This window comes from Flavobacteriales bacterium, from assembly GCA_021296215.1.
Lineage (GTDB): Bacteria > Bacteroidota > Bacteroidia > Flavobacteriales > ECT2AJA-044 > ECT2AJA-044.
The window spans coordinates 1-56,618 of record JAGWBA010000005.1; the positions used below are offsets into that span (position 1 = coordinate 1).

The following is a 56,618-nucleotide window of genomic DNA, read 5'->3' on the forward strand; positions in this document are numbered from 1 at the left end:
CCCTCATAAAAACGAGTTATATATGGCTTTTTCAGACAGACTGAGCTTCGCGCGTAAACAGAAAAAAATAAGACAAGCTGACTTAGGAAAGTTGGTTGGAACGTCTGGAGATATTATCGGGAAGTATGAAAGAGGAGAAAACACGCCCTCGATTGAAGTTGCTGCAAAGATTGCCGAAGCTCTCGGAGTTACGCTTGATTACTTGGTTAAGGACGGAGAGTATGAGCAAGTAGATAAAGACACCCTCAAAAGACTAAAGGAGATTCAAACGCTTTCCCCTGAAAATAAAAATCATGTATTCGCCCTCTTGAACGCTTTCATTAAGCAAACCAAACTACAGGGTATTATGTAACAAAAAAGCCACTCAATGAGTGGCTTTGGATTCCTTACCTAATTGAATTAATGAGTCTAAAGGTTGTATCTTTTTAGGGTAATAAAGATTAAAAGTTGACGCATCATAATATTGACCAACAAAGCTTTGATAGTAAATGTACGTTTCACTTTCATAGTCATATGAGGTTTGAAAAACAACCGAGTCTTCACGTTTATTAAACGTATCCGTAACTTCCACTTGGTTCTCTATACCTTTATTATTTGGAACAGAATCACCCACTAAAGGTTGTTCCCTCGCATCGCCTTTTTTTGTAGTGGATTTTCTTTGAGCATTATCATCACATGAAAAAGTCAGGCCCATTAAAAGCAGTGCCACTACAAAAATTTTAGTTCCCGCCTTCAATGCCATTCAATGCAATTTCTATTTCTTTCGATTTGTTCGATAATCAAGTTACTATACTGTGAAGCTTGCTCAGGGTTGTTTGTTTTAAAGTCTTCCCATGCTTGAGTTCGCCTTAAGCCATACCATGACATAGCTTGATACCAAACATCAGTATGATAATCAGGGACAGTGCCTCCGCTTTGAATAATTTGATTATCAAACTCCATCATTGCATCCACTAGCATGGTCCTATTATACGATCCCATTTGACTATGGTGTCCTTCTCCTCCCGATCTATCTAGAATAAAATCTTTATGCCCGGGGTAACCCGTAAAAGTTCCGTTGGTCTGTTTATATCTTTCAAACATTCTGGCATGGTCACCTTCATGCACCAATGCCATTAACAAAAAAGTCTGATCTATACCAATATCACCTGAAGAGTTTAAGATATCTGAATTTATTACAATTCTATGCATCCCGTACTGTGATACAGGATTACTTGAAGACAAATGCGATTCAGTTCTTGCCACATTTGTAAAGCCCGAAGGTGAACCACTACTATTTTTTAATTGCCCTAAATGAACGTAAACGTTATTCTGATTCGCATAAAAGCTTTTCATAACATTTTTCCAAACACTGTTTGAACTTGCTAACTGGGAAAAAGAATTCACTGAAGAATTTGCTTTTAATTTATTAGTAGGAACTACTTCTCTCCCGTCAGGGTCGACATAAAATATGGGATTATTCATGAAAGCAACATAAGGACTCCATGAAGGGAACTTAGCTGCTAACGGGCCCACAAGCCAAGACCAAAGATTAAACCTATGATCGAAGTAGCCGATCGACTCATGAATCACTCATTGTACGCAGGTATTGAAACAACTGCGAAAAGGGAATCTCGAAATAGAAGTAATCCATCAGCTCCGCCTTACCATATATGCGCTCACCGCGAATCTGCTGAACATTGCGAACTCCGTCGATATCCTTGAAAACGCGATGCATCGCGTACAACTGAAAACGAGCGACATTTTGTTCGCCGAAAAGTGAAACGTGGAATTGAAGTTCCCATGGGTAGTTTTCGTGAGGAACGGCTTTTTTAAGGATTTCTTGAACCCATTGGTCGCGTTTTTTCAGCTTCACGTTTTGTACGAATCCGTGATCGACCAAATGAAGTGAATAAACGAAGGTGCCAATACTGTCTTGAGCGTGGATCTTGTCGACTTCGCGCTCTTCCATGACGAAATAGTTGAGCTTTGGTTTAACTTCCCACCCGCGCTGCCTTTGAGGGTAAGCATAAGAATCGTCTTCGGTGGCTTTAACAACGACCAAGTACGGCTTGGTCCCATAGTAAATGCGGAAGATCTCGATAAACGAAATGTTGTCCTCGCCCAGAGCATGCGTGAGGTCTTCCTTCTTCTTCCCCCATTCGAAGCTCGTGGCACGCAGCGGAAGCGCTCCTGCCATACTATACCACCGAGGGTCCTCACCGTAGGTCCAGCCCGTGATATCCTCACCCTCGATACGCGAAAGTACCGTGTCTTCGGCCACCGGGCAGGGTAGACTCTGACGACCTTGAGCCATAAGCCCTACTGGAGCAATGATCAAAGTCAAAATGATCGTTCGAAAAATCTTCGCCATGCTCAAAAATTAGTAAACTTGACGAAAAGTAAAGCAGTTTTGCCCACTACACCGCCTAAGGTCGCTATTATAACGGTTAATTTCAACCAAACCCAAGCTACAAAAGAGCTTCTGAACAGTTTGCGACGACATCCGTAAGCGAATATGGAAGTCTGGGTGGTCGATAATGGCTCTGATCCGGAACCTTCGGACTTAAAGGACGAGTATTCCGAAGTGATGTATCTGCGGACCGATGAAAATCTAGGCTTCGCCGGAGGTAACCATCTTGCCGTTAGGCAATCAAAAGCCGACTATCTTTTTTTCGTCAACTACGATACAGAAGTCACCGACGGGTTGATCGACCGACTTGTCCGCGATTTAGAGGAAAATCCCGATTGGGCGGGAGTGAGCCCACGTATTCTGTACCACCATACTCCCGATACATTGCAGTACGCGGGCGCAACGGCGATGCACCCGATGAAGATCGGAAACGAATCGATCGGATTTAAGGAAAGGGACCGCGCCGAGTTTCAGGTGGTTCGCAAGACCGAGTTCTTGCATGGAGCCGCTATGATGATCCGCCAATCGGTGGTCGACGAGGTGGGGCGGATGAACGACGATTACTTTTTGTATTATGAGGAGCACGATTGGTGCGAGCGGATGAAATGCGCCGGATACCAACTGTTTGTCGATGGTCGTGTGGCCATTTTTCACAAGGAGTCGCTGAGCACGGGAATGGCCAGTCCGCTCAAAACGTATTACCTCACGCGGAACCGCCGCTTGTGGGCTCGCCGAAACCAACGCGGCTTGATGAAAATCATGTCCGGAGCGTACTTTTATTTTGTGGTCGTTCCAAAGAATTTGCTGAAATTCACGGTATCGGGCAAGTTGCAGCACATAGTAGCCACTTGGCGCGCCATCGTTTGGAATTTAAGCCATAGAGCATGATCATCGTTTATTTTATACTTACTGCGCTGTTCATCTACTTGGCCCTCAGTGTATTGTATTTCCATTTCTTTTCGTGGGGCGCCCTTTTCCCACTGCGCGATCGCAAGGTCGCTGAAAAACTGTCACGCAAATACGCCGTCCTCATTCCCGGTTATAAAGAAGACGCCGTCATCGTTTCTGTAGCGGAGGCTGCCTTGCGGCAGGATGCGTCCCGCGAGATGTTCGACGTGGTGGTGATCGCCGATAGCTTCCAACCCGAAACCCTCGAACGCCTGCGCGAACTCCATGTAAAGGTCGTCGAGGTCTCCTTTGATGTGAGTACCAAGTCCAAGGCTCTGAATAAAGCTATGGCTGAACTGGGCGATGACTGCGATGTAGCCGTTGTTCTCGACACCGACAACATCATGGCCGAAGACTTTTTACTCCGCATGGAACCGCATTTCGATCGCGGCTTTCAGGTGGTTCAAGGGCATCGGGTCGCTAAGAATACCGGCACTCCCATGGCGCAGCTCGATGCTATTTCAGAAGAAGTGAACAACAGCGTTTTCCGTAAGGGCCATCGCGTTTTTGGGTTGAGCTCGGTGCTGATCGGATCGGGCATGGCGTTTGACTATGCCTTTTTCAAAGAGATCATTGGCCGAATCAAGGTTATTGGTGGATTCGATAAAGAACTGGAACTCGAAATGCTGCGCGACCGAATTCAGATCTCCTACGCCATCGATGCCTACGTATACGACGAAAAGGTGAGTCGGGCCAAGAGCTTTCAAAACCAGCACCGACATTGGCTTTCTGCTCAATTCATTTACTTTCGACGCTATTTTGGGTCGGCGGTGCTGCACTTGTTTACGAAAGGGAACCTCGATTTCTTCGATAAAGCCATTCAGATGGCCTTGGTTCCACGTGCCTTGCTGATCGGATTCGTTGGCCTGTTCGGCGTTTTGGCCTATTTCTTTGAAATCCCGCCCGGATCTGAATGGTGGATATGGCTCCCGGGTATTCTGGTGATTTCGTTCTTGTTTTCGATTCCCGGAGAATTCTACAATGCCAAAACCCTCAGGGCACTAATATACCTTCCCGTGGGCATACTGAATGTGCTACTTTCGCTGCTCAAGATCCGCGGAGCCAATAAAAGATTCATTCACACGCCACACGGCGAAGATTCATCCTCGTCATGAGAATCGGTATCGAAGCACAGCGCATTTTTAGACCCAAGAAACACGGGATGGACATGGTGGCGCTTGAGATGATCCGCCAGTTGCAGGTAATCGATAAAGAGAACGAATACTACATTTTCGTGAAGCCCGACGCGGATCGCTGTTGGGAGCCCAAAGATAATTTTCACCTTGTTGAACTCACGGGTTCATACCCCGTGTGGGAACAGATAAAGCTACCCAAAAGAGCCGCTGAGTTACAGCTCGATGTATTGTACTGTACCTCTAACACGGCTCCGGTGCGCTGTAAAGTGCCACTGGTCGTAACTCTACACGATATCATCTACCTCGAAAAGAACAATCTGCTCACCAAGGGATTCACCTGGTACCAAAAGCTTGGCAACGTATATCGCAGATGGGTGGTGCCGTCTATCCTGCCGAAGGCAGCAAAGGTCATAACCGTTAGCAATTTCGAAAAGCATCGAATTGGGGAGCGGCTGAGGTTGCCTGACGATAAGCTCGTGGCGGTGTACAACGGGGTCGGTGAGCACTTTATGCCGGTACGCGATCCGGATGAGCAAGCAAGAGTGCGCGGAAAATATGGTTTGCCCGAGCAATACTTGTTCTTCTTCGGCAATACCGACCCTAAAAAGAATACGCCACGCACGCTGAGGGCCTATATCGATTACTGTCGACAAACGGAAGATGCCTTGCCCTTGGTAATAGGTGATTACGCGCCTGAGCTGGTGAGATCGCTGCTCAATGAATCGGGTGCCTCGGACCTCATGAGTAGTTTCGTTTTTCCGGGATATATCCTGAACACCGATATGCCGGCGATTTTGACCATGGCTGAAGTGTTGCTGTATCCGAGTCTTCGCGAGAGTTTCGGAATTCCGATCCTCGAAGGAATGGCCTGTGAAACGCCGGTGCTGACTTCCAAGGCCGCCAGTATGCCCGAAGTGGCGGGAGAGGCAGCGCTGCTGGTTGATCCATCGAACCAAGGGGAGATAGCGGAAGGGTTAATGAGGTTGTTGAATGATGGGGCCCTACGTGCCGATTTGGTTGCGAGGGGAATCGATAGAGCCAAGGAGTTTTTTTGGCGCAATACGGCTCGTTCGGTCCTCGAAATTTACAATGAATTGCGATGAATATGTGGGTCACCCTTTTTTGGATATTGCTGTTTTTAGTATTCTACTCGTATGTGGGATATGCTTTGTTGTTGGGCGTACTCATCAGGCTGGGGTTCAAGCAAAAGGACGATCTCAACGATCCCGAAGAGTGGCCTCCGGTAGCCCTTATTGTGCCGTGTTTTAATGAGGCGGGATACATTGAAGAGAAAATCGAGAACTCTTTGGCCTTGGACTACCCCGGTGATAAGATCGAGTACATTTTCATTTCGGACGGAAGTTCCGATGAAACCCCGGCCATTGTTAAGCGATACGAGGGTAAGGCTGCAGCTATGCACGAAGACGCGCGACGTGGTAAAGCGGCAGCTATGAATCGCGCCGTAGGCGCTACAACAGCGGAAATTCTGATCTTTTGCGATGCCAATACAGAGCTCAATGCCGAAGCGGTGAAAAAGATCGCACGTCACTACAAGAGCCCCAAGATCGGAGGTGTTGCCGGCGTTAAGATCATTAAGCAAAACGAGGCCGAAAGCGCCAGTGGGGCCGGTGAGGGCATTTATTGGAAGTACGAGTCGACCCTTAAGAAGTGGGATAGTCGTTTTTATACCGTAGTTGGAGCGGCCGGGGAGCTAATGAGCTATCGCAGGGCGCTCTACGAAGAGCTACCGCAAGACACGATCCTGGATGATTTTATGCAGAGTATGCGGGTATGTGAAAAAGGCTATCGCGTGGTTTACGAGCCCGAAGCACGTGCGGCGGAATGGGCCTCTGCAAACGTAGAGGAGGAGCTCAAGCGGAAGATCCGAATCGCGGCGGGTGGTTGGCAGAGCGTATTTCGGTTGAAGCGAGCGGGAAACCCCTTCTTCGATTTTAAACTGTGGTTTCAGTATGTTTCGCACCGAGTGATGCGATGGAGCATTGGGCCGGTGAGCTTTTTCCTGCTGGTACCCCTGGCGAGTTTTCTTTATTTCTCTGGAACACCGGGATTTAGTTTCTTTTTTTGGGCCATGGTTGGGGTGTATATCGCGATCGCGATCGGACGTATATTGAACGATCGTAAGACCGAGATCAAGATCTTCTGGGTGCCATATTACTTCTTTGTGATGAACTATGCCGTGGTGATGGGACTGTTCCGCTTTCTTAAAGGAAACCAATCGAGCCTCTGGGAACGCGCTCAGCGAGCTCGGTAATGTTTCTAAATCACGACCCGTATTTCTCATTGCGAGAATAAATACACTTAGGCACCGTTTCCAACTTGTTGGAATACAGTAAAAAACGTACTTTAGTGAAGTGGCATAGACCTTGAAAAGAAATTAAAAGTTGTTTTTAGGTGGGGAAAGCCCTTTGACGAATCGCAATGATTTCGAAAAGGGTTTTCTTTTTTATGCGCCTTGGTCCCGACTCAACGTTACTCCGTGCTTTTCACGGACCAAATCTCCGAAGGGGCGATTCAGAATCTTGCTATCACACCAAGAGATAAAATCGAAATATTCGAAAGGAGCTTTCTCCAATGGCTCTTCGATAAGCTTACAGAGCTCTTCTTTTAATTCTCTGAATGGCTCCACTGCATTCGGGTCGTACTGATGGAGCCTTTTGAAGAATCGAATCAAGGCTTGTTCGGTCTTGAAGACTCGATTTCTCTTCTTGAGGTATCGGTAGGTGCTTTCGCTTTGGTAAACTACCAATTCAAGATGCCCCAGCTCATAGTGTAGCACTAGACTCATGAATTTGGAGAAGCTGAATAAATCCTCATTCTCATCGATCCGCGTTTCATTGAGGATCTTATTAACGTTCTTGAGGCTGTCGGAGTACTGTTCGAGGCCAAAGTACACCGTAGCGATATTGAAAAGGAAATCGGCCTTGCGGAGCGGACTGAGCTTGGTGTCGAATTTCTTTAATCCCCCTTCAACCTCCGGAAGTATTTCCAAAGCTCTGTTGTATTCTCCTTTTTGTCCGTGAATGGTCAACTCCAGTGATTTAAGGATACTGAAGACACGCATTTGTAGATCTACGTTGTCTTTTTGATCGAGCCGTTCAACAAACTTGTTCAATTTCTCGAAATGATCGAGGATCTCCTGATGCTTCTTTAACAGATTACCGATGTAGATTACGTTCGAAAGAATGCTGAAATAGGTATTCGGCTCTTCTTTGAAAAGAATGAAGTTGTCTTCGATCAATCGAAGATTCAAGATCATGTGTTGATAGCTCTTCTCGTAATCTCCGGTAGAGAAATTGTGCGCGGAATAGATGTGGTGATACAAGTATTTAGCCTCAACTGTGAGTGCCATATCCTCGTCCTGTAGATGCGGATCTTTGAGGATCTTGTTGAATTTCTCTTTCTCCTCGAGGTTACGCACCTTACCGCCCTTGTAAAGTGGCAAAAAGAAACGCGATTTCAAGTTCCAGAAAGTGTAGTAATTCTTGATCAGTTCGATGGTATGTAGATCCTCTTCGAGAATGTCTTTGATGGCCTGGTCGTCCTGCCCCGAGTAGTTGTCCTTTTCGAGTATGCGCTTCTCCCACAAGCGAATCTCGAGAAGGGTAGTGTGCTTATCGTGGACAAGTGCGAGCTTCTTGGCTTTTTTTAGCAGCTTATCACACTGGCGGTAAAGGGTCTTCTTATAAAGGATCTCCGCCATGTGGAGCATCTTTTTAAGTTCTGCGTCTACCGAGCTGGAAGCGTGATAAGCGTGAAGGCTTTTAAGGATGAGCTCATAGAGTCGTGATTTGGTCACCGCGAACCGTTTGATGAATTTCTCTCCTTTGAACTGTTTCAGGATAGCCGGCTCATCGTACTTTTCCTGTTGATCCACGGCATCGAATACGACGATGTGTACGTTGTTCTTCTCCATCACATGACGTGTAGCATAAATCTTGAAATACCGCTTCTCGTGCGGGGTCAAGCTATGAATCAGCGCGTGCAGATGTTCGCTCGTCTTTTTTGACATGTGATTGAGTTTGGGTGTTCGCAATGAACTGAGAACAATATAGGGTATTCAATTGCACGAATGACGTACGCTTGAGCAAGGTAAAAAACCGGAAATGTGATTTTTGTTGAAATCGATGCATAAATTGGAGTCGTGATTTATGCAAAAAGGGGCACTCTCGGCTCTTTCAGCTTTGAGGTGTGATTTTTTATCTTTATTCGGAATTGTGATTTTAGAAAAAAATCACCGCCGATCCACAGTGCATATCATGCACCGTACCGATCCACCCCCGAAATGCTCAATGTTCGGAATCCCCGTTATAACAGGAGTGTAAAGGCCCTCAATCACGCGCTGTTGCTCGCTAGACAAGGTGTTCCAGGCCGTACGACTTGCCGTGAACAAGGGGCCATTTGAGCCTTCAAGCTCTATCCAATTGCCTGCAAAAGCATTCATCTGATCTTGGGTGAGATGAAGAATTGGGCGTTGGTTCGCGGTCAGACTCGTAATAATTACCTCCCTCTCCTTATTATTCAAAATTGAAGACCAGCATCCCAAGGCCATTTGTCGGCCAATGCCCATAATGACATTGGTGTGGTAGATCTCGCGACCTTGGTCATCTGCCGCATTAAAAATGCGGAGATCAACATTCAGTAAATCAACTACTCGCTGTGCTAAAAAGTCATTAGATCTAGGTGATCGGGCCATATAGGCACTGCCGTCAACAGGATCGAATACCAGTGCCCCTGTTCCTTCTAAATATCGGCCGCTGAGCTCTTCATCGGTCAAATCAGTGATTTTTACTCGTGCCCAACGCTTGGTAAGCGAATGAACCCAATCTGGGCGTCGTTCATCGCGCCGTTTAGGCGCCAACATAGGATAGAGGAATACGCGATCAACTTCAGGGTGAAAGCTCACCCAGTTATTGGGGAATACGGCATCCGAGTTGGCGGATTCTTTCGGTTCATCAAAGACCTCAACGAGTACTCCTTTAGCTCGAAGGTTTTCGGTCAAGCGGCCAAACTCCATACGAGCCAACTCGTGCAAATTGTGAGGGGGAACTTCGCGGCTCTGAAAGGCGTTACTGTCCGCTGTCTGCGAGTTGGGGCCGAAAGCGGCCGGGCGCACCATGAAGACGCGCGAAACCATCAGAAGTTCGGACGTAGGAGGTACTTCATGTAAAAATCGTCGACGGCTTTCACCACGCTTTCCGGGTCGTCGCAAATCGCAATGAGGTCCAGGTCGCCTTCGCTGATATTGCCAAAACCGTCTTGTACGGTTTGCTTGATCCAATCGAGTAGGGGGCCCCAGAACTCCTTACCATAAAGTATGATCGGAAAACGCTCTATTTTATTGGTTTGGATCAAGGTTAGCGACTCAAAGAATTCGTCGAGTGTTCCGAATCCACCCGGCATGGCAATAAAGGCCTGTGAGTACTTCACGAACATCACTTTACGGACGAAGAAGTAGTCGAATTCAATGAGTTTGTCCTGATCGATGTAGGGGTTCGACCCCTGCTCATGAGGCAGTTCGATGTTGAGTCCGACCGAATTTCCTCCGGCTCTGTTAGCACCCTTATTTGCCGCCTCCATGATACCTGGTCCACCGCCGCTAATGATTCCATACCCGCGCTGACAAAGCCTAAAAGCGATGTCCTCGGCGAGTTGGTAGTAGCGATCTTCGGGCTGAGTGCGAGCCGATCCGAAGATGCTCACGCAAGGACCGATCTTTGAAAGCTTTTCAAAGCCCTCAACGAATTCGGCCATGATCTTGAAAATGGCCCAACTGTCGTTGGCCTTGATCTCATTCCAGTCGCGCTGTAGGGTGTTCTTAAGTCGTTGGCTCATAGCTGTTCGTTTTTTCGGCCGCGGCACGGGTCCATTCGAGCTCCTTTTTAAGGAATTGCCCCGTATAGCTGTGCTCCATTTCGGCGATCTCTTCCGGAGTTCCTACGCCTAGGATATTTCCACCTTCGGCGCCACCTTCGGGTCCTAGGTCTATGAGGTGATCGGCGACCTTGATAACATTGAGGTTATGCTCGATCACCAAAACCGTGTTGCCTCTATTCACCAAACGCTGCAATACCTCGAGCAGTACGCGAATATCTTCGAAATGCAATCCGGTCGTCGGTTCGTCAAGGATATACAACGTTTGTCCCGTATCGCGCTTACTCAATTCGGTCGCGAGCTTCACGCGCTGTGCCTCACCACCGCTCAAGGTCGTGCTTTGCTGTCCGAGTTTAACGTAACCTAACCCCACATCGTTCAGGGTCTTGATCTTGTTGTATATCTTCGGAATATTCTTGAAGAACTCGCTCCCGTCTTCCACGGTCATGTCGAGCACCTCGGCAATGCTTTTTCCCTTGTATCGAACTTCAAGTGTCTCGCGATTGAATCGCTTGCCGTTGCACGTAGGGCAGGGGACTTGCACATCGGGCAAGAAATTCATTTCGATCACCTGAACTCCGGCACCCCGGCATGTTTCGCAGCGGCCGCCCTTTACATTAAAGCTGAAGCGCCCCGGCTTGTATCCGCGGATCTTGGCCTCGGGCAAATTGGCGAACAGTGATCGAATATCGCCCCATACATTCGTGTAGGTGGCCGGATTCGAGCGCGGAGTGCGCCCGATCGGACTTTGGTCTATGTCGATCACCTTATCTATGAGGTCGAGCCCTTCAATGCGCTCGTACTTCATCGGCTTGCTCACAGCGTAGTAGTAATGCGCGCTCAGAATGCGGTACAGCGTTTCGTTCACTAGGGTAGACTTCCCACTACCACTTACCCCGGTCACGCAGGTCAATGTGCCAATCGGCAGTTCCATATCCACGTTCTTGAGGTTGTTTCCTTTAGCCCCAAAGAGTTTAATCGAAGAGCCATTTCCTTTCCGCCTCTCGGCGGGAAGCGCGATTAGCCGTTGGCCGTTCAAGTATTCTGCAGTTAGCGTGGGGAGTTTCAGTACTTCAGAAGGAGTGCCCTCGGCAACGATGTGTCCTCCATGTACACCTGCACCCGGACCAATATCGATCACGTGGTCCGCGTGTTCGATCATGTCGCGGTCGTGTTCGGCCACGATGATGCTGTTACCTACGTCGCGCAGATCCTTCAGCGATTTAATCAACTTCGCATTATCGCGCTGATGCAGCCCAATACTCGGCTCGTCGAGGATGTACAGAACGCCCACCAATTGTGATCCGATCTGTGTAGCCAAACGAATTCGCTGAGCTTCACCACCCGACAAGCTTTTACTTCCGCGGTTCAAACTCAAGTAATTCAGTCCTACATCGATTAAAAACCCGAGTCTAGAACGAATCTCTTTCAGTATTTCTACGGCGATCACGCGCTGGCGTTCGCTAATGCGATCTTCGACTCCTTTGAGCCACACGCCGAGATCACCAATACTCATATTGGCCAATTCGAAGATGTTGTGGTGGTCTATGCGGAAGTGCAAGCTCTCCTTGCGAAGTCGAGCCCCTCGACATTCAGGACAGTTCTTCTTCACCATGTAGTCGCCTGCCCAACGTCGGAGACTTCTGCTCTTGGCGTTGTTGTGTTGTTGCTCCAGAAAGGGAATGAGGCCGTCGAAATTGATCGAGTAGTTCTTCGTTACTCCAAGAGTTTTGCTTTTTACTTCAAAGGTTTCTTTGGTGCCATGTAAAATGGCGTTCCAACCATCTTCCGGAATTTCAACCACCGGAGAATTGAGGTCGAAATCGTATCGCTCACCGATCATTTTGATCTCTCCAAAGATCCAGTTGTTCTTCATTTCGCCAAGTGGGGCAATACCTCCGTTCTTGATCGATTTCTTTGGGTTCGGAGCTATCTTATCGCGATCGACCACCGATACTTTTCCGATACCATTGCAGCTCGGGCAAGCACCTTTGGGCGAGTTGAACGAGAAAGTATTGGGTTCCGGGTGGTCGTAGGCGATGCCGCTGGTCGGGCACATCAACTGTCGCGAGAAATAGCGGATCTGGTCCGTGTTGTGCCGTTGAACCATGAGCATTCCCTTACCCTGCGTCATGGCCGTTTCGATGCTCTGCTTGAGGCGCTGGTCACTATCGGCATCAACCTTCAATCGATCGATCACGATCTCGATGTCGTGCGTTTTGTAGCGATCGAGCTTCATACCCCGCGTTACTTCAACGATCTCACCATCGACTCGAGCTCTAACGAAGCCCTGCTTCAAGATGGTTTCAAAAAGATCGCGGTAATGTCCTTTCCGCGAGCGAATCACTGGTGAAAGCAGTAGTATTCGTTCGCCGTCGAAATCCTCTTTGATCAGTTGGCGAATTTGCTCGTCGGTATAGCTGACCATTTTTTCGCCGGAAACGTAACTGTATGCGTCCGCAGCACGGGCATAGAGTAGACGTAAAAAGTCGTATACCTCGGTGATGGTTCCGACGGTTGAGCGAGGATTTTTACTCGTGGTCTTTTGTTCGATGCTGATCACCGGACTCAAGCCATTTATTTTATCGACATCGGGGCGTTCTAATCCGCCCAGGAATTGTCGTGCATAGGCAGAGAAGGTTTCGATATAACGACGCTGTCCTTCGGCGTAAATGGTGTCGAAGGCCAGGGAGCTTTTTCCGCTACCACTCAGTCCGGTGATCACCACGAGTTGGTCGCGCGGGATCGATATATCTATGTTTTTGAGGTTGTGGACGCGGGCGCCCAGCACCTCGAGCTGTTCGTCGTAATTCGTCATTCCGACTCCTCCTGTCTGAAGTATAGGCTCGTGTCGACCGGCAATTCGATCGCGTAGGTCAAACCTTCGCGATTAAGCAAAAAACTCTCCCGGAGCCACGGGTTAAAATATTTAAAAGTCTTGTACGATATGCCCTTTTGCGCAGCGAAGTCGGCCCAGTGCTCAACAGCCGTGTCTACTTCAACGATATAGGTTTCCGGATAGGCGTAGAGGTCTTTGTCGCGGTAGTGAAAGCCATAGCCTTCGGCATTCTCAAGTACTTCCTTGATGGCCATGATGCGGAACACGTATCGGCTCGCTTCGGGGTTTAAAAGTAAATTCCAATACGAGTCGACCTTTTGACGTTCGAGCTGGCGCTCCAAGCCATTTTGCCCCATGTTGTAAGATGCAGCAGCCAAAGACCACGTTCCAAAACGCTCTTTTGCTTCGAGCAGATACTCGCAGGCTACGCGGGTCGATTTCTCTAGGTTGTAACGCTCGTCGACCTCCCCGTTGATGAGCAGTCCGTGTTCCTTACCCGTACTTTCGAGTATTTGCCAAAAACCAGTGGCTCCGGCGGGGGAAACGACATTTTGTAATCCACTTTCAGCTACGGCCAAATATTTAAAGTCATCCGGGACGCCCTTTTCGGCGAGAATTGGTTCGATGATCGGAAAGTACTTATTCGCTCTTTTGATCAACAAAAGGCCATTCGACTGCCAATACGTATTCACCAATAATTCTCGATCGAGACGTTCGTAGATGTCGGGATCCTCGATCGGTACACGCTCGCCCATAAAGATAGGCGCTTCGGGTAGGCTCAGCGCATATACGTTGTAGTTCCGATTGAAGTGTTCTTTGAATGTACCATCGTCCGTTTCGATATCACTGCTCGAAAAAATGAACAGCTGAGTCAAAACAAAGGCAATACACAATACTCCGGTCGCTTGAAGGATCTTTTTCATATGCTGAACGGGCTGTCGAAGTCTTTTAAAAAGGAGGCGATTTCGTCTTTTTCACTCAGAACAGGATTCTCAATATCCCAGTTGATGTGAATATCTGGATCGCTCCAACGGATAGCGTCCTCACTTTGTTTGTTGTAATAGTCCGTGCACTTGTAGGAGAAGATGGTATTGTCTTCCAGGGTGAGGAATCCATGTGCAAAACCAGGTGGAATCCAAAACTGATTTTGAAGTTCTTCATCGAGGATCTCAGCGTGGTATTGGCCGTAGGTCGGAGAGCCTTTGCGTATATCTACCGCGACGTCGAGTACTGAACCTTTGATCACGCGAACGAGTTTTCCTTGAGCGTGAGGTGGTTTTTGAAAATGCAGGCCGCGCAGTACCCCTCTTTGCGAGAGGCTTTGGTTATCTTGCACGAAAGGGCCTTCAATACCGGCCTCTTTATAGCGTTCTTCAGAAAAACTTTCCAGGAAATAGCCGCGTTCATCGCGGAAAACTCGGGGGGTAATGACCAACAGGCCATCTATATGGGAGGGCGCGATTTTCATAAGACGCGAAGGTACGAATATTCTTGGCCAATTTAATGAAAACAATACCTCCGCTCGCTTGTAATTAGAGTATGGTTCAAGTCAGTGTTTTGGGTGCCACAGGGCTCGTTGGTCGTCATTTAATGAACGAACTAGTCGCAAATCCGGCCATAGGCCGAATTCAAGTTTGGTCGCGCCGTCCGGTTCATTTCGATAGCGACAAGGTCGAGGTCGTGGTAGCCGATTTGTATGAAATTCAGCAGCACGACACCTCGTTTTTACCCGATGGTGTTTTCTGCTGTATTGGAACTACCAATGCCAAGGCACCTGACGAGGAAACCTACAGGGCCATCGATTACGGTATTCCCGTTTCGGCGGCCTGTAAGGCACGGCGAGAAGGGGTAGAGGCCTTTGCCGTGATTTCGAGTATTGGCGCTAATGCCACTGCGCAGCCCTTTTATTTGCGCACGAAGGGGCAGATGGAGCTTGACGTGCTCAAGCACGGTCCAAGGCGCAAATGGGCTTTGAGACCGAGTTTTTTATTGGGCGAGCGGAGTGAAAAACGCCTAGGAGAAAGCATCGGTAAGTTCTTTATCCGGCTCTTTGGGCCGCTGCTCTTCGGTTCTTGGAAGAAATATCGAGGAATCCATGCCCGTGAAGTGGCCAAGGCCATGATCACCTTGGTCATGGATCCGCGCGATCAATACGTATGGGAGAGCAACGAGATCAAAGACCTCGCAGCACTTTATCCTTCGGATAACTGACCTCGAAACCGCACTCAAACTCCTCTTTGGCTCTCGGTCCCAAGTCAAACTTCCATTCGATCATTCCATCCGTTTCGGTATAACTACCGTCTCGACATTCTAACCGCTCGACCTCGAGTCCGTCTTGAAGCGACAAGGGCATGTGGTCTTGTATATAGAGTTCGACAGCAGTGCTTTTGAAGTTTTCGACAATGTAGCGGTATACGCGCTCTTGTTTTACTCGCTTACCGATGATGGAGTTTTTTGACTTGGTCAAAACGAGCTCTCGCGTTACACTGAGGCCTTCGTCAATTCCCATGCTGAGCTCCAAGGTATCGGCAAACATGTTCTTGTTCATCTGCAATTGACCTAAGAACGTGTTTTGGTAGTATAGTTTAGCTTTAGCGTTGGGCAGCATATACTCTTGCCAGTCGGCAAATCGAGCTTGTACGAAAACCGCATTATAGAGCTTAGGTACTGCTACTAATCTATAGTCACAATCGAGCTCAGCCCTTTCGAGTTTCACACGAAGGGGGTAGGCCGATCCGCTTTTGATCGAGAATTTACGATCGAACGAAAAGAGCTTGAAGGCAAGTTGCTCTACCCGGGTAACTTGAGCTACGTCATACGACGCTACGGTTAGTTCTTTGGGCGCTTCTTCAACGGAATCGATCCCGGCTTCGGCTTTGTACACTTGTACAGATTCAAGAACACCGGCATTTCTGGTTTGTGCACGCTCGACCAAGCTCAGGATCCAAGGTTGCAGATAAGGCTTGTTTCGATGACTCGTCGGATTGCTCGTCGAAACGAGTAAGTCGACGTTGTCCCAATTTTTACCCGTGTTTTGATATACCTGTGCTCTCTGTTGTATCTCCATGGGTTCTCCATATCCATTCGAGCGGAATTCGATCTCTGGTGTCCAACCGGCTGAGTTTACGAGGTAGGTAAATTCAATATTTCCAGAACCTGCCCGGTCTGCTTCCACGGCCAAAACGAGTCGGTAATCGTAGTACGCACTCTTGACCGGATACCGGTCTTGAAAATCCTGCCGCAAGGCAGCGATCCTTTGCTGAAGGTGTTGGCGTGTTTCGTTGTAGCCCTCTTGTTCGCGACTGTGATCGACCAGAGCATCGTTCACTTCGTTGAGGCGTTGACGGAGGTAGGCGACTGCATCTTGCAACAATTGCAGCGAGTCGGCGATGGCGGTTCCCTGATTGATGGGATTGTTTAAGAGTAGGCGCTTTTCATTGTTGAGTACTTCGAGACGGAAGGCGAGGTTCTTGGACCAGTATTGCATGTCGCTTAAACTGTCTTCGGCCGCTTTTATTTTGCGTTGGAGCGCACGTGCCGTTGCATCGTTAGGCTCTTCGTTTTTCGGTTGTTTGGTGCGCGTTTCGTAGCGATAGCTCAGCAGTGTAAAGTCGCCGGTTCCGGTGAGCACGATACTTCCGGCATTGATACCCGGTTCGAGATCGTGGAGAATGATCTCTTGAATCCCGGAATTATAGTTGATATCGGCCGAGCGATTTACTTGTGCGCCGCTCAGAAAAAAGGTGACTTCCTCGACCTTGGAGCTGACTTCACCTTCGGCGAAGGCAGTAATAGAAAACAGCGCCGCGAGTACCAATACGAATAGCTTTTTCATGACTGAAGGAGTTGATTTACGATAAGAAGTAGCAATTACGATGCCAGTATTCGTATGAACGAATCTACTTTTTCGCTTATTGCCAATCGGCCCGCTGCGGTAGTAAGTAGAAAATGATTCCCCTCGATGAATTCTACCCCGGGTGTTTCCGAGTTAATCGGTAGAATTTTGTCCTCGGTTCCGTGAATGCGAAGTAAAACACCACAGGCCTCGGTTCCGGGCCACTTGCCTAAGGCGTCTATGATCCATCGGTAGAACTCGGGGTTCGTACGTCGTTCTATAGCTTCAATGGCCACATTATTTCCCTTGCCCAGAATGGCATTTCGACAAGCCCATCGCTTGCCCAGCCACCAACCTAGGCGATAGGGGATCCACCTGTGTAGCCCCCAATTTAAGGCACGTCTGTGAATGGCGGGTAATTCTTGAGGTGTGGTGAAGGTCGAGATCAAGATGCAGCCACGTAGGTTGTAGAGCTTGGCCATTTCCATGGCTATGGGGCCGGCAAAGCTCATGCCCATGATCAGGTCGTCGTGTCCGAGCTGCAGGTGGTGCGCCCATCGATGAGCGTATTCGGATATGCTTTCACCACGTAGGTGAGGGATCTGGTGATGAACCTCGACGGGCACCAGGGGACTGATGCGTCGCACGGCTCGCGGATCCATTCCCAATCCGATTAGGGCGACCACGCGCATTACAAGTATTTTTGAATGGCCTTGGTGAGTTCTTCGGCGGTATGTCGATTCACCGAAATGATCTCACGACCGTAAATGAAGGCCTCACCCCCGTTGAAATCCGCAACTACACCACCTGCTTCTTTTACGAGCAAAGCCCCTCCGGCAACGTCCCATGGACTTAATCCGTATTCATAGAAACCTTCGAAACGTCCGCACGCGACGTAGGCCAGATCAGTAGCGGCCGATCCGAGACGACGAACCCCGCGGGAGTGTTGCATCATATGCGCTAGAAGGTCGAGGTACCCCCGCATGAAGTCAAAATCGCAGTAGGGAAAACCAGTAGCGTACAGACTCGCGGCAAAAGCCGTTTGTGGACTCACTTGGATGCGGTCGCTATTGAGATAGGCACCTCCTCTTTTCCAAGCGTAAAAATTCTCAGCCTTTGTGATTTCATAGACCACACCGACCATGAGCTCGTGCTTGTAAGTCAAGGCTACGCTCACCGCATAGCACGGAATTCCGTGAATGTAATTGGTGGTTCCATCGAGTGGGTCGATGATCCACAAAATGTCTTGCCCTTCTTCGCCTGCCGTGCCCTCTTCTGTAACGAATCCTGCCTGCGGCACGATTTGCAACAGTCCGTTTACGAGCTGCTCTTCGGCGGTTTTGTCGACATAACTAACCAGCGAATTGAAGCTCTTACGCTCGACGTGCTGGAAAGCGTTGAAGTTATTTCTTTCGTTCTCAATGTATCGCCCGACTTGTTCGGCTAGTTTTGCTACCCTTAGCGTAATCTCCTTGAGTTCGCGGTCGTTCATTTCCATAGGTTGGTTCGATCTTCAAGTTCGCGCTTTTCGACCAAGGTATAGCCCGTGTCGGTCATAGCTTTCCCCCACTTGTCGAGCTCAGGATTGTTGGCCGGAATATGATCCTCGCGGGTGTCGTAGGCCTCTCTTGATGACCAAAGTGCCAAGGCAATGTACAGGCCTTTTTCCCGATCGAACCACAAACGGCTTCCGCCACTGTTCGAATAGTGAAGGTAGATCTCCGTCACTCTAGACCAGGCTTCTTCAAAAGCATCGCGCTGATTTGCGGGCACGGCAAAGACATATTGCATGGTGATCATAACGCGAAATATTCGATTTACCTCAAAGGTAGTCAATAGGGTTCAAGCGACGTAAAGGCAGTATGAACTTTAATATGGAAAGAAAACGGCCCTCTAACATTTGCATAAATAATTAAAAATCAATATGTTATATATGAACTGAAACTCAAAAACACGAAAAACTACATTATGTCTACAGCAGCTACTAAAAAAATGTCGAAAACCAGCTATCTAGAGCTATTGCATAGCACTATAGAAAGCAAACAATTCGAGCAATTGTCGGCCCAAGAAATTGCAGAGATCGAATTGAAGTTCATGTCGCGAATCAGCGATATTGCAGAAGACCGAGGTGAGGAGAAATTCACTGAATTCAGGAATACCTTGGAAGAAGCGACCAAAGAGATCCGACACAAACTTTCAGAGATCTTCTAATTCTCCCGATACAACTTAATCAATTTCTGTACTGAGCCCGAAGGAAGCAATTCTTCGGGCTTTTTTTATTCAATCTCGGGATCGAGTCTTATTGCAAGCTCTATTCACTCTATTGACATTCGAAGGTTCAAAGGTTAATCTGCTACTTTTAGAATCTTCAACATTCACCCTACGACCTACAGATTGATCGCAGCAGTTCTTCTGATTATTTCAAGCTCTTTGAATGGCATAGCTCAAGACGCTCCAATGATTATTGAAGAACGATCAATAGTTGATTTGTCCGAGTATCCCGTTTACTCGTATTTGGTCGACACTGTGGAAGGAGATGCCCAATGGAAGCCCGAATTCGAATATCTCGAAGAGGTGAACATGTTTGCCCTTACGTACTTGAGCGATGGGCTCAAGGTTCGGGGGTTCGTTGTAGAACCAACAGGGGACGGCCCTTTTCCCTGTATCATCCTTAACCGAGGCGGAAACAAGGAGCTTGGAGCTTGGAACGTCGGTGGAATCGCCATGTTCGTGGCGAAATTCGCCGCCGCCGGTTACGTGGTCGTGGCCCCTCAGTACCGAGGTAATGGTGGAGGGGAAGGAATTGAAGAGTTCGGCGATAGCGATGTAAACGATGTTGTGGTTCTTCCGAAGGTACTGGCCGAGCTTCCAAAGGCCGATACGAGTAGAATAGGCATGTTTGGTTGGAGTAGAGGAGGAATGATGAGTTATATCGCGCTTAGGCAAATAAATGGCATAAAGGCCGCGGTGGTGGGAGGTGCTGTTTCAGACCTGGGCACCATGGTCGACGATCGACCGGAAATGGAAGAGGTCTGTATGGAACTTATTCCCGGTTTCACTGAAGCGAAGCCTCAAAAACTCGAAGAGTGATCCGCGGTGTATTGGGCCCACGAACTGCCCGGGAGTGTTCCTCTGTTAATTCTTCATGGGGCATCCGATTGGCGCGTAAAGCCCGAACAGTCGATGCGTATGACTCTTGAATGCGATAAGTACCGCATACCATACCGATTGGTCATTTACGAAGGAGGAGATCACGGCATCAGTGAGCGCAAAGAAGAGGTCATGGAGCAATCAATTGCCTGGTTCGATCGATTCGTGAAGAACGGAGAAGAACTACCCAATATGGAGTTTCATGGGCGTTGACCCTTTCACTGGACCGATTTCATTTGATCGATTAGGTCCACAACGGAACCGGAAGTTAAGAGCTCCTCTGGTTTCAACGCATGAAGAAAGCCTTGTTTCGCAATATGGTCGACCATATCCAATAATGGGTCGTAATAGCCATCTACATTGAGGAGTCCGACCGGTTTATTGATGATCCCGAGTTGATTCCGGGTCAGGATCTCGAAGAGTTCGTCCAGAGTTCCCAATCCGCCCGGGAGGGCGACAAAACCATCGGCAAGCTGTGCCATGAGCGATTTGCGCGCGTGCATGCTTTCGACGACGTAGAGTTTGGTGATACCGCGGTGGGCCCTTTCAGCCTGAACCACTCGGTCGGGAATGACGCCGTAAACGTTGCCGCCCCCATCGAGTACCGCGTCGGCCACAGTGCCCATGAGTCCGGCCTTGCCCCCGCCATAGACCAGGCCAATGCCCTGACGGGCCATTTCTGCGCCCATTTCTTGAGCTGCTTGGATGTACTTAGGATCGCTCCCCGTAGAGGAGCCGCAGAATACCGCTATGTTTTCCATGGACTTAGGCGTGAATTTCCGCCTCAAGGTACTCAAACCGCACAATTCCGTCCTCGTCGATGTAGGTCAACTTCACCTGCGCGCGGGTGTTGACCAAGGCTGGATCCCAGGGTGTTTTGACCTTGACGTAGTTTTCGGTAAATCCGTGAATGTAGCCTTCTTTGTTTTCGCCTTCGAACAGTACATCGAAGGTGCCGCCCAGTTGCGACTCGTAGAACTGGCGCCGCTTTTTAGCGCTCAATACCCGCAACATCTTGGAGCGTTTGTGACGTACTTTTTTGGGAACAACGCCTTCCATATCCGCCGCTTCGGTATTCGGACGTTCACTGTAGGTAAATACGTGCAAGTATTTGATTTCGAGATCATTGAGAAAGTTATAAGTCTCAAGGAAATGATCGTCGGTTTCGCCGGGAAAGCCTACGATCACATCGACCCCGATACAGGCGTTGGGCATAGTCTCGCGAATGCGGGCGACGCGGTCGGCATACAGCTCGTGCAGGTAGCGCCGCTTCATTTTCTTGAGGATGGCGTTGCTTCCGCTTTGCAAGGGCACGTGGAAGTGGGGGACAAAGCGCTCGCTGGTCGATACGAAATCGATGATCTCGTTCCGCAATAAGTTCGGTTCGATGCTCGAGATGCGGAAGCGGTCGATGGGTTCTACTTGATCCAGCGCTTGAACGAGCTCCAAGAACGTGTGCTCGTGTTTTTTGTTCCCAAACTCTCCTTTTCCATAGTCACCGATGTTGATGCCGGTGAGCACCACCTCTTTGCGTCCTTCGTCGGCAATGGCGTAGGCCGATTTCACCACGTCGTCGAGTTTTGCCGAGCGCGAGATACCGCGCGCGAGTGGAATAGTGCAGTAGGTGCATTTGTAGTCACATCCGTCTTGCACCTTCAGGAATCCACGCGTGCGGTCTCCGGCCGAGTAGGCGGGGACGTAAAAGTCAGCCTCGTCGATCTCGCAACTGTGCACCTCGCCCAAATCGTTCTTGCTGAGGTCGTTGATGTAGTCGGTAACCTTGAACTTCTCGGTAGCTCCGAGCACGAGATCCACACCCTCGATATCGGCGATCTCCTCGGGTTTTAGTTGGGCATAACAGCCCACCACCACAATAAAGGCCTTCTCGTTCTGGCGCAGCGCCGAACGCACAATGTGGCGACAGCGCTTATCGGCATTGTCGGTCACCGAGCATGTATTGATCACGTATACGTCGGCCTTTTCCTCGAATTCCACGCGGTCGTACCCCATCTGTTCGAAGTCCCGCGCAATGGTCGAGGTCTCGCTGAAATTGAGCTTACAGCCCAGTGTATAAAATGCTACTTTTGGCGTATGCGTCATGGGCCGGCAAAGATACTGCTTTTTGTGCTGTTTTTCAGCATCTTCACGGGTTGCGGACCCGATCGTCGCGAGTGCCCGGGCATGGTGTTTCGCTACAACGAGTCGGCCAACATCACCACCTTGGATCCGGCCTTTTCGCGCAATCAAGCCCTGATCTGGGCCACGCACCAGCTGTACAACGGACTGGTGCAGCTCGACTCCAACCTTCGTCCGCAGCCGTGTATTGCCAAGTCCTGGACCATTGACAGCACCCGAAAGGTCTATGATTTCTGCCTGCGGCACGATGTATATTTCCACGCGCACCCGGTCTTTGGGGACGACTTTGACGACCCTTCTGCGGAGCGGGGTAGACCCGTGACCGCCCAAGATTTCGTTTACAGTTTTGACCGTTTGACCTCGCCCGAACTAGCGGCTCCGGGGGCTTGGGTCATGGAAAATGCGAAAAGTTATGCGGCGCTGAACGACACTCTTTTGAGGATCGAGCTCCACGAGCCGTTCCCCCCATTTTTAGGCCTGCTGTCCATGAAGTACTGTTCGGTAGTTCCGCGCGAGCTCGATGAGCACCCGGAGTACGACCTGCGCGATGAGCCGATAGGTACCGGACCGTTCTATTTCAAGCTCTGGGCACAGAACGAAAAACTCGTTTTCAGGCGGAATCCCTTCTATTTCGAGTCTGACGACACGGGCCGTGTGCTCCCATACCTGGAGGCCGTGGCGGTAACTTTTGTTCCCGATAAACAAGCCGCGTTCCTCGAGTTGGTGAAAGGGAATCTCGACTTCCTCAGCGGGCTCGATGCGAGCTACAAAGACGAGTTGCTCACCTATGATGGCGAATTGCGAGAGAAATACCGCGATCGCTTTTGCCTCACCACGTTGCCTTATTTGAACACGGAATATTTGGGCATCGTGGTCGATTCGAACCAGCGCATCGAGCCGCTCAAAGAGCGTGCCTTGCGGCAGGCCATGAACTACGGATTCGACCGGGCCGAGATGATGCGTTATCTGCGCAACAACATCGGCGAGCCCGCCACGGCCGGATTTATACCCCGGGGCCTCCCCAGCTTTGATGAGGTGGTGAAAGGCTACCGCTATGATGTGGATACGGCCAAAGCCCTCCTTCGGGCCGTAGGCCCAGAACTACCCGAAATAACGCTGCAAACCAATGCGAGTTACCTCGATCTGTGCGAGTATATGCAGGCGCAGTGGAACGACCTTGGGATTCCGGTGAAGGTGGAGTTGTTGCCGCCGTCGACCTTGCGGCAGATGATGGCCACCAGTAAATCGCCGTTTTTTAGGGGGAGTTGGATCGCCGATTACGCCGATGCCGAGAATTACTTGAGTCTGTTTTACAGCGCCAATGCCGCGCCGAATGGGCCCAATTACACGCATTTTAGTCATCCGCAGTTCGATGCGTGGTACGAAGAAGCGCGCACCGAAACGAATGACTCGGCCCGATATGCGCTATATCGACGAATGGATTCGCTGCTGCTTTACGAAGCCCCGGTGGTGCCGCTGTTCTATGACGAGGTGCTTCGCTTTACGCGTAAGGAGGTGCGTGGGCTCACTCCAAATGCGCTGAATTTGCTCGAGTTGAAGCGGGTTGAGGTGGCAGATTAGACCGGGCTCAAATAATCGAAGTGAGTCAGTAATTCAACGAAGCAAGCACCTTCGATGAATACGCCATGGCCAACTCATTCAACCGGGTTACCTCGATCGTCGTAATTTTCGAATGGGAAGTAATCCAAAACGTCGTACTCCCAAACATTCGTCGGGAATATTACTACCGGGTTTGCCGTTTCATCTCCTATGTTCTTAAAGGCGTGCGGAACCATGGGAGGAATATTTACAATGTACGGAGCCGAAATCGTGAAAATGGTGTCACCCAAAGCGTATAGAATTTCCCCTTCGAGCAATACATGAGCCTCCTCTCCTTTGTGGGTGTGCATGGGCGGAGCTCCACAGGGAAAAGTCTCCGTAATGCCAATCACGAGATTTTGATATGCGTTTTTATAGCCCTCCATTACATGCACATATTCTCCGGGCCCGGGATTGATGGTCGGCAATTCCTCCACATTGGCAGCGTAGTTTCTCCAGTGGGTCAAATTCTTGGTCTCGTACCCGGCCGGAACCGTTCTTCGTTCCAAAACCTTACGTTGATGATGCTGTGCGTGCAAATAGTCAATGATCGAATCCGGAACCGTCTTTATTTCATCGACCAACGTTTCTATCGAAAAGGCCTCGTGAGCCGCAGCCTACTTTCCGTTTCGTCGTGCGGCATCTGTGGGAAAACCGAACTCAGCTACCTCGAGTTTTCCGGCGAACGATTTTCGGACCCTCAACGGGTCGATGTGGAACTCATCCCGAGCTTGTTCGATAAAATGGAAACGACTCAACATGGGTTTTCAGCATCGGGAGGCAGCCACGCTGCTTCGGCCTTCACGCTCGATGGCGAACTCCTGTGTACCATGGAGGACATCGGTCGACATAATGCCGTGGATAAGGTGGTTGGCGATCTCATCCTATCCGATCGGTTCCATAAGGCCAAGATCATGACCGTTTCGGGCCGGCTCTCCTACGAGATCGCAATTAAGTGCTTCAAAGCACAGATCCCTTTTCTGGCAGCGGTTTCCGCACCGTCGTCACTGGCGGTCGATTATGCAAAAGAACTTGGCATCACGCTATTTGCGTTTTGTCGCAAGAACCGAATCACGTGCTACGCACACCCGGAACGCGTTCCGGGCGCGGTGGCTGTGCACCAAAGTACCTGATATGTCCAACAACCTCAGCGAATTACTGGGCCGTAAAGGCGTCGACGAAAACCTGTTCGATAAACTAGGTCGCTCCGCTCAACCTCAGGGTACGCCCGACGAAGAAACGCTGGCGCAACTCGCCAATGAATTCCTCATCGGCAAAGCAAATACCTACGGCACGGCGACCTTTTACGACTTTCTAAAACCCGAAAACAAAGGCAAAAAGGCCTACGTATGTAACGGAACGGCCTGCCTTTGCGCAGGCACACAAGAGGAGGTGGCCAAACGACTGATCGATGTATATGGGGAAGCCGCGGTCGGACACATGACCTGCTTGGGGCGATGCCACGAAAACAACGCGTTCCACATCGATGGCACCAACTACTCGGTAAAGGCTATCGAAGACCTGGTAAACATTTCCAAGGGCGACTCGTGCAGTGGCTCCGATGAATACAATACGGGCGCCTACGGCGCGAAAGTGCTGCCGGAACCCTTTACCGATCTCGATACACACTACCGACCTTTCCTCGATGCACTGAACCGAGACTCCGTTCAAGTTCTAGAAGAAATCAAAAACATCCAACGTCCTAGGTAGGGGCGGGGCGGGGTTCCCGATGGGACTCAAGCTCGAATTCTGCCGCAACGAACAGAATCCCGTAAAATTCATCATCTGCAACGCTGATGATGGAGATTCCGGGGCATACTCGGACCGATACCTCTTAGAACAACGACCACATTCTGTACTCTTCGGAATGCTCATCGCCGGATACGTAACCCATGCCTCGCATGGCATACCGTACATTAGAGCTGAGTACCCCGAATCGGTGAGCATCGTTCAAGAGGCGATCGATACGCTTCGCGAGGTAGGACTCATCGGGAAAAACATCAATGGTAGTACCTTCAGTTTCGATTTCAAGATCATTCAAGCACAGGGATTCTATATCTGTGGTGAAGAGACTGCACTCATTAGTTCCATTGAATGCCAACGGCCCGAGGTTCGTGTACGTCTGCCATTTCCTGCTCAAAAGGGGCTGTTCAACAAACCTACTACGGTCAACAATGTGGAAATATTGGCCGCACTACACTACATCATTAGCAACGGTGGATCGGCATATAAAGCCTTGGGAACCGAACGCTCGTCAGGAACCAAGCTGGTTTCCCTCGACAGTTTCTTTGTCCATCCGGGAATCTACGAAGTCGAGATGGGCACGCCACTTTCGATCGTGGTAAATGAACTTGGAGGCGGATTCAAAAAGCCTGTAAAGGCGATGCAAATCGGTGGTTCCTTGGGTGGAGTTGAGCCGGTATCTAAAATCAATGACCTGACCATTGACTTTGAGAGCTTCGGATCGAATGGATTCTTACTGGGTAATGCCTCAGTAGTGTGTATACCTGAGCCTTTCTCCATGATGGAGTTTATAGAGCACCTATTCGATTTTGCCGCATACGAGAGCTGTGGCAAGCGCTTCCCATGTCGCCTCGGTACCAAGCGAGGTCACGAAATGGCACAAAAAGCGTTGAACGACGACTACCAGATCGATCGAAAGCTATTCGACGATCTGCTCTCCACCTTGCAAAAAGGATCCCTGTGCGCCCACGGCGGTGGTATTCCGTTACCGATCCGGAATGTCTTGCAGTATTTTGACGAAGAGCTCAAAACTTATTTCAATTAAGGCCATGCCACATTTTGCATATATCGATAACGAGGCCTTCGAGATACAACAAGGCGAAACCATGCTTCAATTCATCCGCCGGTATAAGGAAAAGAACCTTGTACCCACATTATGCGATGTGCCAAACCTCGATCCATTCGGATCGTGTCGCGTATGCAGTTTGGAGGTTTCACTGGAGGCGGGTGGACCAACAAAGACCATGGCTTCGTGCCATACACCCGTTGCGCACAACCAATATATTTACACGAGTACTGAGTCGATCAAACAGCTTCGCAAGAACATCGTGGAGTTGGTGCTGACGGATCATCCGCTCGATTGCCTCACTTGTGAGGTCAACGGAAACTGTGAATTGCAATCGGTTGCAGCCCAAGTGGGTATTCGCCAGGTGCGTTATCCCGAAGGCGAGACTCACCTCGATCGGCAAAAAGACTTCAGTCATCCCTACATGACCTCCGACCTCAGCAAATGCATCAACTGCTATCGCTGTGTGAGAGCTTGTGATGAGGTTCAAGGGGAATTCGTCCTAAGTATGGCCGGACGCGGGTTCGATTCACACATTGTCAAAGGTTTTGATCAGTCGTTCAGTGACTCGGACTGTGTAAGTTGCGGGGCTTGCTCTCAAGCCTGTCCGACATCGGCCATTTCCGATGTGTTTCAATCGAAAGCTATCAGCGCACCTCAAAAAACCCGTACGATCTGTACGTATTGCGGTGTGGGTTGTAACCTCGAAGTTTCTTCATCAAATGGCGAGATAGTGAGTATCAGGGCGCCGTACGATGCCGAGGTAAATCAAGGGCATACCTGCCTAAAAGGTCGTTTTGCCTTTGGATTCTACAACCATCCCGATCGGCTCGATTCGCCCATGATCAAGGGCAATGGCGAATTCGAAAAGGTGAGTTGGGATGAGGCTTACGACTATATTGCCGAAAAGCTGAACTACTACAAAAAAGAATTCGGACCCGATTCCATCGCCGGAATCTCTTCGTCGCGCTGCACCAATGAGGAGAACTACCTCATGCAGAAGTTTTTTAGAGCAGTGATCCAAACGAATAACATAGACGGTTGCGCTCGCGTGTGTCACTCTCCAACCGCGTTGGGCATGCAACGCACTTTTGGAACGGGCGCAGCGACCAATTCCATTGAAGATCTCAAACATACCGACTGTATTCTGGTCATTGGTGCGAATCCGACCGACGCCCACCCGGTCACCGGAGCCAAGATGAAGCAGTTCGCGATGAAATCGGACCACGTAACCATAGTAATTGACCCGCGTAAAACCGAGATCGCCCGCTATGCCACACACCACCTGGCCTTGCGACCCGGAACCAATGTGGACGTACTCAATATGATGATGTACTACATCATTTCGGAAGGTCTGGTAGACGAAGATTTTGTTTCGAATCGAACCGAGGGTTATGAAGCCTTCAAAGAGCAGATCCTGGCGCTCAACCTTGACTGGATGGAAAAGGTGTCGGGAGTGCCTAGAGAGCAAGTAAGGGCTGCAGCTATCGCTTACGCTACCGCTCCGAACGCCATGTCGTTCCACGGACCGGGTGTAACTGAGCATTCTCAAGGCACCTTTACCGTGATGCAAATCGCCGATTTGGCCTTATTGACCGGAAACATCGGACGCAAAGGAGTAGGGGTAAACCCACTGCGCGGGCAAAACAACGTACAAGGCGCGGCGGACATGGGTGTGCAGCCTCATCAAGGAGCGGGGTATCTGGATGTCAATAAGGACGACGTAAAGGATAAGTACAGCGCATTTTACGGGGTTGATGTGCCTAAACACATCGGATACAAGATCCCGGAAATGTTCGAAGCCGCGCTCGAAGGTAAGCTCAAAGCCTTATGGGTCATTGGTGAAGACGTGGTTCAGACCGACCCGAACACGCAAAAAGTTATCCGAGCTTTGAATGCTACGGATCTGGTCATTTGCCGGGAACTCTTTATGACCGAAACGGCTAAGCAGGCCGATGTGATCCTTCCGGGAGCTTCGTTCCTCGAAAAGAGTGGAACCTTTACGAATGGCGAACGTAGGGTTCAGGCCGTTAACCAAGTGGTGGAGCCTTATCCTGGCTCTAAACCCGATGGACAGATCACAGTGGAACTCATGAACCGCATGGGATATCCACAGTCCGATTATTCGCCTGACGGTATGTTGGATGAGATCAATCAGATCGTACCCTTCTTTGCGGGAATCACATGGGACCGTCTTGGTATCAATGGGCTTCAGTGGCCGGTGACTCGGGACGGACAAGACACCAAGATCTTACATGCTACTGAGTTTAAGCGAGGAAAAGGGTATTCCGAATTCAACGCCTGGCGCGAATCCGAGGAGCTGCTTTCTCACGCCGAAAAGTTCCCATACATACTAACGACAAACCGAGAGCTCGAGCACTACAATTGTGGGGCTATGACGAGGAGGACCATGAATGAGAAGCTCCTGACCGATGATTATCTCATGATCCACCCCGATGATGCGGCCAAGCATTTCATTAGCGAGGGTGACTATGTGTGTATCGAATCGAGTCGTGGCAAGGTCGATGTGAAGGCGCGAATCACAGAGGATGTCAATCCCGGCATCGTGAGCACTACATTCCATTTTCCGGAGATCATGATCAACAAAATCACCAGCGATGTTCACGACACCGAAGCCAAGTGCCCGGAGTACAAAGTTGTCGCCGTTCGAATTAGAAAGTCAAAGGGCAAATTCAAGAATGGCGGAAAACCGAAGGCGGCCGCGGTTGAGTGGTTGAGTGGTTCTTACGAAAGTTAATGGTTATTGGTTAATGGGATCGAATAATTAATGGAAGATCCTTGGCCCCGTGTTTCAACCCGGGGATTTAGTTTAGTTGATCCCACCCCTTCATTTCATAATGAAAATGTATGTGATACAGCCCCGGCCTTTAGCCCGGGGATCTTGTTGGTCGGTTAATCCCTACAGAACAATTCGTTTATGGAATGAGCACCCTTGGCCCCGAGCTTTAGCCTGGGGATGAAGCACTTTCAGCGCTAAATCAAATGAGCCATAGCCTACGGCCTATGGCTCATTGCCTCGAAGGTCCTCCGACCTGTTCAGGTTCCGCACGGCGCGTTCAAGCTCCTCCGGCACTTCCACCGTCTTTACCTGAACCGTCGCCAAGGCTTTCATTACACGTAACCTTCCTTTTTCGAGCTGCTTTTTGAAGGGCTCCAAACACGTTTTTCGGTACAAACCGATCAACGGAATATCTCTTCCGCCCGATATGAAATGAATGATGTCGAAAGCATCAATGTCCTCAACATACAGAAGCTGAAGAAGCTCTGTTTTAATGAATGGAACGTCACAACTCAAGAGTAAATTCCATTCCGTTTTACCGGCCTGTAACCCGCCGCATATTCCCGATACAGGACCCGAGTTGGGGATGAGATCCGGTACACGCTCGTACCCGAATACGTCGTGATCTGGATCATCGCTTACGATCAAAAAATCTGAAGCGATCGGATCTGCCGCAGAAATCACATGTTCCACGAATGACTTACCCTGCCAAAGCATTGTGGCTTTATCTCGCCCCATGCGTCGGCTTGTACCGCCGGATAAGACAATGCAGGTGAGCTTCATAATTCGTTTTTCTAGATACTTCCCGAATTAACCCCGTTAAAGATTCTCCTTGCAACGCTTTACCATATCCTCGCGCGCTTCTGGCTCTTCGTCGCTGTTCAATTGGTCCTTCAGCATTTGTCCCATCGTTGGGAATTCATTCTTGTCGAGCTGTATCCCGGGATCCCACAACCGAGACCGCATGAAGGCCTTTGCGCAATGCAAAAAGAATTCCTCCACCTCGACCACAATGCAAGTCAAAGGAGGCTTGAAATTACCTGTAAATCGCTCTAAGATCGCCTCGTCGGTCGTCATTACGGCCTTTCCGTTCACCCTCAAGGTTTCATCGATCCCGGGTATAAAGAAAAGCATTCCCACACGGCCCGATTCAACAATGTTTTTCAGGCTGTCGAGCCGATTATTTCCCCTGTAATCCGGAATCGCCAACCGCCCGTCGATCACCTGAACGAATCCGGCCGCTCCTCCGCGCGGCGATGAATCCAAGGTCCCATCCGCCCCCGCGGTCGAAATGACCACAAAAGGCGATTTTGAAATAAAATTCAATGCGTGCTTATCGAGCCTCCGCAAGGACTTCTTCACAGCCCGCTCACTCGGATAACCGTACAACTCCCGCAATTCCGCTTCACTCTTTATTACCATCCCCAAGTCTCTTCGTTCACACGTTATAAATTTCTGTTTTCAATTCCGATTTTCTGAGCCTACGGCTCGATTAATTTCAGTCGCACACCATTCAACCTTCCTTTGTCGGTTTTTACCAGCACCATTGTAGCCGTTGCTTTCGCTGTCGCCGTGGCCGTCGTAGAGGCTAAAGTTTACCTCTGCACCAGCGGGGTAAATCCCCCATAAATCATCCTACTCGCATCGAAGATCATCCGCTCGGGATCTACGAGCGGACCTACAATCCGGGCCATGCGCGGATCTTCCGGTACGCGTTTATTGGCCTCCTCACGCACCCCTTTCGACGGAAAAACCACCCAACCTACGACCACCACTTCGTCCGTTTTCAGTTCCACCGCCTCTACATACGATCGGGTACCTTCTAGATGCAGTTCATCGCCCAAATACTCTTGGTAGCTCAATGCCCCGTATTCTTTCCATACGGCGGCCACCTGTTCGGCTACGTTCCGATACTTGTCGAGGTGAATCCGAAGGATGGGAAAAATGAAGCAGTCGAGGTAGGGAGGGGCGGAGGTGCTCATTTATAGTCGGGTTGATTTTATGGGCCACAAAATTCTACCTCAATATACTGGAATCCACATCAAAGCCCTCATATATTGACTTACTCCCAAGTATAATGCCCCACTAGCGGATAGTGGTCGCTGATATCGACCTTGCGCACTCCGACGAATTGGGTGCGCAGCATGGGGTCGTGGAAGTGGTAATCGATGCGCAAGGGAATGAGGCTTTTACGATACGTTTTTCCCCAGCCGCGGCCGTGTTCACGGTAGCCATCGACCAGCTCTCGAGCCATTTCGCGGTACGCCGAACTTAAGGGAGTATCGTTGAAGTCGCCCACTACAAGCACGGGATAGGGCGATCCATCGATGTGGGTTTTAAGTACCTCTATCTGTTTTTCGCGGTATAGGAAACCGGTCTTGAGTAGTTTGTACATAGCGCCGAACCGCGTGTTGATCTTTTCGGTGGTGATCTCTTCGACCTTTTCGATAAGCTCTACTTGGCTATGCTCGAGCTGATTCGAGCTCACATGGCAATTGTACACCCTCAACGTATCGCCTCCGTAGAGCAGGTCGGCCCATTGAAAACCGTTCGCTCCATAATTAATGTGCTTTGGGAATACCTCGGAGTCGGTGCGTACCACTGGTAAATTGGTGAAGAGCGCGAGATTGCTCTTACCGTTCAGACGGGAGTATTCTTGGGAGGCCAACAGATCCACTTTTCGGCCTTTGTTGAATTCCTGCAGGGCAATGACATGAGCTTGTTCGGCTCTAAAGAAACTGTCGATGGTGCCCAGTAGGTCATAATCGGGACCCCAGTAGCTCTGATCGAAGTGACGGCTGTTGAGCGACAACACGCGCAGAGCATCTTTGTTGGCGGTGAGGGCTGTGGCACCTCCCCAGGGGAAAAATGCCGTGAAATGGCCCCATCCGGCCGCGAGGCCGAGAATCGGAATCAAAAGAATGCGTTTGAAGCGGAACAGCCAGAACAAAAGCCACAGCAACAGCAGCAGCAACAGTATGGGGTAGGCGAGGGCTGCGAAGCTGGCGAGAATGAATTGCGAGGGGGTGAGGTACCAGGCGAGGTAGCTGACGAGCAGCACTCCGACACTTAGCCAAGTGAGCGGCAGTAAGAGCTTATCGATAAATCGGTACTTGTTCACGCGGGGTTCAGTCCTTGTTCATCTTGAATAAGAAATCCTTTTCGTCCTTGGTGAGGCTGTCGTAGCCCGACGCGGAAATCTTGTCCAAGATAGCATCCAATTTGGCTTGACGCGAAGCTTTTTGCTCGTGATATTCGAATTCTGTTCGCGTTTTGGATTTATAAGCCGTGCGCATCTTCGGTTTCGGTTTAAAGAAAGTAAAGAAATTGTCGAGGAATCTTTCGAATCCGGACGCGATGTTGCTGCCTTTTTGCATTTGACGGGCATAGAGGAATCCGAACAACGCCCCACCGAGGTGAGCTATGTGTCCGCCCGCGTTCCCATTCGGTATACTCAAGAGATCGAGTAGGAGGTAAAAGATCGCAATGTGCTTCAGTTTCACCGTGCCTATGAACATGAGTCGGACCGTGTAATCCGGCACGAAGGCCGCAATGGCCACGAAGATCGCCATCACCGAGGCGCTGGCCCCAAGGGCTTGTGAGTAGGGGAGTTGGTTTGCAAAGACCGGGAACAGGTTATAGCTGAGAATGTACAATGCCGCACCTGCGAGTCCGCCCAAGAGATACACACTCAGCAACTTTTTCTCGTTCATGTACTCCAGGAAGATGCGGCCCCCGAAGTACAGCCAGATCATGTTGAATAAGATGTGTAGAAAGCCTTCGTGCAGGAACATATAGGTGACCGGTCCCCAAGGTTGTAAGAGCAGCGCTCCGGGATCGGCTTTCACCGTGAACCACTGAGCAATGGATAAGTCGAAGTTGAAGAAGAAGCCCAGCACCTTGAGGATGTTCACGATCAAGAACACCCCTACATTGATGTAGATCAGGCGGGTCATCATATCGCCCCGGTTAAAGTTTTCGCGTATTTCGTCCGTTATGCTCGCCATCAGTATCGGTGTCCGTTTTTCCGTTGCCAATATTTGATCAAAATGAACCCAAAGAGCATACCGCCTAGGTGGGCAAAGTGCGCCACGTTGCTCGATGGATCGTTCGCGATTCCGTTGAACAACTCAAGTAAACCGTAGCCGATCACAAAGTACTTGGCCTTTATCGGAAATGCGAAGTACAGGTAAATGCGCGTATTGGGGAATAGCATTCCGAAGGCCAACAGGATACCGAATACGGCTCCCGAGGCTCCAACCGTTGGGATATTATAGATCAGGTTCAGTTTCGCCAATGCCGGGTCACTATAGTTTTGTCCGCGCATCAAAATGGAGCTTCCTTCTTGGATCACGCGCTGTACCTGTTCTGCGGATACGCTCTGCGTCACCTGCATCAACTCAAAGTAGTTCCAACCGAGGTGGATCAGTGCTGCTCCGAGTCCGGTCGCCATATAGTAAATTAAAAAACGGCGTCCGCCCCAAACGTTTTCGAGCATGTTTCCGAACATCCACAGGGCGAACATATTGAAGAAAATGTGCCCGATGTTCCCGTGCATGAACATGTGCGTGATCAGCTGTAAAGGCCTAAAATGCTCGGATCCGGGCACGTAGAGCCCCAATATACGGTTCAGGTCCATGCCAAAAGTACTCTGCATCACCAGAGATCCTACGAAAAAGAGACCGTTGATGATCAGCAAGTTCTTGATTACTTCGGGCAATATGTTGAACCTTGTCGGTTGAAAATTCATCTACTGAAATCGTTTATCGAGTTCATCCAAACTCAGGGTGATGAGCACCGATTTACCGTTCGGTGCAACAAAGGGCTGTTCGCAGGCAAAGAGCTCATCGACCAGCTGGTGCATCTCTTCTTTTTCGAGTTTGGCCCCGCTCCGAACGGCCAAATTCCGTGCCATGAACCGGGCTAAGTTATCCAAATTGTCTCCGCCCAATTCGTTGCGGTGGTTCTTGAGGTCATCGAGCATCTTTTCGATCAAGCCCAACACGCCGGTTTCGCGTACTCCGGGCGGAATCCCGCGTACCACGATGGCTTGATGACCAAACCTTTCGATATCGAATCCCAGTTGCTGTAGCGCTTCTTGCTGCTCTTCAATGAGTGACAAATCGCCAGCCCCGAGCTCCAAGGTTTGTTGAAATAACAGTTGCCGGGTGGCAGTGTTCTGCCGGCTCAAACTCTTTTGAAACTGCTCGAACAGGATCCGCTGATGCGCGCGATGCTGATCGATGATCATGAATCCCGACTTGATGTGCGTCAGAATATACTTGCCCTGCAGCTGATAGGCCAGCACGCTGCGTTCCTCTTCCATAGGCAGGTTGGGCGTGCTCTCTACCTCTTCGGGTTCGCGGTAAACGCTGGTCCAGTCGAATTGGTTTTGGTGTGTTTTGGGCCTACGGCCCGATGCATCTCCGCCACCCCCGCCCGAACTTCCCGTATCGGCATCGAACGGATTGTAGTCCGGGTCGACCTCTATGGTCGGTACCCTGATCGGTCCGTCGGGGTTCAGTGGAATATCGTCGAAACTCGTTTCCCTTTCGAAATCGAGGCTCGGTGAAATGTTATACTGCCCGAGCGATTTGCGGATCGCGGACCTCAGAATGGCGTATATGGCCTTCTCGTCTTCGAACTTGATCTCGGTCTTGGTGGGGTGGATATTCACGTCGATGGTCTGCGGATCTACCTCTAGGTACAGAAAATAGGAGGGGTGATGTCCTTCGGGGATCAGCCCTTCAAAGGCTCTGCTCACGGCGTGGTGTAGGTAGGAGTTCTTTATGAATCTGCTGTTCACGAAAAAGAACTGTTCGCCCCGCGTTTTCTTGGCGTGTTCGGGCTTTCCCACGAATCCACCCACGGTCACCAGATCCGTTTCTTCGGACACCGGTACTAGTCGTTCGTTGAACCGCGGGCCAAAAACGTCGACAATGCGGCGGCGTAACCCATCGCGCCGTAGGCGGAAAAGCTCATGATCATTGTGATGCAAGCTGAAAGCGATGTCCGGATGTGCTAAGACCACACGTTCAAACTCATCGATGATGTGCTTGAGCTCGACCTTATCGCTTTTGAGGAAATTGCGACGGGCCGGAACGTTATAGAAGAGGTTCTTGACGGAGATGCTGGTGCCGCCGGGTGCTTGTACGGGCTCTTGTGCCGTGACCTCGGAACCTTCGATGGTCACCAGCGTACCAAGGTCTTCGCTGTGCTCCTTGGTCCGCAGCTCCACGTGGGCCACGGCCGCGATGGAGGCCAAGGCCTCGCCGCGGAAGCCTTTGGTGCAGATATGGAAAAGCTCTTCGGCGTTTCGGATCTTGGAAGTGGCGTGGCGCTCGAAGCAGAGGCGCGCATCGGTATTGCTCATGCCTTTGCCGTTATCGACCACCTGCACCAAGGTACGACCGGCATCACGAACGATGAGCGAAATGTCGGTTGCGCCGGCGTCGATGCTGTTTTCTAGGAGTTCTTTAACGAGAGAGGCCGGACGCTGAACTACTTCGCCGGCCGCTATCTGGTTGGCCACCCTATCGGGCAGCACCTGAATGATGTCGTTCATCGGAACAATAAGAGGTAGGCGAGGAAAAATAGAAAGGCCATGATCAGCACCAAGCGTCCGAATGGATAGCCCGAAGCTTGCAGCTTGCGGCGATTACTCCACGATTCTTGCAACCGGTCGCGGAATTCGACCTCTTTTTCACCTTCGTCGTTATACTTCTTTTTTAGATGATCCAAGCGCTCTTTTCGCTCGTCGTAATACCTCGGTTTAAAATCGAACCGACGTATTCTATTGATTTTCATGAAGGAGGGGAGTCTCGGAGCTTCCATGTGTACAAAGCTATCTTTTTTCTCTTAATTTAGGGCCGCCGGGACGAGCCAATGGTCATGAAACAGGCATAAGGAACAGCTGCATGAACGACAATAAAGGAGGGGAGCAAATGGGCGGACTAAAGAATCAGGCCAATACGACCGGATTCACGTACTACGTGCTTCCCAAATCGCCACTAGAACAAACACTTCGGGCGGTTCTCGAGACCATGAGCCGTGCACTGCATGTTTGATCTAATAACACTCCTAATTACAACGTTGTTTGGCTCGGTGATTTGCAAGAGGTTCAGGAGCTCTTGATACAGGCCAATCCGGGCGATTTGGTTGTGATCACCGCAGAGGATCAAAACGAGGTAGAGGTGGCTTTTGCAGAAGGTGCAGACGAGGTAATTCTATCCCCGCCCGAGGAACGTAATTTTCGCATGTTCGAAGCCCGATGGTTGCGCCGGAATTCAGGGTACGACCTTACCGCTCAGGTGGTGCTGGATGAGTCGGGCAAAATCGTGCGCTGGAACCGGGAGTTCTTGCTTCTGTCTGGCTTTCCGCTGAGCGAACTACGCGAGATGTCGTTCTCGGACCTCGCCGATTTGTCGTGCGACGAAATATTATCGGAACAATTGGCATTGGAGGATCCTACCTATTCGGGTCGACCCCAGAAATGGGTGATGCACACCTCCTTTCGGAAAGATATTGAAGTCCCGGCGAGCAGTCGATTGCTCAAAAGTGACGAACGCAAGGAGCTGGAGATCACCCTGCTTGATCTCAATAACCGCCGTCAATCGAGAACGTACCGCACAACACAACTGCTCAACGATATTGCTCGCAGTTCGCCGATCATTATTTCGATATACGATCTTCGCTTAAAAAAGGAATACTTACCAAAGCCGGTCGCTCTTCGCCTCGTTGGGCTATTCCAACGAGGATATTCAAAATGCCTTGAAAGGCAAAGGTGAGCACCAGCAATTCTTTCACGATGAGTATTTGTCGGCCATCGATCAGTACTACAAGGAGATTCTCGATTTACCCGATGGCGAAAAGAAAGAACTCATATATCGGGTTCGAGATAAAACGGGCAATTGGCAATGGATGCGGAAGATCAGTTCGGTCTTTTATCGCGATGAAAACGGAGCGCCCACTCAGGTACTCAATAGCTTCGAAAACATTACCGAGCAAAAGGAAAACGAATCCCGCATTTTTGAATCGGAGGCGCGAAACCGGGCCTTGATCGAAGCGGTTCCCGGTCATATTTTCCGAATCAATAGTGCAGGGGAGTTTATTGACTGCAAGATCGGTCCGACCGAAATCGACATATTCAATCCCAAGACCCGTACACGCGGTTCGTTCGACCAGATCACTTCCATGAATCTCGATGAAATGTTGCCGCCCGATTACCTCTCGAGTTTTAAGCATCATCTCAGTAAAGTGCTGGAAACAGGGCAACACCAATACCTCGAGTTCGACTTTTACATCGACGGGCAATTGCGCAGCTTTGAAATTTCGTTGGTTCGCAGTGGTGTTGATGAGATCACTACGGTGATTAACGAAGTCACCGACTCAAAGATCAAGCAACGACTCATAAAGAACCGCCTCAAGTTCGTAGAGCAATTCAACGAAATCAGTTCAAAGCTCATTGGGGTTTCCATCGACCGGATCGATGAGAATATCCGCGGGGTACTCGAGTTCGTCGCTGAGTATACGGGAGTCGATCGGGCTTATGTTTTCCAGATCGACGAAGAAGGAACGCATGTCGACCTCACCTATGCGTGGAACAGAGATGGAGTGCGTTGGCTCGGAGAGGTTCTTCCAAGAGTGAGTACAGAGCCCTTTGGATGGTTCCGTGAGAAAATGGAAGCGGGAGAGAACGTGGTTCGCGCACTCGACCCGGAGCGGGTAAAGACTTACCCAAAACTTATTCAGCAAATCCTCAGCCAATTGGGGAATAAGAGTTTTGAGAACATTCCACTACAAGAATCTGGGCACGTATACGGTTTCGCAGGTTTTGATTCCGTTTCGAACTTCCGCACGTGGACCAAGGAAGAGTTGCGGATTTATTTGTTTACGGCTCGTCTGATCTCTAGTGCCTTGCTGCGAAAAGAGACGGAGTTCAAACTCATTGAGTCTCGCGAGAAGGCCATAGAGGCCAGCACTGCCAAGGAGAACTTTTTATCGACCATGAGCCACGAGATCCGTACTCCGTTCAATGCTATTGTCGGTATGACCCATCTGCTCGAGAAGACCGACCTCTCTGAAAAGCAGGTCGAGACGCTGAATGTGGTCAAGTTCAGTTCTGATAACCTACTGAACCTCATCAACGATATCCTCGACTTCAGCAAGATCCAGTCGGGCCGTATTGAGCTTAAGGTAACCGATTTTTCATTGAACGAGTTAGGGACGAGCCTGCGCAATGCCTTTTTACCCAAAGCGCAGAAAAAAGGACTCGATTACAACGTCATTTGCGCCGACAAGAGTCCTGAATATTTGCGGGGCGATACAGCTAAGTTGCTTCAAATTCTGGGTACCCTGATCTCCAACGCGATTAAGTTTACCAATGAAGGGGAGGAAAAGGCAGAAGCCAAGTTTTTAAGCGAAGAAGACGACCAGATCTTCATTCGCTTTGAGGTAATGGATACCGGAATCGGCATTCACCCCGACAAACACTCGGAGGTGTTTGAGTGCTTTGTACAGGAAGACTCAAGCACGACGCGTAACTACGGAGGAACCGGACTCGGATTGGCAATTGTGCGGACCCTCCTGTTACACATGGGTAGTGATATTCACCTTGACAGTAACAAGAATGAGGGCTCTCGCTTTAATTCGACCCGAGCTTTGAACGAGGTGAGGCCGGTACGCAAACCGGACTGAAAGATACGCAGCAATGGAACGAGGGCGACCTGAACGGGAAGCACATCCTCCTGGTCGAAGACAATGTCCTGAACCAAAAAGTGGCCGAGCGTTTCTTGATGAATCACGGCATGGTCGTCACCATAGCTGAAAATGGAAGAATGGCCCTGCATGAACTGCAGGACCATTCTTTTGACCTTATTCTAATGGATCTTCAAATGCCCGTAATGGATGGGGTAGAAGCTTCACTTCAAATTCGGGCAGCTCAGACCGACTGGAGCTCGACTCCGATCATCGCATTAACGGCAAATGCGAATCAAAGCGTTGAGGATCAGGTGATCGCGGCCGGAATGAACGATTACATTACCAAGCCTTTCGATCCGGAGATTCTAAAACGCAAATTGATGCACCGGATCTATCGATCTTAAGCTTCTGCGAAGATCTCTTCGAGCTTCTCGCGCAATTCTTCTCCGCGCAAGTTCTTAGCGATGATGGTTCCATCAGGATCCAACAACACAGTGTGAGGGATAGAGCGCACACCGTACTGTTTTCCGGCGGCATTGTCCCAACCACCCAAGTCGCTCACTTGTGGCCACATCAATCCATCTTGCTCAATGGCACCAAGCCATTTCGCGCGATCCTGGTCGAAGCTTACTCCGAGGATCTCGAATCCTTTTTCGTGGAACTCGTTGTACATAGCCACAACGTTCGGGTTTTCCTGACGGCAAGTAACACACCAGCTAGCCCAGAAATCGATCAATAGGTATTGACCTTTGAACTGATCCGGTGAAATGGGTTGCCCGGCCGTGTCGTTCTGTGTAAAAACGACGGCTGGTTGCCCAACAGCTACCTTTTCGAGCAAAGCGATTTGATCTTGCAACAAGGTGTAGTACATGCTCGAACTCAGTGATGAGTCGATCACGGTCAATTCCGCCGATAGCTCCTCGGCTCCTTTACCATACAGATTGCTGAAGATCAAGTAAAGAGCGACAGAGCTCGACGCGTGGTCTGCGATGAATTTCTCGCGGAAACCATCCTGCTCTTCCATCAAAGCCTCGTATTCGGCATCGATCGTCGCCATCAAAACAGTATCGCCTTCCTGCTGAGCTTGCATGTAACGCATATACAAAGAACGATTTTGCTCGTCGAAAGCCTGCATACCTTCAGTGAACGAAGCGTAGGTGTCGTAAACCTCTGAACCGGTTACGGTCATGGCATCGATTGAATCCATGGATCCGGTCAAGGTTACCTTATCGTCAGCGATGAACAGGTCAACGATGGAACGGCCTTCACCAATACGCAAGTAGTACAATTGACCGTCTACGCGATCGCCCTTCAGGGTAAAGTGTCCTTCCGAATCGCTGTAGGTGGAGTCGATCACTTCGTACTCACCATCGACCAACGCCAATTGGCGAATCATGACCGAGTCGGCACCTGCAATGGTTCCGTTGATCGAATAGCCGGCAGTATCCTCGGCCTTTTGGTTGGTACATGCACCCAGGGCGGCCAATCCTAGTGCGAATAACATTACTTTCTTCATATACGTTATTTAATGAGTTGCAAAGCTATGAATTTGTTCGCAGGGCTTTTTCTAATTTAGGGCCCTCGACAGCAGGTGGTATGAACAGATGGATCGGTTTCTCGTTGGCCCTCCTTTTTGGGGCCCTCTTTTCTTCTTCAACAATTCCGCAACCCGACCCGCGCTCTGAGTGGGTCGATTCGGTTGTGAATACCCTTTCCCTTGAACGGAAAGTGGCCCAATTAATTATGATCGAAGCGTACAGTAATAGGGATGGTGCCTATCGGCACGATTTGCATGCGCTCGTTACCAAGTACCAACCGGGTGGGGTGATGTTCCTTCAAGGGGGACCGGTACGCCAGGCGGCCATCACAAATGAATTACAAGAGCTTGCCCAAGTACCTATCTTCATCGCCCAAGATGCCGAGTGGGGTTTGGCCATGCGGCTCGATTCGGTCCGACCCTTTCCCTGGCCATTGACCGTTGGCGCCACCCGGAACGATTCACTCGCGTACCACATGGGCGCGCAAATAGCACAGCAATGTAAGTGCATCGGGGTTCACATAAATTTTGGCCCGGTAGCGGACGTGAATGTGAATCCGGACAATCCCATTATCGGCAATCGCTCCTTCGGGGAATCGCCCGAGCGAGTAGCTCGTTTGGCGGTGCTTTATTCTCGCGGACAACAAGATAATGGTGTAATGGCCTGTGCCAAGCACTTTCCCGGACATGGAGATACCGATCAAGATTCACACAAGACTTTGCCTACGGTCGCTCATTCGTCAAAAGAATTGAAGGAGATAGACCTGAAACCCTTTAAGGCACTATTCGATGACGGTGTAGGTTCTATCATGGCGGCGCATTTGAATGTTCCGGCTCTCGACCCTTCTGGTACTCCGACCTCACTAAGCAGTAAGGTGCTCACGGACCTCGTTCGAAACGAAATGGGGTATAAGGGCCTCATATTTACCGACGCCTTGAACATGAAAGGGGTTAGCGATCGCTACAAAACCGGAGAACTCGAAGTAAAGGCCTTGAGATCAGGAGCAGATGTACTCCTTATGCCGGGCGACATCGGCAAGGTGATAGAGGCCGTCGTAGAGGCGGTGAACAAAGGAAGCTTGAGTACGCAACTGATCGATGAAAAGGTACGACGTGTACTCGAAGCAAAATACGACTACCATTTGCACGAGTTGTCCCCGGTCAACGTGGACCAGATCTATACAGACATCAACAATGCTGAAGGAGCTTTATTGACCAGGCAGATCGCTCGCGAGTCGATCACCATAGTATTGAACGATGGTAACTTATTGCCCATCAAGGACCTTCCGAAGTTACGTCCCGCCTATGTGGCTCTAGGTGACGGGGTATACGAGTCGTTCGGCGAACGACTCAACAGCTATGTCGAAATGCCAGTTTTTCGCTTGGACAAAGACGCGACCGAGCAAGACCGAAACATAGTGTTGGAGCAGCTCAAGGAGTTCGACCCCATCATTATTGGTGTACATAAGAACACCGATAAGTTCTGGTCGAGCCCCAAAGTTTCATCATCGGACCGAAGCTTCTTTGAGCTTGTGGCACGGGACCACACTACGGTGCTCGATATCTTCGCCAATCCGTATGCCCTGAAAACATTTGGAGAAGCGCTCATGGCTGATGCGTTGATCGTGAGTTACCAGAATACGGCTGAGTCGCGTGATCTATCGGCCCAAGTGATCTTCGGGGCCGAAAAGGCGCGAGGCCGGCTACCGGTGAGCCCTTCTGCGGCATTCCCCGTGAATACCGGTCTCCAAACCGACGCTCTGGGTCGATTGAAGTACGGAATACCCGAAGAAGAGGGTATTGACGTGCGTAAATTGGGACGGGTCGACCGGATTATGCAGAATGCCATTGAAAAAGGAGGTACTCCCGGCGGGCAAATACTCATCGCCAAGAACGGCAAGGTCGTTTATGATAAATCTTTCGGCTACCAAACCTATGCGAAGTTGAGACCCGTTGATGAGTCTACCGTTTACGACTTGGCCTCGACCACTAAGATCTCCGCTTCGGTTCCGGCCATAATGAAGCTTTACGAGCTAGGGCGTTTGGATATTGATGAAGAGTTGGGCACCTACTTGCCCGAAGCTCGGGGCACCAACAAAGAGCACATGCGGTTCAGGGAGATCCTGGCTCACCAAGCCGGTTTAAAATCGTGGATTCCTTTTTATACAAACACCATCATCGAAGGAGGCATTCGGAGGCCCGAGTTGTTTCGAGATCAAATTTCGGATGAGTACCCTTGGCAGGTGGCAGATGATCTGTACCTGCGGTACGATTATCCCGATACCGTCTACAAACAAATCTACGCGTCTGAATTGCTCACCCGTAAGGAATACCGCTACTCCGACCTTGGTTATTATATGTTAAAGAAAGTGATCGAGGGTCAAATGACCATGCCCATAGACGAGTGGGTGCGGGACTCCCTCTTCGCGCCGCTAGGCGCATACACTCTTGGATACAAGCCTCTTGAACGGATGAACGCCGAACGTATTGCGCCAACGGCCGACGATCAATTTTTTCGCGGACAGTTGCTGCGCGGACATGTACACGATCCGGGTGCTGCCCTTACCGATGGAGTGAATGGCCATGCGGGGATCTTTGGCAATTCGACGGATGTAGCGAAGTTAATGCAAATGTACCTTCAAATGGGGCGTTACGGCGGGTGCCATTATTTCGACAGTACCACAGTGGTGCTCTTTACATCGTGCCAATACTGCGAAGACGACAACCGCAGGGGAATTGGGTTCGACAAGCCCGTGATTGACGGAAAGGGCGGCCCTACATGTAATTGCGTATCCCTGCTGAGCTTTGGCCATAGCGGATTTACGGGTACCCTGGCCTGGGCCGATCCGGCAGAACAAATCATCTATGTATTTTTGAGCAATCGGGTGAATCCGGACGACAGCAACCGAAAGCTCATTCAAATGGATGTACGCACCGACATTCAGGAAATCATTTACGAATCACTATATACCTATCCAATAATCGATGAAAACTATGAAAACTATGAAAACTAAACATTGGATCATCGCATTGTCCATATTTATTACGAGTACGGCCGCTGCTCAACAGGATAGCACTGTTCTCGACGGTCCCTTTTTACAATATTTTCCGGACAGCAGTGTCCATATCTCCGGTCAATACGAACAAGGCAAGAAGGTGGGCGATTGGCTCAGCTTTCACAAAAACGGTCTGCTCGAATCGATGCAGCAGTGGCGCTATGGTGTTTTGAACGGGATATCGATTCAAGTGAGTGATCGCGGTAATGTCAGAAGCCAATTGAACTACGTAAATGGCGAATTGCATGGAGAGCAGCGCTATTACTTTGACTATGGGAGGCTCGAGCGACTAGAGCACTACGATATGGGCGTACTCGATGGCGAATTCGTCAAGTTCTATAACCATGGTAAAAAACAAGAAGAGGCCTTTTATGTGGACGGTAAAAAAACGGGTAAAGCTACTTGGTACTTCGACAAAGGCGAGCCCAGTATTGAATACGACTACGTCAACGGACTCATTGAGGGTAAAATGACCTCTTATTACAAGCAAGGGGGCATAAAAACCATCGGGGAGTTCGCCAACAATGAACTAAATGGCGCATATCGTATTTTCTTCGAAGACGGAAGCATCAAGCAGGAAGGGGAGTACAAGAATGGCAAAAAGGATGGCCTCTGGAAGACCTACGACGAATCGGGTGAGGTCATTGAAGAAGTGAAATACAAAAACGGCGAAGTCAAATGAGGATCGGGATGGTCTTATACCCCACGTTTGGGGGTAGTGGTGTAGTGGCCACTGAATTGGGCAAGGCATTGGCACAGAAGGGTAATCAAGTGCACTTCATTACCTACAGCATGCCCGTGCGGCTCGATATTTTGGCTGAAAACGTTCATTACCACGAAGTCAAGGTATACGAGTATCCCCTTTTCGAGTATGCTCCTTATGAGCTGGCCTTGGCGAGTAAGCTCGTCGATGTGGTTAAGAAAGAGCAGCTCGACGTTTTGCATGTTCATTACGCTATTCCGCATGCCTACACGGCCTTTATGGCCAAGCAGATCTTGGCGGCCGACGGCGTTTCGGTAAAAGTGATCACGACCCTCCACGGAACCGACGTGACCCTCGTGGGGCGAAACCCGAGTTACAAATCGGCGGTCACCTTCAGTATCAATCAGAGTGATATCGCGACGTGCGTGTCGGAGAATCTTAAGGTAGAGACTCTCGACAACTTTGATGTTTACAAGGACATCGAGGTGGTGCCCAACTTTATCGACATCAATCATTACGTCGATGAAAAGCCATGCGTTCGCTCGGCCATAGCTCCGAACGACGAGGCGATCTTGACCCATGTTTCGAATTTCCGTCGATTGAAACGCACCGATGATGTGGTGCGGGTATTGGCTCGGATCTTGGAACAAAAACCGGCTCGACTCTTATTCGTTGGTGATGGGCCTGCCCGCCTCGATACTCAGAAACTGGTCAAGGAAATGGGATTGCAGGATCACGTGGTTTTTATGGGTAACAGTAATGACGTGATCCGCGTTTTGTGCATGTCCGATCTCTTCTTCTTGCTTTCTGAGCACGAGAGTTTCGGATTGGCGGCTTTGGAAGCCATGGCGGCCAAGACACCTGTCATCAGCTCCAATGCCGGGGGTATTCCAGAAGTGGTGGAGCATGGTTTCAACGGCTTCGTAAGCAACATCGGGGATGTTGACGATATGGCCAAGAACGCCCTAACGCTCTTGAACGACCCGCAGTTATTGGAACGATTCAAGGTTCAGGCCTTTGAAAGTGCTCAGAAGTTCGACATACATAAAATATTGCCGCTGTACGAGTCTCTGTACGAGCGCGTAATGCTCAGCCCCCAGCCTTCTTAACGCCGTATCCTTTCTTTTGTAGGAAGGCGATCGCTTTGTCGCGGACATCGCCCTGTAGAATGATGTCGCCGTCCTTTACTGATCCACCTACGCTGCATGTGGTCTTGAGTGCCTTACCCAGGTCTTTCAAGTCATTTTCGGTACCAACGAAGCCCTTGACCACAGAGGTCGTTTTACCACCGCGACCTTTTCGATCGATCCAAATACGCAGGTCCTGGTCTTCCGGAGCCAGGGTTTCTATATCTTCTTCGTCTTCATACGCATCGAAGTCGAAATCATCGTCGGTAGAGTAGATGAATCCACCCGAATCGCGCTTGTTTTTTCGCTTGCTCACAGCCTTCGTTTTGCCTCGGCAAGGTACCGAAATAATAACTACTTTAGGCGGCCAAACGACCCTACCGATGGAGATCCGCTATCGACGAAATGACTTAACGACCGACGAGTTGGTCGAGCTGTACAAAGCCATGTTGCTGCCTCGCATGATCGAGGAAAAAATGCTCATTCTGCTGCGTCAAGGGCGCACCTCGAAGTGGTTCTCGGGCATTGGTCAGGAGGCCATCGCAGCTTCTGTTGCTTTCGCCCTACGGGCGGATGAATATATTTTGCCTATGCACCGAAATCTAGGGGTCTTCACCGGGCGTAACGTCCCCTTAGAGAGACTCTTTGCCCAGTTTCAAGGAAAGATGAGCGGTTTTACGAAAGGGCGCGATCGAAGTTTTCACTTCGGCACGAATGAACACCACATCGTGGGTATGATCTCGCACTTGGGTCCGCAGTTGGCCGTAGCCGACGGAATTGCCTTGGCCCAGAAAGTGAGAGAGACCGGTAAGGTCACGGCGGTATTCACCGGAGAGGGCGGAACCAGCGAGGGTGATTTTCACGAAGCCTTGAACGTGGCGAGTGTGTGGGATCTTCCGGTGCTGTTCATCATAGAGAATAATGGTTACGGTTTGTCCACGTCTACGGCGGAGCAATACAGAGCGGAGCGATTGAGCGATCGGGCCAAGGGCTATGGTATGGAGGGTTATACCATAGACGGTAATAATGTATTAGAAGTCTATTCAACTATAAAGAGACTCACCGCCGAGATGCGGGAAAATCCCAAGCCGGTTTTGTTGGAGTGCATGACCTTTAGGAGGAGGGGGCACGAAGAGGCTTCGGGTACCAAGTATGTTCCCGATGAGCTTATGGAGTATTGGGAGCGTTTGGATCCCGTGGATAACTACCGCGATTACTTACTAACAGAGGGTATCATTACTGAGGAGGACCGCGAACGGTTCAGAGATCAATACCGCGAGCGCATCAACGAAGCATTGGAGATCGCCTTTGGCGAGGATGAGGTGATCAGTGACGAAGAGCGGGAGATGGGCGATGTATATCGCCCGTACGCGGAGTCGTTAATCGCGCCGCAAGGCGCCAAGAAAGAAATGCGCTTGGTCGATGCAGTGCGCGAAGGGTTGCTCGAGGGAATGCGAAAATTTCCGGAGCTCATTATCATGGGACAGGATATTGCAGAGTACGGAGGGGTATTTAAGGCCACGGCTGGTTTTGTTAAAGAATTCGGGCGCGTCCGCGTTCGGAATACCCCAATTTGTGAATCGGCCATACTAGCGGCCGGACTAGGCCTTTCGGTGGCTGGAATGAAGTCCGTTATCGAGATGCAATTCGCCGATTTCGTGAGTTCGGGATTCAACAATATTGTGAATAACCTGGCCAAGGTGCACTATCGCTGGGGGCAGAATGCCGATGTGATGGTGCGTATGCCTACGGGTGCCGGAGTAGGGGCAGGGCCGTTCCATAGTCAGAGTAACGAAGCTTGGTTTACGCACACGCCGGGCCTTAAGGTCGTGTATCCGGCATTTCCTGATGCGGCTAAGGGGTTGTTGTTGCGGAGCATCGAGGATCCGAATCCGGTGATGTTCTTTGAGCACAAGGCCTTGTACCGATCTTTGTATGGCAATGTGCCTACGGGATATTATACCCACGAGATCGGCAAGGCGGCATTGCGAGCAGAGGGTGATGAGTTGGTCATCATTACTTATGGTATGGGTGTACATTGGGCGCTGAAGGTGGCGCAGGAGGTTGGTGATGACAGAGTGGCCGTACTTGATCTCCAGACGCTTGTGCCGTTGGATTGGGAGTCGGTGTTCCAGAGTGTGCGAAATACGGGCAAGGTGTTGGTGCTGCACGAGGATACCTTGTTTGGTGGGATCGGAGGCGAGATCGCTGCGCGGGTGTCTGATGAGTGTTTTATGGAATTGGATGCCCCGGTGAAAAGGCTTGGAAGTATGGATACGCCCGTTCCGTTCGCCAAAGCACTGGAGGAGCAGTTCTTGCCGCTAGGCAAACTTCAAAAATCTGTAGAGGAGCTATTGGCCTATTGATCAGGGCTTTTGCATATTTTATCCACAATTTTATTCACACCGTTTCAATAATTGTTTATAACTTACGCATCCCGTAATTGTATAGGGGTTTGAAGCGTCGCATTATTACGGGTGGTTCTCTGTGCCGGGGAACCGTTGTTACGTGGTGCTCATTACGCTACGAATCATGAACATGGATTAACCTAAACTAAATCTACCATGAAGAAGATTTATTCCGGGATCTTGACATTCTTGCTCGTTTCCGTTTCGCTTATGGCATTTGGGCAGACTGTGGTAAACGTATACCCACAAAACGTAAACCGTTGGACGGGTTCATCTGATGGTGTAACGATTGAAAATAGTTTGATCGATGCGCAAGATGGCTCCGAGGGCTGGGCAATGTTCGACATCTCGTCCATTCCCGATGGTGCGACCATCAATTCCGTGAATTTCCATTTCTATGTGAATAATACGTATTATCCATACTGGTATATAGGTCCTATCTCCTCTGATCCATTAACCGCATCTGCCTCGGTATTGCATTTAGAGATCGATGGAATCAACGGGTCTACCAATTATGTGTACCGACAAGAGTCTTCGAGTTATGCCACGGGTCAAAAACGTCTCGATTTAGGAACCTTGGCAGCTAGTGATATGGAAGCAGCACTGTCTACGGGTAAGTTCGTGATCGGAATAAATAGTGAAGATGATAGTCCGACTTTTTACATTACAATTGATGGATGGAATGAATCGAATCCGCCATATCTTGAAGTTGATTATTTTCCCCCATCATGTTTTCCATCTGCAAATGTGACTGTTGCAAACATCACGTCTTCAAGTGCTAATGTTTCATGGACATCACCAGGTAATTCAGTTTCAACTACACTCGAATATGGACCTATCGGATTTAATTCGGGAAATGGTACCACAGTAAGCGTTTCAGGTACGAGCTATTCTCTTAATGGACTTGCAGCCGGAACCACCTACGATGTTCGTCTCATTGAAGATTGTGGTAATGTTGATGGTCTTTCAACAGAAACCTCTGTATCATTCAGCACACCTTGTCCGTCTAGCTTTGTGGCTCCTTATTCTACTAGTTTTGAGGTTCCCGGAGTTGGAGATCTATGTTGGAATCAAGACTCTAACGACGACTTTGACTGGACTGTTCAAACCGGAGCAACTCCAGATGTCAATACTGGACCCGATAGCGCTGCAAATGGTAACTATTATCTCTACACCGAAGGAGATGGCCCCGGCGCGGGAGACGTAGCCATTTTTGCCAGTCCAGATATCGACCTTTCAAGTTTGAACAATCCAACCGTACGCTTTCAGTATCACATGCGCGGAACTTCTGTAGGTTCGTTGGATTTAGAGGTTGAAAATCCAGCCGGTTCAGGTAACTGGACGTTGGTTTGGTCGGAGATTGGATCTCAGAGTTCTAGTACTACCGATTGGCTTGAGGCGGTTGTTCCCTTAACCCCTTTTGCCGGCCAAAATGTTGCGTTCCGCTTCTATGGAACCCGGGGCTCCTCTTCGAGTACTGATATTGCTGTTGATGACTTCTCAGTTGAGGAGGAATTCTGCATCACGCCCTATGATGTGGTCGTTGATCCACAAGGTTTGTTTGCCGATGTTTCATGGACGACTTTGAATGCGGATAGTGTTTCGATTGCTTACAGAGAAGTGGGAGCTTCTTCTTGGGATACAATCAGTGGACTTACAAGCTCGAACTTTACCATCTTTGGATTGGATGAGCAGACCGGTTACGAACTTACGATAACGGCCTTTTGCAGTAGCATTGGAGGTACGGCGACTACGCAGGTGATTCCTTTCACTACCTCTATCGCTTGTCCCGATCCTTTTGGAGGGGCTACCTCCGGCGTAACTACCAATTCTGCTGATTTAAGTTGGAATACGGGAGGTAGTTCAACTTGGGATATTCAATACGGTTCCTCTGGTTTTATTTTTGGGCAGGGAACGAATACCGCCGGAGTTACGTCAAACCCATATACCTTAGGCAACTTGACGCCCGGTACGACCTACGACTGGTACGTTCGTGATGATTGTGGTGCGAATGGAACCAGTGATTGGGTTGGACCTTATTCTTTTTTGACCTTACCAGTATGTGCTCCGGGAACAAGAAAAGTGATTATTGATATCAACACTTCAAGTTACGGTAATGAAGTTTCGTGGGACATTCGCAGTTCTACGGGCGTTGTCATGGCAAGCGGATCAGGGTATGCAGATTCTTCAAGCTATCAAAGCGAAGCGTGCCTTGCAGATGGCGAGGTCTATACATTCTTCGCATATGACTCTTGGGGTGATGGTTGGAACGGAGGAACTTATACAGTTTCTTGCGAGTCATCAGGAACAGTTTTAGCGAATAATGGTGGTGCAACGCCCAATAATGGTATCGGCGGATCTAACCCGAATGACACAGAGTCAACAGAGGATTTTACTACGGACCTCTGCTATTGCACCAATGCTAGTGGAATGACTGTTAGCTCAGCTTCTGCAACGGATGTTTCAGTTTCATGGACAGCTGGAGGAAATCTTAGTGGTCCTTGGGATTTAGTAATCGTAAGTGCAGGAAGTGACCCCAATTCGGATACACTAATAGCTGCGGCAACGGGTCTTACCAGTACGTCTTACACCTTCACCGGATTAAGCCTGAGTAACAACACCACTTATGATGTTTACGTCGCTGAATTCTGTACAGGGCCAGGCTTAATGCAACCGTTCAGCTCCAATGCATCGTTCCATGTCTTTAGTTGTAGCAGTACAGTAGTGGCGCCTTCAACTGAAGGATTTGAGGGGCAAAATACTTGTTCAACTATTTGTATGGCATCTTGTACGATTGCGGGAAACTGGATGAATGTTTCCTTCGATGATATAGATTGGGCAAAAGATCAGTTTGGTACTGGTTCAGGTGGAACAGGACCACCTAGCGGAGCCAATGGGTCTTCTACCTATATATACACAGAGGCCTCATCAACATGTAGTTCAGGTAACCCTAAAGCTGTTTTAGAAAGTACCTGTTTTGACTTGAGTTCATTGAACGCTCCCGCATTGAGTTTCTGGGGACATTTTCGGGGTCAAAGTATTGGAAGAATCGATGTGGAAGTTTCAAGTGCATCGAGTAACTGGACAGTGATTTGGTCCCGTACGGGTGCTCAAGGTGACTCTTGGTTAAAGTACTCAATTGATTTAGGAGCTTATGCAGGACAGACTGTTAAATTCAGGATTTCGCATCAAATTGGCTCCGGCTTTTCTGGAGATGCTGCCTTAGATGATATTACCGTCGGAGAAGTGCCATGTACGGCACCGGCAGGAATTGCGGTCGATGCCGTTTCGGGAACGGGAGTAACATTAAGCTGGTCCGCATCACCACCAGCATTAACCTATGATATTGGTGTATGGAACGCCGGCGATGATCCCTTGGTTGATGCTCCGGTAGCTAGTGCTACAGGAGTTACTGGAACCTCAGCTTCGCTTTCTGGGCTTACTCTTCAGTCTAACTATGACGTTTATGTTCAGTCTAATTGTTCCGGTGGAGCCGTTGGCCAAGTTCAAGGACCTTCGTTTCAAACGGCATGTGCATCACTTGTTGCACCATATATGGAGAATTTTGACGGTTCGTCATGGGGCAATCTCAATACTTACGACCCTTGTTGGAATGTAGAGAGCACCACGGCTCCCAACTGGGAAGTGGATAATGATTTTACGGGCTCTTCCAATACAGGTCCTAGTGGGGATGTAAGTGGCTCCGGCAGATATATTTTCTTAGAAACGTCACCCCCTGCGTTATTTGGCGAGAGTGGATATATTGAGACACCTTTCCTTGATATCTCAGGACTCACAAATCCCGGTTTTACTTTTTACTACCATATGTATGGAAGCGCAATAGGTACGCTTGAGATTCAAGCACGTAGTTCTGGATCTTTCCAAACTATTTGGAGCTTGTCGGGTCAGCAACAGACGGATGAATTAGATCCTTGGCTTCCGGCATTTGTGGATTTATCCGGTTTTAGCAGCCCTGTTCAGTTCAGAATTGTTGGAACCATAGGTCACACAGGGAACGTCGCTCGCCTAAGTGATATGGCTGTTGATGAGTTTTTCGTTGGCAACGTTTGTCAACCGACCTCGAGCAACTTGACCGTATCAAATGTTTTGGATGCCTCAGCTGATGTGTCATGGACGGGATCCTCAAGTTCGTACATCGTCGAAGTAGTTCCTGCAGGCCAGTCGCCGACAGGGTCTGGAACTTCGGTTAGTGGTACTTCGACTTCTTTGACTGGTTTGACTGCTGAGTCTGACTATGTGGTTTACGTCTACGGAGATTGCGGCTTTGGACTTAGCTCGCCTGTACAACAATCATTCTCAACAGGCTATTGTCCGGCGCAATCACTAATTCCTTTCAGTGCATTACCATACACAGAAGGATTTGATGTATTACCCGCGCCAAAAGTCCCTTGTGGGTGGCTGGTTGATGACCGGAATGCGGATAATATCGTTTGGGAGACACAGGATCGTTCATCCTTATCTCAATCAAATCCGAATGCGCTGGAGATTATTCGCAATACGTCGGATGATATGGATGACTGGATCTTCTCTCCTGAATTTGAAGTTCCGGCCAACACATCGTTGGATATTATATTCAGTTATCGTGTTCGTACGAATCAATATGTTGAGAAGCTCGAGGTATTTGTAGGATCGGGTCAAAACCCGGCCGACATGAACTTGAAGTTATTCGACGTGTCTAACTTGCAGAATAGCTTCTACAAGTCCGTAACCGTTTCATATACGGCTACCGCTGCGGAAAACATCTTCATCGGTTTACACGGCTATTCAGACGCTGATCAGTTCGCACTTTACATCGATGACTTCGAAGTAAAAGAAGCTGATTGTCCTACACCATTCCTCCTGAGCGGTATGGGAACGGGACAAACAACAGCTCAGTTAGCGTGGGACGGTCCCGGTGATGTATTCATAGTTGAATATGGTCCAGCCGGATTCGCACCGGGTACCGGTACAACCGTTCTTGCTTCGAGCAGTTCTTTGACGCTCACCGGATTGGAAGTTGGTTCCGATTATGAGTTCTATGTACAAAATGACTGTAATGGAACAGGAGATGGTTTATCCCAAAATGCCGGACCTGCTAGTTTCTCTACCGATTGCCCTTCAATTACGGCAAGTTCAGTTAGTTCTTGTCCCGATGGCAGTATGATCACATTGACAGGTACACCTGCGGGTGGAACATTTTCAGGTCCTGGCGTAAGTGGTGGCAAGTTTGATCCAACCGCTGTGCAACCCGGAACATATACCATCAGCTATCGCGTACCTACAGCTTTAGGTAACTCATGTGCGGGTACCATTGACATTAGTGTGAACCCATTCCCGAATGTAACCTTTGGTGATCTTGGATCATACTGTGATGGACAGAACGGATTTACCATTACTACGGCGAGTCCAACGGGTGGAGTCTTCTCCGGTCCCGGAATAGTGGGTGGCGATTTCGTACCTGCACAGATCGGTGTTCCTGGAACCTACACCTTGTACTATACGTATACGGATGTCAATGGATGTACGGCCATGGATTCGGCTTCAGTAACCTTGATTCCAACCCCGAATGTGAATCTGAATGCTTCACAGACTTTGTTCTGTGGTGTTAATGATTCAACGGTGACCTTGAACGGTACACCAGCGGGTGGAGTATTTAGTGGACCTGGGGTGGTTAATGGAGTTTTTGACCCATCCATTGCCGGTTTAGGAACACACACTATTCGTTATACGGTTAGTTCGGGTAGTTGCTCTACTCAAGATCAATTGGTTATGACCGTAAATCAAGTTCCATCTGTAATTGCATCACCCGATGCCGTCGTACTCTACGGACAAGGAATTCAACTTAGTGCCGTGGCTACGGGTGGTAGTGGAAATTACACGTATCAATGGTCTCCCGCCGACAGTATCTTGGGTACCACCGGTCAGGGTAATCAAGTAACTACGCCTCCGCTTTCTGTTAACCAACAGTTCGTAGTGCGTGTAACCGACAATGTTACCGGATGCCGCGGATTCGATACAGTGAATGTGACGATCTTTGGTGGACCGATTAGTATTACGCTATCGTCGAACAAGGATACGATCTGCGTTGGAGAAACAGTTGAATTGTATGCCGAAGTTGACGGTGGTAGTGATACGACTTACAGCTTCCTTTGGACTCCGAGTTCATATATGACGGATCTGCACGACGATACAACTTCATCGTCACCGATCGTAACCACCACGTATGCATTCTATGTGGACGATTCGTTCAGTCAAAAAGTAGAGCACATCACTATTTATGTGAATCCTCTGCCGAATGTGACGTTCTCTCCTATACCAAATCCGTGCGTGGATGGTGCTGCAATGATGATGTCACAGGGTAGCCCAGCCGGTGGTACGTATTCTGGTCCAGGTGTTGCGGCTGGAATGTTCGATCCGGCCGCGGCTGGAGTTGGAACGCATACCCTGACGTATACTTATGTAAACGCTAATGGTTGTGAGAACTCTGCAACACGCGATGTGATCGTAGCTCCTAAACCTACGGTGACCATGTCTGCATTGGCCGACGTGTGTACTGCGGATGCGCCATTCGCTCTAACTGTAGGTGCACCAACAGGGGGTACATATAGCGGACCAGGAGTAAGTAATGGTATGTTCGATCCTGCTGCTGCAGGTGATGGTACCTTTACGATCAACTATACGTACACTAATGCGAATGGTTGTACTGAGTCTGCATCAACGACCATCGTCGTGAACCCTGCGGCAATTGGATTCCACTTACCTATTCCAGATGTGTGTACGAACCAAGGACCAGTGACCTTGACTGGAGCTATTCCTCCGGGAGGTACGTATACTGGACCAGGTGTAAATGGTGGAACATTCTATCCTTCTCAGGTAGGTCTTGGAACGTATACCTTGGATTACACCACGGTTAGTGTTACCGGCTGTCCAATTGAATTCCAAGCTACCATCGTAGTGAACGCTGTTCCGAGTGTGAGTACTTCGAATTTTGCAAACACTTGTGCAAGTGCAGTGCCGATCGCGCTCACTGGAGCAAGTCCGGCAGGTGGAACATGGAGTGGATCCGGTGTAAGTGGAGGTAACTTTGACCCTTCAGTAGCCGGAGCTGGTACACACGTGCTGACTTATTCTTACTCTGACGGTTCAGGTTGCGTTGGAACAAGTACTTCAACTATCGTTGTTGAGCCTGCTCCAAATGTTAGCTTGTATACTGTTGCGAGTGCATGTGTGTCGGGAGGAACAGTGCCATTGATCAGCGGAAGCCCGGCGGGCGGAACCCACAGTGGTCCTGGTGTTACAGGAACTACTTTCGATCCGGCTGCTGCTGGTGTCGGAACGCACACCATTACGTATTCATACACGAATGCTCAAGGCTGTGCTGGTACAGCGACTTCTACGATTAACGTAACCGCAAGTCCTTCTGTATCACTTACATCACCAGGAAACTTCTGTAAGAATGGTGCGCCAGGTACACTGTCCGGAACACCTGGTGGAGGAGTATTCTCAGGTCCAGGCGTAAGCGGTGGCTCATTCAATCCGGCATTAGTAGCGCCAGGAACATATACCATCGTTTACACTTATACGGATGCAAATGGATGTAGTGGTACCGATTCTCAATCGGTTACCGTGGATCCATTGCCAGCTGCTCCGACCATCGTTCAAAATGGTTGTGACCTTACAGCTCAGTCAAGTGCGACCAACCCGACTTATACTTGGTTGGATGCACAAGGCAATACAGTTGGAACTGGAGCTACCATTACTACACCTTGTACCGGATTAAATATCTATTACTTGGTTGTTGAAGATGGAAGTACTGGATGTTCTGCAACGAGTTCGCAGTTCATCGCTGACTACGTGAGCCTCGAAGACGAGTTGACCGACGAAACCATCGAGGTGTTCCCGAACCCGAATCGCGGTTCATTCTCTGTATCGATCGCACAATTGAGTGCAGATAATGTTGAAGTGGTTATCACCGATGCACGTGGTCGTGTAGTAATGGAAGAGCAAGTAGACCATGTAAATGGTTCCGGCTTCGACCGAGACTACAACTTGTCAGAAGTAGAAAATGGAGTGTACTTCATCCGCGTTTCCGCAGATGGTCACAGCAGCGTGAAACGCATTGTGATCGAGTAGTAATAGCTTCAAAATATAATTGTATAAACCGCCTCGGTCATAAGATCGGGGCGGTTTTGTTGTTTAGCAGTGAGCAGTGGGCGTTTAGCTTGATACCAAAACCGTGGATGACACGAGATTCCGACTACCGATTTTTTCTGCTCCTAGGGGTGAGATCCGTGTTGGCAATTAGCTTGAAGATGCCAGCCATTAGTCATTAGCAATTCCAATTAGCCATTAATCTTTGGCTGTTGGTGGCATGGGCTAACTCCTGCATTTCATTGTGCTTTTTTGGGTCCGAGACCCATATATGGTCCGGTATTCCGTTTTAAGAATTAGCCATTACATCCCCGGGTTAAAACCCGGGGCCTAGGGATTGTGCATGGGAACATTGTGTATGGACAATGAAGACTGAATATCCACGGGTTAAAACCCGGGGC

Annotated in this window: 49 protein-coding genes; 23 read left to right on the forward strand and 26 right to left on the reverse strand. The window is 49.6% G+C overall.

The features are described from left to right. The first annotated feature begins 22 nt into the window (after positions 1–22). On the forward strand, positions 23–352 hold the full coding sequence (locus J4F31_01475) for a helix-turn-helix transcriptional regulator (GenBank protein ID MCE2495252.1): 330 nt from the start codon (positions 23–25) through the stop codon (positions 350–352). A 12-nt stretch (positions 353–364) separates the two neighbouring features. On the opposite strand, the gene J4F31_01480 is transcribed toward J4F31_01475, so the two are convergent. From J4F31_01480 to J4F31_01490, 3 genes are all read right to left on the reverse strand, one after another. Then, positions 365–742: a hypothetical protein gene (locus J4F31_01480; GenBank protein ID MCE2495253.1), complete on the reverse strand. Its 378-nt coding sequence runs from the start codon at positions 740–742 to the stop codon at positions 365–367. Beyond that, the gene (locus J4F31_01485) at positions 733–1,464 is read right to left on the reverse strand and encodes a hypothetical protein (GenBank protein MCE2495254.1); all 732 of its coding nucleotides are present in this window, start codon (positions 1,462–1,464) and stop codon (positions 733–735) included. Before J4F31_01485 ends, J4F31_01480 begins: the two co-directional genes overlap by 10 nt. Positions 1,465–1,561: 97 nt before the next feature. Beyond that, a complete protein-coding gene (locus J4F31_01490) occupies positions 1,562–2,353 on the reverse strand; it encodes a hypothetical protein (GenBank protein MCE2495255.1) in 792 nt (263 codons plus the stop codon). 144 nt (positions 2,354–2,497) lie between these two features. Here J4F31_01490 and J4F31_01495 point away from each other — a divergent pair, with 144 nt between their 5' ends. From J4F31_01495 to J4F31_01510, 4 genes are read left to right on the forward strand one after another with little or no spacing between them, the layout of a single operon-like run. Beyond that, positions 2,498–3,280, forward strand: a complete 783-nt coding sequence (locus tag J4F31_01495) for a glycosyltransferase family 2 protein (GenBank protein MCE2495256.1) — start codon at positions 2,498–2,500, stop codon at positions 3,278–3,280. After that, a complete protein-coding gene (locus tag J4F31_01500; GenBank protein MCE2495257.1) occupies positions 3,277–4,455 on the forward strand; it encodes a glycosyltransferase family 2 protein in 1,179 nt (392 codons plus the stop codon). The genes J4F31_01495 and J4F31_01500 overlap by 4 nt, the downstream gene beginning before the upstream one ends. Continuing rightward, positions 4,452–5,579: a glycosyltransferase family 4 protein gene (locus J4F31_01505; protein MCE2495258.1), complete on the forward strand. Its 1,128-nt coding sequence runs from the start codon at positions 4,452–4,454 to the stop codon at positions 5,577–5,579. Before J4F31_01500 ends, J4F31_01505 begins: the two co-directional genes overlap by 4 nt. After that, a complete protein-coding gene (locus J4F31_01510) occupies positions 5,576–6,748 on the forward strand; it encodes a glycosyltransferase family 2 protein (protein ID MCE2495259.1) in 1,173 nt (390 codons plus the stop codon). The genes J4F31_01505 and J4F31_01510 overlap by 4 nt, the downstream gene beginning before the upstream one ends. A gap of 192 nt (positions 6,749–6,940) precedes the next feature. Here J4F31_01510 and J4F31_01515 read toward each other — a convergent pair whose 3' ends face one another. The 6 genes from J4F31_01515 to rfbC all read right to left on the reverse strand — a co-directional run bounded on the left by J4F31_01515 (position 6,941) and on the right by rfbC (position 14,675). Further along, positions 6,941–8,506 (reverse strand): hypothetical protein, encoded by a 1,566-nt coding sequence (locus J4F31_01515; protein ID MCE2495260.1) that lies wholly within the window; start codon positions 8,504–8,506, stop codon positions 6,941–6,943. Positions 8,507–8,728: 222 nt separating this feature from the next. Then, a complete protein-coding gene (locus J4F31_01520) occupies positions 8,729–9,631 on the reverse strand; it encodes a hypothetical protein (protein MCE2495261.1) in 903 nt (300 codons plus the stop codon). Next, positions 9,631–10,329: a TIGR00730 family Rossman fold protein gene (locus tag J4F31_01525; GenBank protein MCE2495262.1), complete on the reverse strand. Its 699-nt coding sequence runs from the start codon at positions 10,327–10,329 to the stop codon at positions 9,631–9,633. The genes J4F31_01520 and J4F31_01525 overlap by 1 nt, the downstream gene beginning before the upstream one ends. Continuing rightward, positions 10,313–13,186, reverse strand: a complete 2,874-nt coding sequence (uvrA, locus tag J4F31_01530) for an excinuclease ABC subunit UvrA (GenBank protein MCE2495263.1) — start codon at positions 13,184–13,186, stop codon at positions 10,313–10,315. Before uvrA ends, J4F31_01525 begins: the two co-directional genes overlap by 17 nt. Further along, positions 13,183–14,130: a lytic transglycosylase domain-containing protein gene (locus J4F31_01535; protein MCE2495264.1), complete on the reverse strand. Its 948-nt coding sequence runs from the start codon at positions 14,128–14,130 to the stop codon at positions 13,183–13,185. Before J4F31_01535 ends, uvrA begins: the two co-directional genes overlap by 4 nt. Next, a complete protein-coding gene (gene rfbC, locus J4F31_01540; protein ID MCE2495265.1) occupies positions 14,127–14,675 on the reverse strand; it encodes a dTDP-4-dehydrorhamnose 3,5-epimerase in 549 nt (182 codons plus the stop codon). The genes J4F31_01535 and rfbC overlap by 4 nt, the downstream gene beginning before the upstream one ends. Before the next feature lie 71 nt (positions 14,676–14,746). Between rfbC and J4F31_01545 the strand changes: the two genes are divergently transcribed. Continuing rightward, on the forward strand, positions 14,747–15,418 hold the full coding sequence (locus J4F31_01545) for an NAD(P)H-binding protein (GenBank protein MCE2495266.1): 672 nt from the start codon (positions 14,747–14,749) through the stop codon (positions 15,416–15,418). Here J4F31_01545 and J4F31_01550 read toward each other — a convergent pair. Genes J4F31_01550 through J4F31_01565 form a run of 4 tightly spaced genes read right to left on the reverse strand, consistent with a single transcriptional unit; the run spans position 15,381 to position 18,842 of the window. Beyond that, positions 15,381–17,042 carry a DUF4139 domain-containing protein gene (locus tag J4F31_01550; protein ID MCE2495267.1) on the reverse strand — a complete coding sequence of 554 codons (1,662 nt, stop codon included), beginning with the start codon at positions 17,040–17,042 and terminating at the stop codon, positions 15,381–15,383. The genes J4F31_01545 and J4F31_01550 overlap by 38 nt on opposite strands. Positions 17,043–17,077: 35 nt before the next feature. Continuing rightward, positions 17,078–17,734, reverse strand: a complete 657-nt coding sequence (locus tag J4F31_01555; protein ID MCE2495268.1) for a hypothetical protein — start codon at positions 17,732–17,734, stop codon at positions 17,078–17,080. Next, positions 17,734–18,534, reverse strand: coding sequence for an inositol monophosphatase (locus tag J4F31_01560; GenBank protein MCE2495269.1), 801 nt, complete (start codon positions 18,532–18,534; stop codon positions 17,734–17,736). The genes J4F31_01555 and J4F31_01560 overlap by 1 nt, the downstream gene beginning before the upstream one ends. Beyond that, complete coding sequence (locus J4F31_01565) at positions 18,531–18,842, reverse strand: hypothetical protein (GenBank protein MCE2495270.1); 312 nt, start codon at positions 18,840–18,842, stop codon at positions 18,531–18,533. Before J4F31_01565 ends, J4F31_01560 begins: the two co-directional genes overlap by 4 nt. A 168-nt stretch (positions 18,843–19,010) precedes the next feature. Between J4F31_01565 and J4F31_01570 the strand changes: the two genes are divergently transcribed. The 3 genes from J4F31_01570 (at position 19,011) to J4F31_01580 (ending at position 20,405) form a co-directional block, all read left to right on the forward strand. Then, the gene (locus J4F31_01570) at positions 19,011–19,253 is read left to right on the forward strand and encodes a hypothetical protein (GenBank protein MCE2495271.1); all 243 of its coding nucleotides are present in this window, start codon (positions 19,011–19,013) and stop codon (positions 19,251–19,253) included. A gap of 219 nt (positions 19,254–19,472) precedes the next feature. Then, positions 19,473–20,132: an alpha/beta fold hydrolase gene (locus J4F31_01575; GenBank protein MCE2495272.1), complete on the forward strand. Its 660-nt coding sequence runs from the start codon at positions 19,473–19,475 to the stop codon at positions 20,130–20,132. A gap of 6 nt (positions 20,133–20,138) precedes the next feature. Next, positions 20,139–20,405, forward strand: coding sequence for a prolyl oligopeptidase family serine peptidase (locus J4F31_01580; GenBank protein MCE2495273.1), 267 nt, complete (start codon positions 20,139–20,141; stop codon positions 20,403–20,405). Between the two features lie 5 nt (positions 20,406–20,410). Here J4F31_01580 and J4F31_01585 read toward each other — a convergent pair whose 3' ends face one another. Both J4F31_01585 and mtaB read right to left on the reverse strand, forming a co-directional pair. Then, a complete protein-coding gene (locus tag J4F31_01585) occupies positions 20,411–20,953 on the reverse strand; it encodes a TIGR00730 family Rossman fold protein (GenBank protein MCE2495274.1) in 543 nt (180 codons plus the stop codon). Between the two features lie 4 nt (positions 20,954–20,957). Beyond that, complete coding sequence (gene mtaB, locus J4F31_01590) at positions 20,958–22,292, reverse strand: tRNA (N(6)-L-threonylcarbamoyladenosine(37)-C(2))-methylthiotransferase MtaB (protein ID MCE2495275.1); 1,335 nt, start codon at positions 22,290–22,292, stop codon at positions 20,958–20,960. Here mtaB and J4F31_01595 point away from each other — a divergent pair. Then, positions 22,284–23,909: an ABC transporter substrate-binding protein gene (locus J4F31_01595; protein MCE2495276.1), complete on the forward strand. Its 1,626-nt coding sequence runs from the start codon at positions 22,284–22,286 to the stop codon at positions 23,907–23,909. The genes mtaB and J4F31_01595 overlap by 9 nt on opposite strands. A gap of 74 nt (positions 23,910–23,983) precedes the next feature. Here the strand turns inward: J4F31_01595 and J4F31_01600 are convergent, their stop codons facing one another. Beyond that, positions 23,984–24,436, reverse strand: a complete 453-nt coding sequence (locus tag J4F31_01600) for a cupin domain-containing protein (protein ID MCE2495277.1) — start codon at positions 24,434–24,436, stop codon at positions 23,984–23,986. Between the two features lie 12 nt (positions 24,437–24,448). Between J4F31_01600 and J4F31_01605 the strand changes: the two genes are divergently transcribed. Genes J4F31_01605 through fdhF form a run of 4 tightly spaced genes read left to right on the forward strand, consistent with a single transcriptional unit; the run spans position 24,449 to position 29,494 of the window. Next, on the forward strand, positions 24,449–25,060 hold the full coding sequence (locus J4F31_01605; GenBank protein MCE2495278.1) for a formate dehydrogenase accessory sulfurtransferase FdhD: 612 nt from the start codon (positions 24,449–24,451) through the stop codon (positions 25,058–25,060). A gap of 1 nt (position 25,061) precedes the next feature. Continuing rightward, complete coding sequence (locus J4F31_01610) at positions 25,062–25,637, forward strand: NAD(P)H-dependent oxidoreductase subunit E (GenBank protein MCE2495279.1); 576 nt, start codon at positions 25,062–25,064, stop codon at positions 25,635–25,637. 19 nt (positions 25,638–25,656) lie between these two features. Next, positions 25,657–26,715 carry a hypothetical protein gene (locus J4F31_01615; protein ID MCE2495280.1) on the forward strand — a complete coding sequence of 353 codons (1,059 nt, stop codon included), beginning with the start codon at positions 25,657–25,659 and terminating at the stop codon, positions 26,713–26,715. 4 nt (positions 26,716–26,719) lie between these two features. Then, complete coding sequence (gene fdhF, locus J4F31_01620; GenBank protein MCE2495281.1) at positions 26,720–29,494, forward strand: formate dehydrogenase subunit alpha; 2,775 nt, start codon at positions 26,720–26,722, stop codon at positions 29,492–29,494. A gap of 264 nt (positions 29,495–29,758) precedes the next feature. On the opposite strand, the gene J4F31_01625 is transcribed toward fdhF, so the two are convergent. The 8 genes from J4F31_01625 to J4F31_01660 form a co-directional block, all read right to left on the reverse strand. Next, positions 29,759–30,274, reverse strand: coding sequence for a molybdenum cofactor guanylyltransferase (locus J4F31_01625; GenBank protein MCE2495282.1), 516 nt, complete (start codon positions 30,272–30,274; stop codon positions 29,759–29,761). Between the two features lie 81 nt (positions 30,275–30,355). Further along, positions 30,356–30,958: a pyridoxamine 5'-phosphate oxidase family protein gene (locus J4F31_01630; protein MCE2495283.1), complete on the reverse strand. Its 603-nt coding sequence runs from the start codon at positions 30,956–30,958 to the stop codon at positions 30,356–30,358. A 173-nt stretch (positions 30,959–31,131) separates the two neighbouring features. Further along, positions 31,132–31,518 (reverse strand): DUF1428 domain-containing protein, encoded by a 387-nt coding sequence (locus J4F31_01635; protein MCE2495284.1) that lies wholly within the window; start codon positions 31,516–31,518, stop codon positions 31,132–31,134. A gap of 80 nt (positions 31,519–31,598) precedes the next feature. Next, positions 31,599–32,657 carry an endonuclease/exonuclease/phosphatase family protein gene (locus J4F31_01640; GenBank protein MCE2495285.1) on the reverse strand — a complete coding sequence of 353 codons (1,059 nt, stop codon included), beginning with the start codon at positions 32,655–32,657 and terminating at the stop codon, positions 31,599–31,601. 7 nt (positions 32,658–32,664) lie between these two features. Continuing rightward, on the reverse strand, positions 32,665–33,543 hold the full coding sequence (locus tag J4F31_01645; GenBank protein ID MCE2495286.1) for a rhomboid family intramembrane serine protease: 879 nt from the start codon (positions 33,541–33,543) through the stop codon (positions 32,665–32,667). Further along, positions 33,543–34,286: a rhomboid family intramembrane serine protease gene (locus J4F31_01650; GenBank protein ID MCE2495287.1), complete on the reverse strand. Its 744-nt coding sequence runs from the start codon at positions 34,284–34,286 to the stop codon at positions 33,543–33,545. The genes J4F31_01645 and J4F31_01650 overlap by 1 nt, the downstream gene beginning before the upstream one ends. Continuing rightward, on the reverse strand, positions 34,287–36,101 hold the full coding sequence (gene mutL, locus J4F31_01655) for a DNA mismatch repair endonuclease MutL (protein MCE2495288.1): 1,815 nt from the start codon (positions 36,099–36,101) through the stop codon (positions 34,287–34,289). Continuing rightward, positions 36,098–36,343, reverse strand: a complete 246-nt coding sequence (locus tag J4F31_01660; protein ID MCE2495289.1) for a hypothetical protein — start codon at positions 36,341–36,343, stop codon at positions 36,098–36,100. Before J4F31_01660 ends, mutL begins: the two co-directional genes overlap by 4 nt. A 110-nt stretch (positions 36,344–36,453) precedes the next feature. Between J4F31_01660 and J4F31_01665 the strand changes: the two genes are divergently transcribed. The 4 genes from J4F31_01665 to J4F31_01680 all read left to right on the forward strand — a co-directional run bounded on the left by J4F31_01665 (position 36,454) and on the right by J4F31_01680 (position 39,639). Next, complete coding sequence (locus J4F31_01665) at positions 36,454–36,603, forward strand: hypothetical protein (GenBank protein ID MCE2495290.1); 150 nt, start codon at positions 36,454–36,456, stop codon at positions 36,601–36,603. Positions 36,604–36,645: 42 nt separating this feature from the next. Then, the gene (locus J4F31_01670; GenBank protein ID MCE2495291.1) at positions 36,646–37,323 is read left to right on the forward strand and encodes a PAS domain-containing protein; all 678 of its coding nucleotides are present in this window, start codon (positions 36,646–36,648) and stop codon (positions 37,321–37,323) included. Continuing rightward, positions 37,274–39,232 carry a PAS domain-containing protein gene (locus J4F31_01675; GenBank protein ID MCE2495292.1) on the forward strand — a complete coding sequence of 653 codons (1,959 nt, stop codon included), beginning with the start codon at positions 37,274–37,276 and terminating at the stop codon, positions 39,230–39,232. Before J4F31_01670 ends, J4F31_01675 begins: the two co-directional genes overlap by 50 nt. 80 nt (positions 39,233–39,312) lie before the next feature. Further along, positions 39,313–39,639 carry a response regulator gene (locus J4F31_01680; GenBank protein ID MCE2495293.1) on the forward strand — a complete coding sequence of 109 codons (327 nt, stop codon included), beginning with the start codon at positions 39,313–39,315 and terminating at the stop codon, positions 39,637–39,639. On the opposite strand, the gene J4F31_01685 is transcribed toward J4F31_01680, so the two are convergent. Beyond that, a complete protein-coding gene (locus J4F31_01685) occupies positions 39,636–40,751 on the reverse strand; it encodes an AhpC/TSA family protein (protein MCE2495294.1) in 1,116 nt (371 codons plus the stop codon). The two genes, J4F31_01680 and J4F31_01685, sit on opposite strands and share 4 nt — an antisense overlap. An 80-nt stretch (positions 40,752–40,831) precedes the next feature. Here J4F31_01685 and J4F31_01690 point away from each other — a divergent pair, with 80 nt between their 5' ends. The 3 genes from J4F31_01690 to bshA are packed head-to-tail and all read left to right on the forward strand — an operon-like array spanning position 40,832 to position 45,640. Next, positions 40,832–43,786 (forward strand): serine hydrolase, encoded by a 2,955-nt coding sequence (locus J4F31_01690; protein ID MCE2495295.1) that lies wholly within the window; start codon positions 40,832–40,834, stop codon positions 43,784–43,786. Then, the gene (locus J4F31_01695) at positions 43,776–44,510 is read left to right on the forward strand and encodes a toxin-antitoxin system YwqK family antitoxin (protein MCE2495296.1); all 735 of its coding nucleotides are present in this window, start codon (positions 43,776–43,778) and stop codon (positions 44,508–44,510) included. The genes J4F31_01690 and J4F31_01695 overlap by 11 nt, the downstream gene beginning before the upstream one ends. Further along, positions 44,507–45,640, forward strand: a complete 1,134-nt coding sequence (bshA, locus tag J4F31_01700) for an N-acetyl-alpha-D-glucosaminyl L-malate synthase BshA (protein MCE2495297.1) — start codon at positions 44,507–44,509, stop codon at positions 45,638–45,640. The genes J4F31_01695 and bshA overlap by 4 nt, the downstream gene beginning before the upstream one ends. On the opposite strand, the gene J4F31_01705 is transcribed toward bshA, so the two are convergent. Next, the gene (locus tag J4F31_01705) at positions 45,621–45,974 is read right to left on the reverse strand and encodes a translation initiation factor (protein ID MCE2495298.1); all 354 of its coding nucleotides are present in this window, start codon (positions 45,972–45,974) and stop codon (positions 45,621–45,623) included. The genes bshA and J4F31_01705 overlap by 20 nt on opposite strands. Positions 45,975–46,104: 130 nt before the next feature. Between J4F31_01705 and J4F31_01710 the strand changes: the two genes are divergently transcribed. Then, positions 46,105–48,024 (forward strand): dehydrogenase, encoded by a 1,920-nt coding sequence (locus J4F31_01710; protein ID MCE2495299.1) that lies wholly within the window; start codon positions 46,105–46,107, stop codon positions 48,022–48,024. A 198-nt stretch (positions 48,025–48,222) separates the two neighbouring features. Then, complete coding sequence (locus J4F31_01715) at positions 48,223–56,199, forward strand: fibronectin type III domain-containing protein (GenBank protein ID MCE2495300.1); 7,977 nt, start codon at positions 48,223–48,225, stop codon at positions 56,197–56,199. Positions 56,200–56,618 lie beyond the last annotated feature (419 nt).

What these genes read in the sequence shown, in the direction of transcription:
- J4F31_01475 (MCE2495252.1), top strand. Translation starts at nt 23, where the DNA reads ATGGCTTTTTCAGACAGACTGAGCTTCGCGCGTAAACAGAAAAAAATA.
- J4F31_01480 (MCE2495253.1), bottom strand. Translation starts at nt 742, where the DNA reads ATGGCATTGAAGGCGGGAACTAAAATTTTTGTAGTGGCACTGCTTTTA.
- J4F31_01485 (MCE2495254.1), bottom strand. Translation starts at nt 1,464, where the DNA reads ATGAATAATCCCATATTTTATGTCGACCCTGACGGGAGAGAAGTAGTT.
- J4F31_01490 (MCE2495255.1), bottom strand. Translation starts at nt 2,353, where the DNA reads ATGGCGAAGATTTTTCGAACGATCATTTTGACTTTGATCATTGCTCCA.
- J4F31_01495 (MCE2495256.1), top strand. Translation starts at nt 2,498, where the DNA reads ATGGAAGTCTGGGTGGTCGATAATGGCTCTGATCCGGAACCTTCGGAC.
- J4F31_01500 (MCE2495257.1), top strand. Translation starts at nt 3,277, where the DNA reads ATGATCATCGTTTATTTTATACTTACTGCGCTGTTCATCTACTTGGCC.
- J4F31_01505 (MCE2495258.1), top strand. Translation starts at nt 4,452, where the DNA reads ATGAGAATCGGTATCGAAGCACAGCGCATTTTTAGACCCAAGAAACAC.
- J4F31_01510 (MCE2495259.1), top strand. Translation starts at nt 5,576, where the DNA reads ATGAATATGTGGGTCACCCTTTTTTGGATATTGCTGTTTTTAGTATTC.
- J4F31_01515 (MCE2495260.1), bottom strand. Translation starts at nt 8,506, where the DNA reads ATGTCAAAAAAGACGAGCGAACATCTGCACGCGCTGATTCATAGCTTG.
- J4F31_01520 (MCE2495261.1), bottom strand. Translation starts at nt 9,631, where the DNA reads ATGGTTTCGCGCGTCTTCATGGTGCGCCCGGCCGCTTTCGGCCCCAAC.
- J4F31_01525 (MCE2495262.1), bottom strand. Translation starts at nt 10,329, where the DNA reads ATGAGCCAACGACTTAAGAACACCCTACAGCGCGACTGGAATGAGATC.
- uvrA (MCE2495263.1), bottom strand. Translation starts at nt 13,186, where the DNA reads ATGACGAATTACGACGAACAGCTCGAGGTGCTGGGCGCCCGCGTCCAC.
- J4F31_01535 (MCE2495264.1), bottom strand. Translation starts at nt 14,130, where the DNA reads ATGAAAAAGATCCTTCAAGCGACCGGAGTATTGTGTATTGCCTTTGTT.
- rfbC (MCE2495265.1), bottom strand. Translation starts at nt 14,675, where the DNA reads ATGAAAATCGCGCCCTCCCATATAGATGGCCTGTTGGTCATTACCCCC.
- J4F31_01545 (MCE2495266.1), top strand. Translation starts at nt 14,747, where the DNA reads ATGGTTCAAGTCAGTGTTTTGGGTGCCACAGGGCTCGTTGGTCGTCAT.
- J4F31_01550 (MCE2495267.1), bottom strand. Translation starts at nt 17,042, where the DNA reads ATGAAAAAGCTATTCGTATTGGTACTCGCGGCGCTGTTTTCTATTACT.
- J4F31_01555 (MCE2495268.1), bottom strand. Translation starts at nt 17,734, where the DNA reads ATGCGCGTGGTCGCCCTAATCGGATTGGGAATGGATCCGCGAGCCGTG.
- J4F31_01560 (MCE2495269.1), bottom strand. Translation starts at nt 18,534, where the DNA reads ATGAACGACCGCGAACTCAAGGAGATTACGCTAAGGGTAGCAAAACTA.
- J4F31_01565 (MCE2495270.1), bottom strand. Translation starts at nt 18,842, where the DNA reads ATGATCACCATGCAATATGTCTTTGCCGTGCCCGCAAATCAGCGCGAT.
- J4F31_01570 (MCE2495271.1), top strand. Translation starts at nt 19,011, where the DNA reads ATGTCTACAGCAGCTACTAAAAAAATGTCGAAAACCAGCTATCTAGAG.
- J4F31_01585 (MCE2495274.1), bottom strand. Translation starts at nt 20,953, where the DNA reads ATGGAAAACATAGCGGTATTCTGCGGCTCCTCTACGGGGAGCGATCCT.
- J4F31_01595 (MCE2495276.1), top strand. Translation starts at nt 22,284, where the DNA reads ATGCGTCATGGGCCGGCAAAGATACTGCTTTTTGTGCTGTTTTTCAGC.
- mtaB (MCE2495275.1), bottom strand. Translation starts at nt 22,292, where the DNA reads ATGACGCATACGCCAAAAGTAGCATTTTATACACTGGGCTGTAAGCTC.
- J4F31_01605 (MCE2495278.1), top strand. Translation starts at nt 24,449, where the DNA reads ATGATGCTGTGCGTGCAAATAGTCAATGATCGAATCCGGAACCGTCTT.
- J4F31_01610 (MCE2495279.1), top strand. Translation starts at nt 25,062, where the DNA reads ATGTCCAACAACCTCAGCGAATTACTGGGCCGTAAAGGCGTCGACGAA.
- J4F31_01615 (MCE2495280.1), top strand. Translation starts at nt 25,657, where the DNA reads ATGGGACTCAAGCTCGAATTCTGCCGCAACGAACAGAATCCCGTAAAA.
- fdhF (MCE2495281.1), top strand. Translation starts at nt 26,720, where the DNA reads ATGCCACATTTTGCATATATCGATAACGAGGCCTTCGAGATACAACAA.
- J4F31_01625 (MCE2495282.1), bottom strand. Translation starts at nt 30,274, where the DNA reads ATGGGGCGAGATAAAGCCACAATGCTTTGGCAGGGTAAGTCATTCGTG.
- J4F31_01630 (MCE2495283.1), bottom strand. Translation starts at nt 30,958, where the DNA reads ATGGTAATAAAGAGTGAAGCGGAATTGCGGGAGTTGTACGGTTATCCG.
- J4F31_01635 (MCE2495284.1), bottom strand. Translation starts at nt 31,518, where the DNA reads ATGAGCACCTCCGCCCCTCCCTACCTCGACTGCTTCATTTTTCCCATC.
- J4F31_01645 (MCE2495286.1), bottom strand. Translation starts at nt 33,543, where the DNA reads ATGGCGAGCATAACGGACGAAATACGCGAAAACTTTAACCGGGGCGAT.
- J4F31_01650 (MCE2495287.1), bottom strand. Translation starts at nt 34,286, where the DNA reads ATGAATTTTCAACCGACAAGGTTCAACATATTGCCCGAAGTAATCAAG.
- mutL (MCE2495288.1), bottom strand. Translation starts at nt 36,101, where the DNA reads ATGAACGACATCATTCAGGTGCTGCCCGATAGGGTGGCCAACCAGATA.
- J4F31_01660 (MCE2495289.1), bottom strand. Translation starts at nt 36,343, where the DNA reads ATGAAAATCAATAGAATACGTCGGTTCGATTTTAAACCGAGGTATTAC.
- J4F31_01665 (MCE2495290.1), top strand. Translation starts at nt 36,454, where the DNA reads ATGAACGACAATAAAGGAGGGGAGCAAATGGGCGGACTAAAGAATCAG.
- J4F31_01685 (MCE2495294.1), bottom strand. Translation starts at nt 40,751, where the DNA reads ATGAAGAAAGTAATGTTATTCGCACTAGGATTGGCCGCCCTGGGTGCA.
- J4F31_01690 (MCE2495295.1), top strand. Translation starts at nt 40,832, where the DNA reads ATGAACAGATGGATCGGTTTCTCGTTGGCCCTCCTTTTTGGGGCCCTC.
- J4F31_01695 (MCE2495296.1), top strand. Translation starts at nt 43,776, where the DNA reads ATGAAAACTAAACATTGGATCATCGCATTGTCCATATTTATTACGAGT.
- bshA (MCE2495297.1), top strand. Translation starts at nt 44,507, where the DNA reads ATGAGGATCGGGATGGTCTTATACCCCACGTTTGGGGGTAGTGGTGTA.
- J4F31_01710 (MCE2495299.1), top strand. Translation starts at nt 46,105, where the DNA reads ATGTTGCTGCCTCGCATGATCGAGGAAAAAATGCTCATTCTGCTGCGT.
- J4F31_01715 (MCE2495300.1), top strand. Translation starts at nt 48,223, where the DNA reads ATGAAGAAGATTTATTCCGGGATCTTGACATTCTTGCTCGTTTCCGTT.